General features: G+C 43.3%; 59 protein-coding genes and 1 pseudogene. 15 read left to right on the forward strand and 45 right to left on the reverse strand.

Features of this window, described 5'->3' with window-relative positions:
• Positions 1-87 precede the first annotated feature (87 nt).
• The 22 genes from Xbud_RS15330 to Xbud_RS15430 all read right to left on the reverse strand — a co-directional run bounded on the left by Xbud_RS15330 (position 88) and on the right by Xbud_RS15430 (position 19558).
• Positions 88-1152 carry a type II secretion system F family protein gene (locus Xbud_RS15330; protein ID WP_099136916.1) on the reverse strand — a complete coding sequence of 355 codons (1065 nt, stop codon included), beginning with the start codon at positions 1150-1152 and terminating at the stop codon, positions 88-90.
• Positions 1145-2689 carry a GspE/PulE family protein gene (locus Xbud_RS15335; RefSeq protein ID WP_099136864.1) on the reverse strand — a complete coding sequence of 515 codons (1545 nt, stop codon included), beginning with the start codon at positions 2687-2689 and terminating at the stop codon, positions 1145-1147. Before Xbud_RS15335 ends, Xbud_RS15330 begins: the two co-directional genes overlap by 8 nt.
• A gap of 10 nt (positions 2690-2699) precedes the next feature.
• Positions 2700-3128, reverse strand: coding sequence for a type IV pilus biogenesis protein PilP (gene pilP, locus Xbud_RS15340; RefSeq protein ID WP_099136865.1), 429 nt, complete (start codon positions 3126-3128; stop codon positions 2700-2702).
• Positions 3115-4488, reverse strand: coding sequence for a type 4b pilus protein PilO2 (gene pilO2 / locus Xbud_RS15345; RefSeq protein WP_099136866.1), 1374 nt, complete (start codon positions 4486-4488; stop codon positions 3115-3117). The genes pilP and pilO2 overlap by 14 nt, the downstream gene beginning before the upstream one ends.
• On the reverse strand, positions 4478-6166 hold the full coding sequence (pilN, locus tag Xbud_RS15350) for a PilN family type IVB pilus formation outer membrane protein (RefSeq protein WP_211283532.1): 1689 nt from the start codon (positions 6164-6166) through the stop codon (positions 4478-4480). The genes pilO2 and pilN overlap by 11 nt, the downstream gene beginning before the upstream one ends.
• A 4-nt stretch (positions 6167-6170) precedes the next feature.
• Positions 6171-7082: a TcpQ domain-containing protein gene (locus Xbud_RS15355; RefSeq protein ID WP_099136867.1), complete on the reverse strand. Its 912-nt coding sequence runs from the start codon at positions 7080-7082 to the stop codon at positions 6171-6173.
• 1 nt (position 7083) lies between these two features.
• On the reverse strand, positions 7084-8598 hold the full coding sequence (locus tag Xbud_RS15360; protein WP_099136868.1) for a type IV secretory system conjugative DNA transfer family protein: 1515 nt from the start codon (positions 8596-8598) through the stop codon (positions 7084-7086).
• Positions 8599-8624: 26 nt separating this feature from the next.
• Positions 8625-8978, reverse strand: coding sequence for a hypothetical protein (locus tag Xbud_RS15365; RefSeq protein WP_099136869.1), 354 nt, complete (start codon positions 8976-8978; stop codon positions 8625-8627).
• Between the two features lie 2 nt (positions 8979-8980).
• Complete coding sequence (gene virB11 / locus Xbud_RS15370; protein WP_099136870.1) at positions 8981-9994, reverse strand: P-type DNA transfer ATPase VirB11; 1014 nt, start codon at positions 9992-9994, stop codon at positions 8981-8983.
• Complete coding sequence (locus tag Xbud_RS19880; RefSeq protein WP_169923086.1) at positions 9991-10167, reverse strand: hypothetical protein; 177 nt, start codon at positions 10165-10167, stop codon at positions 9991-9993. Before Xbud_RS19880 ends, virB11 begins: the two co-directional genes overlap by 4 nt.
• Positions 10168-10172: 5 nt before the next feature.
• Positions 10173-11390, reverse strand: coding sequence for a TrbI/VirB10 family protein (locus tag Xbud_RS15375; protein ID WP_099136871.1), 1218 nt, complete (start codon positions 11388-11390; stop codon positions 10173-10175).
• Positions 11374-12174 (reverse strand): TrbG/VirB9 family P-type conjugative transfer protein, encoded by an 801-nt coding sequence (locus tag Xbud_RS15380; protein WP_099136872.1) that lies wholly within the window; start codon positions 12172-12174, stop codon positions 11374-11376. Before Xbud_RS15380 ends, Xbud_RS15375 begins: the two co-directional genes overlap by 17 nt.
• A 2-nt stretch (positions 12175-12176) precedes the next feature.
• Positions 12177-13013 carry a VirB8 family type IV secretion system protein gene (locus Xbud_RS15385; protein ID WP_244589988.1) on the reverse strand — a complete coding sequence of 279 codons (837 nt, stop codon included), beginning with the start codon at positions 13011-13013 and terminating at the stop codon, positions 12177-12179.
• A gap of 133 nt (positions 13014-13146) precedes the next feature.
• Positions 13147-14061: a TrbL/VirB6 family protein gene (locus Xbud_RS15390; protein WP_099136874.1), complete on the reverse strand. Its 915-nt coding sequence runs from the start codon at positions 14059-14061 to the stop codon at positions 13147-13149.
• A 2-nt stretch (positions 14062-14063) separates the two neighbouring features.
• Complete coding sequence (locus tag Xbud_RS15395) at positions 14064-14408, reverse strand: hypothetical protein (protein WP_099136875.1); 345 nt, start codon at positions 14406-14408, stop codon at positions 14064-14066.
• A 67-nt stretch (positions 14409-14475) separates the two neighbouring features.
• Complete coding sequence (virB5, locus tag Xbud_RS15400; RefSeq protein WP_244589989.1) at positions 14476-15153, reverse strand: P-type DNA transfer protein VirB5; 678 nt, start codon at positions 15151-15153, stop codon at positions 14476-14478.
• 8 nt (positions 15154-15161) lie between these two features.
• Complete coding sequence (locus Xbud_RS15405) at positions 15162-17561, reverse strand: VirB4 family type IV secretion system protein (protein ID WP_099136877.1); 2400 nt, start codon at positions 17559-17561, stop codon at positions 15162-15164.
• The gene (locus Xbud_RS15410; protein WP_099136878.1) at positions 17518-17883 is read right to left on the reverse strand and encodes a hypothetical protein; all 366 of its coding nucleotides are present in this window, start codon (positions 17881-17883) and stop codon (positions 17518-17520) included. Before Xbud_RS15410 ends, Xbud_RS15405 begins: the two co-directional genes overlap by 44 nt.
• Positions 17884-17901: 18 nt before the next feature.
• A complete protein-coding gene (locus Xbud_RS15415) occupies positions 17902-18249 on the reverse strand; it encodes a type IV secretion system protein VirB2 (protein WP_099136879.1) in 348 nt (115 codons plus the stop codon).
• On the reverse strand, positions 18236-18886 hold the full coding sequence (locus tag Xbud_RS15420; protein ID WP_099136880.1) for a lytic transglycosylase domain-containing protein: 651 nt from the start codon (positions 18884-18886) through the stop codon (positions 18236-18238). Before Xbud_RS15420 ends, Xbud_RS15415 begins: the two co-directional genes overlap by 14 nt.
• 5 nt (positions 18887-18891) lie before the next feature.
• Entirely contained in the window at positions 18892-19098 is a 207-nt protein-coding gene (locus tag Xbud_RS15425) for a hypothetical protein (protein WP_099136881.1), read from the reverse strand.
• Complete coding sequence (locus Xbud_RS15430) at positions 19061-19558, reverse strand: transcription termination/antitermination NusG family protein (protein WP_099136882.1); 498 nt, start codon at positions 19556-19558, stop codon at positions 19061-19063. Before Xbud_RS15430 ends, Xbud_RS15425 begins: the two co-directional genes overlap by 38 nt.
• 313 nt (positions 19559-19871) lie before the next feature.
• On the opposite strand from Xbud_RS15430, the gene Xbud_RS21380 reads away from it, so the two are divergent.
• A complete protein-coding gene (locus tag Xbud_RS21380; protein ID WP_099136883.1) occupies positions 19872-20264 on the forward strand; it encodes a helix-turn-helix domain-containing protein in 393 nt (130 codons plus the stop codon).
• 175 nt (positions 20265-20439) lie between these two features.
• On the opposite strand, the gene Xbud_RS15440 is transcribed toward Xbud_RS21380, so the two are convergent.
• A complete protein-coding gene (locus tag Xbud_RS15440; protein ID WP_099136884.1) occupies positions 20440-20913 on the reverse strand; it encodes an H-NS histone family protein in 474 nt (157 codons plus the stop codon).
• Positions 20914-20939: 26 nt separating this feature from the next.
• A pseudogene (locus tag Xbud_RS21135) lies at positions 20940-21070 on the reverse strand (HHA domain-containing protein).
• A gap of 187 nt (positions 21071-21257) precedes the next feature.
• On the opposite strand from Xbud_RS21135, the gene Xbud_RS15445 reads away from it, so the two are divergent.
• Positions 21258-24062, forward strand: coding sequence for an autotransporter family protein (locus Xbud_RS15445; protein ID WP_099136885.1), 2805 nt, complete (start codon positions 21258-21260; stop codon positions 24060-24062).
• A 101-nt stretch (positions 24063-24163) separates the two neighbouring features.
• Here the strand turns inward: Xbud_RS15445 and Xbud_RS15450 are convergent, their stop codons facing one another.
• The 3 genes from Xbud_RS15450 to Xbud_RS15460 form a co-directional block, all read right to left on the reverse strand.
• Positions 24164-24598, reverse strand: coding sequence for a hypothetical protein (locus Xbud_RS15450; RefSeq protein ID WP_099136886.1), 435 nt, complete (start codon positions 24596-24598; stop codon positions 24164-24166).
• 13 nt (positions 24599-24611) lie between these two features.
• Positions 24612-25277: a hypothetical protein gene (locus tag Xbud_RS15455; RefSeq protein WP_099136887.1), complete on the reverse strand. Its 666-nt coding sequence runs from the start codon at positions 25275-25277 to the stop codon at positions 24612-24614.
• Between the two features lie 78 nt (positions 25278-25355).
• Positions 25356-26858: a hypothetical protein gene (locus Xbud_RS15460; protein ID WP_099136888.1), complete on the reverse strand. Its 1503-nt coding sequence runs from the start codon at positions 26856-26858 to the stop codon at positions 25356-25358.
• 450 nt (positions 26859-27308) lie between these two features.
• Between Xbud_RS15460 and Xbud_RS15465 the strand changes: the two genes are divergently transcribed.
• On the forward strand, positions 27309-27674 hold the full coding sequence (locus Xbud_RS15465) for a helix-turn-helix transcriptional regulator (protein WP_145956645.1): 366 nt from the start codon (positions 27309-27311) through the stop codon (positions 27672-27674).
• A 210-nt stretch (positions 27675-27884) separates the two neighbouring features.
• Here Xbud_RS15465 and Xbud_RS15470 read toward each other — a convergent pair whose 3' ends face one another.
• On the reverse strand, positions 27885-28226 hold the full coding sequence (locus Xbud_RS15470) for a hypothetical protein (RefSeq protein WP_099136889.1): 342 nt from the start codon (positions 28224-28226) through the stop codon (positions 27885-27887).
• Between the two features lie 229 nt (positions 28227-28455).
• Between Xbud_RS15470 and Xbud_RS15475 the strand changes: the two genes are divergently transcribed.
• The 4 genes from Xbud_RS15475 (at position 28456) to Xbud_RS15490 (ending at position 30480) form a co-directional block, all read left to right on the forward strand.
• Entirely contained in the window at positions 28456-28827 is a 372-nt protein-coding gene (locus Xbud_RS15475) for a helix-turn-helix domain-containing protein (protein WP_099136918.1), read from the forward strand.
• Between the two features lie 380 nt (positions 28828-29207).
• A complete protein-coding gene (locus Xbud_RS15480) occupies positions 29208-29867 on the forward strand; it encodes a ParA family protein (protein ID WP_099136890.1) in 660 nt (219 codons plus the stop codon).
• 35 nt (positions 29868-29902) lie between these two features.
• Positions 29903-30208 carry a hypothetical protein gene (locus Xbud_RS15485; RefSeq protein ID WP_099136891.1) on the forward strand — a complete coding sequence of 102 codons (306 nt, stop codon included), beginning with the start codon at positions 29903-29905 and terminating at the stop codon, positions 30206-30208.
• A 41-nt stretch (positions 30209-30249) separates the two neighbouring features.
• The gene (locus Xbud_RS15490) at positions 30250-30480 is read left to right on the forward strand and encodes an antirestriction protein ArdR (protein WP_244589990.1); all 231 of its coding nucleotides are present in this window, start codon (positions 30250-30252) and stop codon (positions 30478-30480) included.
• A 203-nt stretch (positions 30481-30683) separates the two neighbouring features.
• On the opposite strand, the gene Xbud_RS15495 is transcribed toward Xbud_RS15490, so the two are convergent.
• Positions 30684-30953, reverse strand: a complete 270-nt coding sequence (locus Xbud_RS15495) for a hypothetical protein (RefSeq protein ID WP_145956646.1) — start codon at positions 30951-30953, stop codon at positions 30684-30686.
• Between the two features lie 118 nt (positions 30954-31071).
• Entirely contained in the window at positions 31072-31641 is a 570-nt protein-coding gene (locus Xbud_RS15500) for a recombinase family protein (RefSeq protein ID WP_099136894.1), read from the reverse strand.
• Between the two features lie 170 nt (positions 31642-31811).
• Between Xbud_RS15500 and Xbud_RS15505 the strand changes: the two genes are divergently transcribed.
• The 5 genes from Xbud_RS15505 to ltrA all read left to right on the forward strand — a co-directional run bounded on the left by Xbud_RS15505 (position 31812) and on the right by ltrA (position 34907).
• Entirely contained in the window at positions 31812-32072 is a 261-nt protein-coding gene (locus Xbud_RS15505) for a type II toxin-antitoxin system Phd/YefM family antitoxin (protein ID WP_036838443.1), read from the forward strand.
• Between the two features lie 25 nt (positions 32073-32097).
• Positions 32098-32376 (forward strand): hypothetical protein, encoded by a 279-nt coding sequence (locus Xbud_RS15510; protein ID WP_021326453.1) that lies wholly within the window; start codon positions 32098-32100, stop codon positions 32374-32376.
• A 5-nt stretch (positions 32377-32381) separates the two neighbouring features.
• Positions 32382-32696, forward strand: coding sequence for a type II toxin-antitoxin system RelE/ParE family toxin (locus Xbud_RS15515; RefSeq protein WP_099136895.1), 315 nt, complete (start codon positions 32382-32384; stop codon positions 32694-32696).
• A 616-nt stretch (positions 32697-33312) separates the two neighbouring features.
• Positions 33313-33648, forward strand: coding sequence for a hypothetical protein (locus Xbud_RS20210; protein ID WP_244589991.1), 336 nt, complete (start codon positions 33313-33315; stop codon positions 33646-33648).
• The gene (gene ltrA / locus Xbud_RS15525) at positions 33645-34907 is read left to right on the forward strand and encodes a group II intron reverse transcriptase/maturase (RefSeq protein ID WP_099136896.1); all 1263 of its coding nucleotides are present in this window, start codon (positions 33645-33647) and stop codon (positions 34905-34907) included. The genes Xbud_RS20210 and ltrA overlap by 4 nt, the downstream gene beginning before the upstream one ends.
• Positions 34908-34979: 72 nt before the next feature.
• Here the strand turns inward: ltrA and Xbud_RS15530 are convergent, their stop codons facing one another.
• The 4 genes from Xbud_RS15530 to Xbud_RS15560 form a co-directional block, all read right to left on the reverse strand.
• On the reverse strand, positions 34980-35906 hold the full coding sequence (locus tag Xbud_RS15530) for an Rpn family recombination-promoting nuclease/putative transposase (protein ID WP_099136897.1): 927 nt from the start codon (positions 35904-35906) through the stop codon (positions 34980-34982).
• A gap of 825 nt (positions 35907-36731) precedes the next feature.
• Positions 36732-37682, reverse strand: coding sequence for a hypothetical protein (locus Xbud_RS15535; protein ID WP_099136898.1), 951 nt, complete (start codon positions 37680-37682; stop codon positions 36732-36734).
• A 732-nt stretch (positions 37683-38414) separates the two neighbouring features.
• Positions 38415-41168: an LPD7 domain-containing protein gene (locus Xbud_RS19590; protein WP_145956647.1), complete on the reverse strand. Its 2754-nt coding sequence runs from the start codon at positions 41166-41168 to the stop codon at positions 38415-38417.
• Positions 41158-41664, reverse strand: a complete 507-nt coding sequence (locus Xbud_RS15560) for a plasmid mobilization protein (protein WP_169923087.1) — start codon at positions 41662-41664, stop codon at positions 41158-41160. The genes Xbud_RS19590 and Xbud_RS15560 overlap by 11 nt, the downstream gene beginning before the upstream one ends.
• A gap of 141 nt (positions 41665-41805) precedes the next feature.
• Between Xbud_RS15560 and Xbud_RS15565 the strand changes: the two genes are divergently transcribed.
• From Xbud_RS15565 to Xbud_RS15575, 3 genes are read left to right on the forward strand one after another with little or no spacing between them, the layout of a single operon-like run.
• On the forward strand, positions 41806-42279 hold the full coding sequence (locus tag Xbud_RS15565; RefSeq protein WP_099136903.1) for a hypothetical protein: 474 nt from the start codon (positions 41806-41808) through the stop codon (positions 42277-42279).
• A 15-nt stretch (positions 42280-42294) separates the two neighbouring features.
• Complete coding sequence (stbB, locus tag Xbud_RS15570) at positions 42295-42990, forward strand: StbB family protein (protein ID WP_244589992.1); 696 nt, start codon at positions 42295-42297, stop codon at positions 42988-42990.
• A gap of 39 nt (positions 42991-43029) precedes the next feature.
• The gene (locus Xbud_RS15575) at positions 43030-43512 is read left to right on the forward strand and encodes a hypothetical protein (RefSeq protein WP_099136905.1); all 483 of its coding nucleotides are present in this window, start codon (positions 43030-43032) and stop codon (positions 43510-43512) included.
• Positions 43513-43710: 198 nt separating this feature from the next.
• On the opposite strand, the gene Xbud_RS19885 is transcribed toward Xbud_RS15575, so the two are convergent.
• The 11 genes from Xbud_RS19885 to Xbud_RS15625 all read right to left on the reverse strand — a co-directional run bounded on the left by Xbud_RS19885 (position 43711) and on the right by Xbud_RS15625 (position 52189).
• On the reverse strand, positions 43711-43872 hold the full coding sequence (locus tag Xbud_RS19885) for a hypothetical protein (protein WP_169923088.1): 162 nt from the start codon (positions 43870-43872) through the stop codon (positions 43711-43713).
• 353 nt (positions 43873-44225) lie between these two features.
• Positions 44226-44690 carry a single-stranded DNA-binding protein gene (locus tag Xbud_RS15580; RefSeq protein WP_099136906.1) on the reverse strand — a complete coding sequence of 155 codons (465 nt, stop codon included), beginning with the start codon at positions 44688-44690 and terminating at the stop codon, positions 44226-44228.
• Positions 44691-44692: 2 nt separating this feature from the next.
• A complete protein-coding gene (locus tag Xbud_RS15585; protein WP_099136907.1) occupies positions 44693-46942 on the reverse strand; it encodes a type IA DNA topoisomerase in 2250 nt (749 codons plus the stop codon).
• Between the two features lie 70 nt (positions 46943-47012).
• Positions 47013-47321: a TrbM/KikA/MpfK family conjugal transfer protein gene (locus Xbud_RS15590; RefSeq protein WP_099136908.1), complete on the reverse strand. Its 309-nt coding sequence runs from the start codon at positions 47319-47321 to the stop codon at positions 47013-47015.
• Between the two features lie 160 nt (positions 47322-47481).
• Positions 47482-47796 (reverse strand): hypothetical protein, encoded by a 315-nt coding sequence (locus Xbud_RS15595; protein WP_099136909.1) that lies wholly within the window; start codon positions 47794-47796, stop codon positions 47482-47484.
• Positions 47797-47924: 128 nt separating this feature from the next.
• Positions 47925-48410 (reverse strand): lytic transglycosylase domain-containing protein, encoded by a 486-nt coding sequence (locus Xbud_RS15600; protein ID WP_099136910.1) that lies wholly within the window; start codon positions 48408-48410, stop codon positions 47925-47927.
• The gene (locus Xbud_RS15605; protein WP_099136911.1) at positions 48371-49000 is read right to left on the reverse strand and encodes a prepilin peptidase; all 630 of its coding nucleotides are present in this window, start codon (positions 48998-49000) and stop codon (positions 48371-48373) included. The genes Xbud_RS15600 and Xbud_RS15605 overlap by 40 nt, the downstream gene beginning before the upstream one ends.
• 2 nt (positions 49001-49002) lie before the next feature.
• Positions 49003-49422, reverse strand: a complete 420-nt coding sequence (gene pilM / locus Xbud_RS15610) for a type IV pilus biogenesis protein PilM (RefSeq protein ID WP_099136912.1) — start codon at positions 49420-49422, stop codon at positions 49003-49005.
• A gap of 59 nt (positions 49423-49481) precedes the next feature.
• On the reverse strand, positions 49482-50690 hold the full coding sequence (gene pilV, locus Xbud_RS15615; RefSeq protein ID WP_099136913.1) for a shufflon system plasmid conjugative transfer pilus tip adhesin PilV: 1209 nt from the start codon (positions 50688-50690) through the stop codon (positions 49482-49484).
• 12 nt (positions 50691-50702) lie between these two features.
• Positions 50703-51641 carry an ATPase, T2SS/T4P/T4SS family gene (locus Xbud_RS15620; protein ID WP_099136914.1) on the reverse strand — a complete coding sequence of 313 codons (939 nt, stop codon included), beginning with the start codon at positions 51639-51641 and terminating at the stop codon, positions 50703-50705.
• A gap of 53 nt (positions 51642-51694) precedes the next feature.
• Positions 51695-52189: a type 4 pilus major pilin gene (locus tag Xbud_RS15625; protein ID WP_099136915.1), complete on the reverse strand. Its 495-nt coding sequence runs from the start codon at positions 52187-52189 to the stop codon at positions 51695-51697.
• Positions 52190-52464 lie beyond the last annotated feature (275 nt).

A 52464-nucleotide genomic window follows, 5' to 3' on the forward strand; every position in this document is an offset into this window, starting at 1 on the left:
TTAAATCAGATATTATTAAGATGAGATTTCGTCATATTCATAATTTTAATCTCTGGGTTCTTTATCTCCGTTATCCATTGAATACTGTTAGTGGAAAAATGCCTGTTGAATTAAATCAGACATAATTAAGATGAGTAATGTTATTGAACCGGCACAACCAAAATAGCCTAATATTCTGAGTAAGTCCCCTGCCCGCTCGACTGAACTCACCGTCTTATCCAGCCATTTACCAGCAAAGCGTTTAAGAGAACCTTCTTCATTAGCCGTTTCAAAAAGACTCTGCATTTTGATAATGGCCTCTTCACCGGGAAATTCGTAACCGGTCGCATCCAGCGCTGTACCCAGATTTTTCTCACCCGCTTCAATCGCTTTCAGCGTGGATCCCAGTCGTTCCAGCAACCAGGGCGATTCACACGTTTCCACCATGTTGTTGATTGCCGTTTCCATCGGTATGCCCGCGGAAAGCATGGCATTAACATTAAGAATGAATGTGGCTCCGTGAAGACGCCGGTAAATTGAATAAGGAGGAAACCGGTCAAAGAAGAAGCGCAGGTTCCCCGTCCATAAAGACAGTGATTTATAGATCAAGAAAATAAGCAACAGAATGAAGCCCAGTATCACAGACCAATACTCCGTCACGACCACATAAAAATACCAGACCCCCAACTGAAGAACGTTCCACTTTTCGAGCGGAACATTTTGTTTAAGCACCGGGACAAGCAACACACAGAACATGATGACAATACTAAAAGACAATGCAAACATATATGTCATTATCATTAATGATGATTTAATTGAGCGCCGTATTTTGTCCGAGCCTTCCGCAATGAACATGGCATTTAAAAATCCGTCTGCCACTCTGCCTGCCACATCACACGATGCTATGATGCTTAATTCCTGTTCCGGTATCCACTCTCTCAATGACTCGGAAAGCGAGAAGCCGGCCTTTAGATTTTGACTACATTCTGTGAGAATTTTTCCGATTGGACTGCCGGGATTTTTCCCCCGCCTTGTGTAGTTATCGATAAGTTTATTAAACGTGTCTTGCGCACTCACCCCATCCAGCAGATACTGCCTAAAGTTATCATATAGCTCTATTCGGTCGGTGGCGCTGAACGTTTTAAGATAAATATAACGCTCAAAATTATTCATTAAATTTGACATCCCGATCGAGGTTACAAATTTTCTTATGCGCCATCACGGGATCTACCACACCCTGATTAATCAGGTGGGTGATATTTTCACATAATGTCTCACCCCCGTTTTCACGCCAGTATTTCCATGCTGAAAACTTCCCCTCCTTTTCATACAGAGACATAAATCTGTAATCGGTTTCTATGACCTCAAATACCCCCGTGCGCCCTTTAATCCCCGTGTGCTCACATTCGTCACAGCCATTATCATTCCGAAGACAGAGAGCTTCCTTATTCGTATGTTCCTCTATCAACTCTTGCAGCTCCGGCTCAATCCTGGCTTTATGTTCTGAATAGGGCCTTTTACAGGCCGGGCATAACAACGGAGTCAGACGCAAACCGATCAGGCAGGTTATTAATGTTGCATCCGTGAGAAGATCCTGCTCTACGCCAAAGCGGCGCAGGCGCTGAATAATATCGATTGGATGACTGGTGTGTATCGTGGTAATCACGTTATGGCCTGTTTGTGCCGCTTCAATCACCCCGGTTGCGGAAGTGCTGTCGCGCACTTCACCGATATAAATAAAATCTGGGTCAAGACGCATCAGGTTTGAAATAGCCCGTCCCCAGGCTTTCCCCATTAACTGCCGGTCACTGCGATCAGCAATGATGAGGGGGGTCTGTACCGCGCCACGAATAGGTGACTCAATGGGGTCTTCGACAGTGACCAGGTTTATGCCTGAATCATCGCGGGTCACGCTCTCGGCCATACACTGCGAAAGCGTAGATTTTCCGTGTCCCGTCGGTCCACTCGAAAAAATCACCCCGGAAGGTTTCGACAATACCCGGCGGATAGCGGAGGACTGCTTGGCGGTCAGACCTAAAGACTCCAGCTCTAATTGCTGTTTACGCTTCGTAATCAGCCGTACAACCGCCAGGAGCGTTCCGGCACTCCCCGGACGGCTGGCAAAACGGCCGGTACTCAAACCGAACTCGGACACGAATTCTTCTTTGATCCGGGCATCACAGGGTTCGTTATAGCTCAACGTCCCCCTGCTCTGTTCTGTACTCATCGTATTGAACAGCGTCTGCACCGTCTTTTTTCCATTTTCCGCTGACTCTTCAAATTGCGGAATATTTCGTTTTATTCCGTCAATTCTGAACGCCACCTGAAAGTAAGAAGAGTCGATACGAAAATGGATATCCGACGCGCGTAGTTCAACCGCTTTCCTGATAATACTGATAACCGTATTTTGTGCTTCACTCTCATTCTTCTGTGAAGGTGTACGGGTTGTATCAAATGCATCAGATAATTTTGCTATTTCTTCACGCGTCACCCAATGAATCGTTGGCCTGAAATTTTTTCTCCGCAAGTTTTTTGTTAAGTCGAAAAACAAAGGATTTCCCGTCAGTTTCTCCAGCACAAATAACTGACAGGAATCTTCTTCATTATTCTTTAAAAGCCTGACACTATTTTTAACCTCTTCTGACAGGTTTATTCCCTCTAAAACGTGATGAATATTCACTAAGCTATGGGTTCGTTCAGAGTATTGCATTTGCCACTCCTTAATTGAGTACCTGCGTGCGCTGGGTGGAAATATTTTTTATCTTTACACCACTTAAACCTATGCTTAATACTTGCCAGGTTCCGCCTGGCAGCATGTGACCGGGACTGACCGTTGTTGTGTTACCCTCAGACAGGCTGATAACCGCCTTCTTCCCGTTAATTTTTACCAACTGTGGCAACAGAGCAGTGGCTGGCGTCTGTATGCCCGCGACATGGGACGTTGAGTACGGGCTGCCGGGAGCCATTGCCATTCCTGAACCATAATCACGCCCTTCGGCATCCGCTTTAGCTTTATTGAGTGCGGCTTTTGCTTCGTACAAAACCCGCTGTTTTTGAAGATTATCTAAATCCCAGACCGTGCCAGTTTCTGCACAGGCACCAAATGTCATGAGCAACAAAGTCGCAATAGTCTTATTAACGTATGCCATACACTGACCCCGATATTTTATAAGTGACTGAACCCTGATCCTGTCCGATTTCATAGATGATGCGGTTAATCCTGATCCCGGTGTACTCCCCGCCTTTAAAAACAAGCTGAGGCGGCACACGGGTTTCAACATGAAAGGTGTATTCTTTCCAGTCCTGTAGGGGTAAATCCTCGCCTTCTCCATTTTTCGTTATGTCCTTAATCGGAACCTCAGTCAGCGAAGCCGGTATATTCACAGACTGAAATAATGAGATGACCTTTAGCAATTGCTGCCCCATGTTTTGCATGGGGTCATCACCGTTCGGATGTAATTTGTGCGCAATACTCAACGCCGACATTGAGGTTTGCGTAATATTAAAATCGGGTTCTGTCCCATAGATTTTTCTTATGGCCTTAACGAATTCTTCTGACGTCACAGCAGAATTATCCGGCCTGTTGAAGTTAACGCTCATGCCTGCCTGGTTGCATTTCACCATCGCAGGTGTCCAGCCTGCGATAGAGAGAGGAAGTTTTTTTAATCCCGCTTCGCAACCCTGCAAAAATATCGGGATTGAAGACGATGTTATCCAAGGATGTTTCATCTTATCCAGCGCCGCCTGATATCTTGCTTTTTTATTTATTTCCTCCTGTTTCATTAGCCTCGCCTGAACAGCGGCGCTTTTTATCCTGTCCCGCTCATCAAGATAATGAAGAATAAAAAGTACAGCCACACCCGACATCACCAGCACCGCGGTAAAACCGATTAACTGGCCTTTAGTCATTCCCCAGTGCAGAGGCTTCAGCCGAAAATCCTTGCTCATATGAGCAGGCGTTAACAGCGCCTTAAAATCCAGCGCCTCAGTAATCCAGGTAAACCGCGCCGGATCACCATAAACAGGGATACTGATATCTTGCTGATTCCCGCGCAGCTCCTGCTTCAAATCCAGTACCACTTGCTTGATATCCTTTCCGGTATGGATCGTATCTGAAACAGGGTGAATGGAGCCTTTCTCAGTACGACCTACCAGGGTGTATTCTTCCTCATGGTGCTTATTTTGACCTAACGGGATGACGGCAATACAGCAACCTTTTAGCAAGGAGGCTAGGGCAACAATCAGTGAGTAATGACCGCGCAATTTTTGTTGCGTTTTGGGGGCAAAACCGGCCTGGGGCGATGCCTCAACGTCACGAATAGCAACAACATCGAGATTACGCGCTTTCCCTATTTTCCTCACTTCTTTCATGAAATTTCGTTGAGCCTTGATAGTTTCCCATTCAAGACCCACAACAAAACGATAATGATTAATCGTTAAAATGCGAATGGCGGTTTCCTTTATCGCACTGCCGGGGTTTTTTCTTTTTATTTTCTGTCTAGCGTACATAGGGCGTCACCGTAATCACAAAACTTTGTTTAGATTTCGCGCCGGACAATGCCCCACCCAATAAAATATTGTCGGGTGAACCTGCACCTTGCCGGTTTGAGTTATTGATATTTTGCTCGAAGCCAGACATGATTAATGTTTGCCCGGGTTTAAGCCATACACGCTGTTGTAGTGAACGGGTATCAATATCTGGGGCTTCAATCTTTTGTGTATCTGACGTTATTGTGCGAATTTGTTTAAGGCTGGAAATATCCATAAACATATTCAGCATCAGGCGATCAGAGTCTTTCAGTATCTTCGGTAAGATCGTGATATTTGTGCCGGTGGTGACACTGCCCGGCATCAGTGATTGAGAAGGAACCGTCGCATCCCCTTTCGCGTAAGCCGTGGTAGTCACATCTTTAAGGTAGGTCGTTTGTTGTCCCACTAATACCGGTGCGGCCGCCATGTTAGTCGTCATGATCGTACTGGTCTTGACGTCAGAGACTTGTGCCTGTTTAGAGAGCGCATCGAGCAGGAACGATGAACCCGCAAACCGGGCAGCGTAACCGGTTGCCGTATCGAGCACGTTAAACCCCCCGGAAATAGCGTCACCGGACATCCCGCTATTCGTGTTCGCCAGTGAGATACCGTATTTCCCATTTAAAGACTTCCAGACCAGACTCCAGTCGATGCCGATCCTGTCACTGACATCCTTATTCACGGTGTAGATCACCACTTTAAGGGTTACCTGGCGGCTGAGTGTGCGGTTTTCATCTTCAAGGTATTCCCCGACACGGCTGACCACATCCGGTACATCCGTCACCATCAAAGTGCCGGTGGTTGCATTAAGACTAAGACGGCCAACCCCCGGCGTTAACATGCTCTGTACGGTTTCTTTCAGGTCTTTATAAAGCGCGTTCTCCATTTCCACCGTCGATGACAGGGTAGAACCGCCTGAGCCTGATACTCCGGCGCTGGAACTGCCACCACTGCCGCTGCTATCCGTGCCAGTGGCATTGGACAGACCGCTTGTCACCGCACCTTTAAGGGCATACCTGGCATCGGCGGGCTGTATATCAAACCGTTTTGTTTCAAGGTAATAGAACACCACATTTCCGTTGTCGTATTTCCATGAAATGCCCAGCCGACCCGAAACGAGATCAAGAAGGCCACCCAGCTTCCCCGAATAACTAACGTCAGTAATAGTACGTGCAATGGCAGCCGTTGAAACAGTGTCATTCCCGCTAGTTTCAGCGCCAAACATAGCCAGCGGCTTCATTTCGTTGCTGTTAACGACAGGCGACGGCACAGAGGTCAGACGCTGAGTTTTTGAACCCCTTTCAGCGCCAGCATTGAGGTATGAAGCGGCATCAGGAGTGACGCGGATACGAAGACGACATTGTTCACTGATATCCTGGCTGAACTGAAAAATATCCTGTGGCCTAACTGTTTTATAAATAACCTGACAATTAACCACCGGCCGGGGAGCATCATATTTAGGCTTTGGCAGCGGGGTTGGGGTGATATACTGACTGTTCTGGAACTGAACTACCGGATAATTGTCTTCCATTTGTTGTATCAACGAAGAAGCTTTGTTTCCTGTTTCTTCAGCCTCTTGCTTAACTTCATTCATTCGCTGCATCGCGCAGCCAGAAAGCATTAAAGCTGCAATAATAATTGACAGTGTTGTTTTCATATTTTCACTTTCTATCACTGATTACGATGAGGCATTGATGGCGATACCCGCTGACATAAAGCGGAGCCTGTGCTTTACGATAGAGATTAAAGAGTTGGCTGGTCGCATCTTCAAAAGACGCACTACTAAATAAAAGTGGATAATCAATGGCGTAATCAGTATCCGTATCCCATCTAACGTTCCACTTTCCCTTTCCTGTCGGACATTTTTCTTTTGATACCCACGATTCAAATCCTTTTTTCAGAGAAGTTCCCTTATCAATTTTCCAGACCTTAATTTCAGGTGCCGATTTGATAATGGGTTTAGGTATTTCCGGCGTGAGCTGCTTGGTCGATTGAGTCACAGCAGGTGTTATAGGTGGAAGTCTTGTCTTCCCCTCTTTACCGGTTGTTGCGGGTATCACCGGCTTATCAGATAAAAGTTTCCCTGTTGCCGTTGTGACTGGCGCTGCCGTTTGTGTACCGTACTTAACAACAACGGCTTTTTTGGTTTCGCTGATATCAGCTACAAGACCATAACGGGTAAGCATTTTTCGGAGCACATGAGGCCATTGATCATTGCCAATCCATGAAACATTGCCCCGGAACTTCTGGGAAACATCAGGCGAGAGTTTTACACCCCATGATGCAGGTACAATCTTTCGCACGGCGGTGTATAAAGGAACGTGTTTCCCATCAATGGTAACGAAAGACGTTTTACTGTAGTTCCCTTGTCTTGTTGTTAATATTGTTGCTGGCACTGGCTGCGGCACAATGTCTACCGCACTACTTTGATGAATTTGCCTGGAAGGTATTTGGGATACGACAGGTTCAAAACTTACCCAGTCCCCCCTTGGTTCAGAGAGTTTAGGCGGTGAACTACACGCCGATAATGCATTAGTAATTAAGCCAACTAAGATTATTTTTTTTGTTCGCATATCAAAGCCTTTTTTTCATTTCATCGTCAATGACGGCTGAAAAACCCTCGTTAAACTCAGCATTGAGATGTTGTTCCTTTTTGCGCATAGGGATAACGATCCCGTCCAATTGCTCCCGACTCGCCAAAGGTATATTAGGCCGAGGCATATTTGCCCTTGATTTAAAAACATCTTCTTTATACCAAAAGATTTTCCTGGCTTTTATATTTAAAGGCTTGGTGTCGTTATTACCTTGGATAAAGACAATTTCCTCATCATATGGCATATCGAGTATTTCTTGTGGCAACATTAATGGTCTGGGTTGTACGGTTCGATTACGACCTCGACTTTTTTGTTTTCCACCGACATTATCAGAGTACGTTGTTACCGGAACGGTGGTTGTTCCGAGCGCTTTACTGTATTCTTCTGCGGCGGAAAAATCTTGTTTTGCAGGCGCGTAAACAATTTCAACATGAAAGGCATTCATCATTGCATCTGCGGTTTCCCTACCATACATATTCTTGGCCCGTAATTGTGCTTTATTCTGGAATATAAAGTTAAATCTAAATCCATAACCGCGCAAAAGTGCAGGCGCGTTTTCAAATGCTTTAATTCGCCCCATGACTTTTGTTTCATCCATAAACATACCTATCTGGTATTTAAGACGCGGTTTGCCATTTTCATCAAAGCCGCCATCCTCTGGTAAAACCTTTGAATTAGCCCCCATTAATTGAGTGAAAAACAAATTCATGAGCGTACCGAATTTATCTACTGCATCATTAGTGACGGAAAAATAAACGCTCATTTTTCTTTCACGCATTTTAGAAAAATCAATATCGTTCCCTGAAACAGCCCATGCTACTTTCTTCTCACCAAACATCCCCAAAACTTCGGAAATGCTAGCCATATAGATAGACCACGATTTCGGGTTTGAAGAGATGGATATGATATTCATCATTTCCCGAATGCATTCAGAAGACAGCGCCCGATCTTCGTTATCCCTTGTCTCAATGGTATCTTCTACCCACTGCGGCAGCTCTTCACCCAAACTGGTGATTTCGTACACCTGTGGAAGCGTGAGTGGCAATTCAGGCGTTTCCATCAGGTACAACACCAGAGCTGAGAAGATCTTACCGGCGTTATTGTAGAAAGCCTGGTTCTCAGGGTTTGATGAGACAAAAAGCGCAGTGGCTATGGTTTTGATATCGGCAAAACGTTCCAGCTCATCACGAGAGAGATAAAACAGCGGGTTCCAGCGATGAGTTTCCAGTAGTTCAGGCGAAAAGCGATAACACTCATGGCCACAGGCAGCACGAAAACCCGATGTAATGTTCCAGTTTTCGAATTTAGGGTCATTCACCGCGACTGAATCAGGAAATGACAACAGATTAGGAATGACAAAACTCACCCCTTTACCACTCCCCGGTGGGGCAGCCAGAAGAATAAAGGTCTGACCGTATGATGTAAGAAAAATGTTTTTAGTGGGATGTTTACCTATGATGATACCTGGATATTTTTTCTTTTTACCTTTACTCATAGCGGGATCCTTTAATCCGGTAAAATTTAGTGGTAGTCGCCTTTATAGTGAAGAGGTTCAAGCTCTCGGTTATTGGCAAATCGGGCATTACCATAAAGTGATTTTGTTTTTGGCATGAAGTACAACCAAAGAAAAATAATCGCCACAAACACAGGCAAGAACGCTATCCATGCAGCCAGCACACCGCCCCATACAGCACTCGCGAAATCTGGATGTTGAAAAGGTAAATGTACGCTATGATATAATGACCACCATGTCACTTGACTGACTGACACATCGGACAAATAAAGATGTAGCGCGCCACCGGAATAGTTACCCATCACAACACAAGCGACAACGGCCAATATCCATATAGTTATACCCAAGAAGAATGTTTTCATGATTACCGCCCAGAGACACCATTTAAAAGTCGGTTCTTAATTTCAGGCTCATAATGAACTTCTAATATCCTTGTATGTTCCATATAAAGGACGATATCAAATGATGTTCTGACTCGCCGCTCTATATAGTCATAATCAAGCCCCATTCCAACCGGAGACTGCTTGACCATTCCGCAAACACGACCATAACCCGAAAGCGTGTCATTGGCGTGAGCCGTTGTTATAGTGCCGGGATGCCCTGTATTCAACAGTTCCATAAAATCCCAGGCTTCATCACCTGTCAGCTCGGCCAGAAAGATATGATCCGGCTTCATGCGCAGTGAACACGACACAAGCTCTTTTGGGGAAATAATATCGCCGTAGATTAAATGAACATGATTGGGATGAAGGGGTAGTTTTAATTCATTTATCGCTTCAATGGTCAGCATTCGACGATGAACAGGGAATAAATCAACTAATGCTTTAGCAAACGTGGTTTTACCGGAACCTGTTCCGCCAAAAATAATAATATTCAGTTTCCTTTCAATCGCCAGAGTAAAGAAATTTATCCAATCTTTCTTCTGATGATAACACTTCAATCTTATTTGCCATTCTTCCAGTTCCTGCCCTTTATTCTCGATCGCACGCGCATGTTCAAATCGCCCACTCTCTATATATCCCTGCAAAGTAAACCTATCGAGTGAAGGTTTACGGAATGTCATAGACAGTGTTCCTTTCTCACAGGCAGGAGGCATGACAATCAAGCCACGTTCGGTATCCGGTAATTCAACAGTTTTGATTGGCGATTTAGTTGTCAGGCTTTGGTTATTATAAGCGGCCAGAGAATTTGCCAGCCTCATACAAAGGGAATAATCAAGATGAGGTTTATCTTCCCTTACCCAGCCAGTTTCATTTTCAAGCCATATTTCCCCTGGTCTATTAATTGCCACATCACTAATGCCTGGCCGATTCAAACACTCATGCACACCGCTCTGATTAAGGAAATCTCGTGACAATGCGGCATTATCAAAACTCATGAATTACCCTCCCTGCTATCGATCATATCGTGAACACGAGCATAAGAAGAGGAGGCGCTATTAGCATTACCTGATATTATCGTGTCGGAATGCCCTGCAATCAGGCACTTCATAAAAACCCAAGTTTCGATAACATCTTCAAACGTAATTTCTCTTGCGTTGTATTGTGTCATTTAAATCACCTTACCGGTCTTGTCTTGAATACCGATGAGAAATTCACATCCTGCGCAACGATCACATTAATAACAGTTCCGGGAAGCACATAACCCGTCGGCGGAATGTTAATGCTATTTTCCAGCGCCTTGGTTGCCATGTTTTCAGCATTGCGCTCGCTATTATCAAAAGAGTAGGTAGAGTCGTTGCGTTTAGTGGCATTGGCGGCACTCGCGAAAGCATCCTGGATAAAGGACAACATCACCGCACCACCGAAACGTTCCCCATAATGATTATCGACATAGGCTTCTGTGCCACTTTCACCCATCGCGCCGGAGCCAAGCGCATTAAGGCTGGCGCGAACCCCTGCGGTAGTTTCGAGGTCTGTCCAGGTTGTAAATACACGGGTTTGTCCTGGCCTTATCTCAACCTTCTGTTCACCATCCAGTTCAGCCCCGGCTTCAGCAATGATCACACTACCGTCTGACGAGTAAAGCGGTTGTGTGAGCATGCATTTAACAAACCCTGGGTGATCCGTTTTTACTGCGGTATACAGCGCACAGCGCAGGTTTGATTTACGTTTCAGAAGAAACTTACGCGCTGGCGAGAGATACGCGCCAGTCGGGGCATAACGGGAACCATTAAGGTCAGAGATATCGCCTCTGGTATTCTCTTTTGGAACGCCCAGGCTTGCAGATCCCTCCACATCAGGCGTCACCGGGGCGGCCTGAGCATAAGAACGCATACGTTGCTCGTCAGCATCACTACGGGTTGATTGTGACTGGCTGCTGCTACCACCGCCCGTTTCCTGAATAGCAATACCCCCACTGAGTTTTCGCAAATAGGCCGGGCTGGGTTGTTCTGGCTCTGCTGTTGCATTTGCTTTACCGGTTTGCGGGGGATTGGGGACTGGGGCTTCCTGCTTTTTCTGTGCCTCTTGCTGTCGCCTTTTGAGGATCTGCGCTCTTTTCTTTTGAATATCATCATCGGTGACTGGCTTTGCCGCCAATGCAGCATCAGCTTTAACTTTTGACTCATCAACTTTATTAGGATTATTTGCCTCAATCGCTTGCAAAGCGAAATAAAAAATAACGCCAAGAGCCATAAAAAGGAAAAATACCCCGCCACCAATAACGAGCAAAACTTTAGCTTTAGGTTTTCGGTCTTTTTTTACGCCCAGAAGATTAAAATCGCCCCGCGGTGTATTTTTTGTGGATTCGTCAGTATTACTGTTTTCTGGCATTTATCGTCTCCCTAACTTCACCGGTCGTCGTGCCGTTGTAATTATAAAAACCGGTATTGTTCACCTTAGTCCTGACAGCAAGCACCAGTTTATTCAGTCGCAATTTATACATTGCACTCACGCTGTGAATAACCAAAATGTCATTGACGTGATGGAAATTAACCAGCGTTTCAGTTCCATCAGGAAGAACTTCATAAACAACGGGACGAGGGGCATTTGTCGGGAACCTCATGCATGTGAAAGTCCCATTATCCCAGACCTCAGAGGGGGAAATAACGAGATCGCCTTTCTTCTCATAACGCCGGTTCTCTCTGCCAGAACAGGGATTCTGGTTTAAGTGACGACCAATAAACAGGCTTTCATCCGCTTTCAGCGGTTTCGGATAATTGAAACGTAATAAGTAAGTTGTTTGTGCTACATCCTTCACCAACTTTAATTCCAGAATATAAGTACGTCTGTCAGTATTAATAATGAAGTTTGTATTAGGGTCCTGGTCAGTCCTGGGCTTTATCGTCACCCTGTCCCCCGATTTATTCGGACCGACCTCCCATGCGCTAGGATCGCCCATCGCCATCATCCCTGTGTCACGCCTGATGGTTTCTCCGGGTTCAAGTTGCACTATCGTGGCCCGGCCAACCGAAGCATTCACCCGAAAGACGTTATCGGGCGAATAGGTCGCCGTCTGAATGCGTTTATCCAACTGCGCTCCCTTCCCGACAGTTTCAGCATGAGTCACAGAGGCACAGGCCGTGAAGATACAGAACGCCAAAAAGTGTATTTTCATCGTTAATATCCTACCTCCTGGCTTAACTCATACGAGCGCGCAGCAAAGCCCCTGGGGTTAAGCCACTCGTCTTTTTGCACTTTAGGCGGTTTGCCGTAATCAAATGATAACGTAGCAAGCCATTTTGTTGCCGGTATTTCCTGAACAGGAACGCCAGCCTCATCAAGAATGGTTTTCGTGAATCGTATTTGAACGGTTCCGTTATGCTTGTCTTTATCTCTTTGAGAAAAAACGATGTTGTTTATATCGATTCTGATTTGTCGTTTATCACCCAGCTGTTCCAAATATCCCTTTTTGGATAACTGGAAGTTTTTATACTCGGTAAACGTTCCCGGATAAGACATTAAATCGACAATATGATAACGCGCGTCCTGCGTAGAAAAATTATAACTCTCTCGCTGCCGGACATAAGTTGTCGTCCAAAATGAATCATCACGCTCATTAGCGTCATTATTCCCCCCGTATTTAACAATATCGGTATAACCTGAGTTGTTATCGACACGAAGGAGGTAGGGTTCTACTGTTTTTAATGGCGTCAAACCAAGAACGGCCCCCATTGACATGAAAGTAATAACACCAAAAAAGATATTTAATCGTTTAGCATTTTTGGTTTTTTTCTTTTCCTCTTCTGCCACATGCTTCTCAAACCAGAGTGCGGCTTTTGCGTAGGCACGACTGGCCTCTCCTATATTTCGGCCTTGTTCGGGTGAGAGATTGTCTTTTCCTTTTTCAATATCATAGGCCTCTTTTATTACTTCCTTTTTCCTCTTTCCAAACATATCAATCTCCAGAATGGTTATTAGCCGTGAACTTATTAATTTCAATCCATTCGTCAGCATATCTATTTTCATTTATCTGTGAACTACAACCAGATAAAAAAAGCAGACAAGTCAACGACAATAAACGGAGTCTATTGGTCATAATAAAATTCACTATTAAGATTAAGATTAAGATACAGAATAACAGTTGATATTAGGCGGGACGGATGCGATTTCTAAACGCTCCGGATATTCGGGTTGCAGCTCCTAATCCAGTACCTTTCATTAGCAGTTTCTTGAGGCCATGAACACCACTCGGAGATCCACCCATTACAGTTGCTGCATAGTTTGGTATTTCCGATGCTATAGCACTAAAAGTACCAAAGTAGAATAAGAGTGCAAATGCACCACCAAGAGAACTATCTACTTCTCCATTCGTTAGAACAAAACTATTCAGGAAGTTGATTTCAAGTGTAATAGCCACGCCAAATATCAATTGCGTCAACATAAAACCACCAAGTAAAGATACCCACCCCCAAAAATACTGTCTTGTTTGATCAAAAAGGCCAAATGCTATAAATAACGGACCAACAACAAGGAAAAGAGATGTAGATACTTTCAATGTCATTAAAGTTGCAACGCAAAGTGCTAAAAAGGGGATGCCGCCAATTAGCATAACTAATATAGTTATTACTGCAACAGCCGTAGTCTTAAAATTGGTTATAGAAAAATCAGTGACATTTACATAATTAAGAATTCCATTTAAGAAACTATTGATTAAAGTATCCACTTGATTATTGCCTACTGCTCCGTTTGATAATTGTTGTATAGCCCAAGTTGGCATTCCATTAACAAACGGGACTACTACATTCATGTACCAATCAACATTAAAGGCACTAAATATAATAAAGGCTGATTTTATAGAGTTAAATATTTCGTCTTGAAGAACACTATTAAACCCTTTGAAATACCAAGACAGCACATTAAGAGTTCGATCTATCGACCAGAACGCCCCAAAAAGGGAACCGACACCAATCATTAATAATGCGGTGCCGGTTGATATAGTTCCTGATAGAGCATTATCGACTGCCTGGTATAGAGTTTCTGCAATGTGCAACTCTATCGCCATACCTACTCCACTTGTTTTTCATAGATCCTATTAGATTTATGAATTTTGTCTTTTTCTAAGTACATGGTCTCAATGCCGTTTGCCGTAGAAATAGTCGAAGCATTGTCAATTTTCCAATCGGATTCCTGAGTAAACCAAGTACCGTTGTTCAAAAACTTACTGACAACATGGCAGGTACTATCTTTACAAGTGATGGTCATTCGTTCGTCCATCCACTTCAACAATGGCTTTCCTTCTGAGGTACTCACCGCTTTCCAGTTGCCAATAAATTGTTCACCGCTATCGTTACAACCGGAAAGCGCCAGTGTCCCTAACAACAGTCCAGATAAAAGAAATGCTTTTTTCATCTTTTTTTCCTGAGTTATGTTGAGTTATGTATATAAAGTATAGGGGATCACAAATCGGCTCATGGTGTCAATTGCAAGTAGGTAATTTTTTGGTATTCCCTACGGCGTAATCCCATAAATCTTGTGCTCTCTTCTTATCAGCGAGTTTTTCTTGCTGATCCATCAGCATCTTAACGTTTTGAAGCTGAATTTGTTGGTTCTGCAACTCCAACTGTTCCTGTTGTAACCGCAACGCCAGTTCTTCACGTTGTTGTGGCGTCTGTACGGTGTTGAGTTTCTGACGGAGCTGTTCCGCGTTTTTTATACGCTGTGAGGCTGCGTTATACGTATCTTCAAGCGCGCCGGCCTGGGACAGCAGGTGATCAAACGATTTCTGGACGTTGGGGTCACGGGACGTCAGGCCATAACGGTTACGCAAATCAGCCAGGTTCTTTGTCCTGGTGTAGATATTGCTCCAGTCATTAATCGGCAACACATTGTTAAGCAGCGGATCATTCAGGAAGTTACCCAGCTGGTCGTTACCCGTTACCAGGCCTTTGTAATGATCATACTGACTCTTCGCCTGCTGAATCGCCTCCTTTGTTTTATTCAACTGTAACAGGGCTTCATCTGCCTGTTGTTTAGCATTTGCCGCCAATTGAGCGATATTCGCCACATCGATAGTGGGTATCCCCGATGCCGCAGTGATAACCGGTGTTAAGCCTATTCCCAATGCGATCACCATTGCTGTTAGACTTTTTTTCATTTTCATCCTTATTTATTATTCATACGTTGCATTTCGTCCAGAAACTCACCAACCCATATTTTAGGGTCATTCGTGCCCAGCTTTTCCCTGATACTGGCGGCAATATGGACGTTACCTTCCTTTCCTATTGTTGTTGACAAAAGAGGAAGCCAGTATTTCAAATCGTCGGTCATATCAAATGACAGTACCGTGGATTGTTGACCTTGTTTGATAAGAAATTCACGCGCTAACGGGTTCAGTCGGAACACGATGTCAAATTCCTTCCCCTTTATATTAAACTTCTCATATTCTTTCGCGTCGGCCTGGTCATTTGCCAGCCATATTTGAGTGACTACCTGCTGAATTACAGAGGCACCATGAGTTGATTTACTGAGATCATCAGGTTGCTGAGTATCCATAGTCAGTATTTCTCCTCGGGTTCGCCCCGCTTTTAATATTTCTCTGATTGCATCCGCTGTACTGTCAAACGAGAGAGGGATCCAGCACTCAGCAATAATATTCAGGAGCATATTTGCCGATTGATATTGATGCATAAGTCGTTTCAGAAAAAACATTGTGTTCAGGAATATCTCCATCATGTCGGGATTTTTCGTGAAAAATGTTTTCTGCATGATACGGGTACAATCAAAAGCCAGTCTGCGGAATTTTTTAGGGTCAAAAAGGTTCACGGGGGCATCACAAACCCATGCATAGCGTCCTTCCGAACCATCAGGGCAGACACGGCACCATTTCCGCAAGCGGACATGAAGACAGTTCTCATCTTCTGTCGGGGCGATGTTTTGCAGCAGCAGCGACATCCCCCGGTTCTTCACCACGGAGTGCGAAAGTACGGCCTCAATAGACTGTTTAATCTGGTTCTCTTCGGCATCGCTACAGTCACCCGCCATTGTCTGCACCATATCGAACAACTGGCTACGCAGTTCTGGGGTGTCTTCCAACTGAAACAGGTTAATGCCTGTCGATACCCCCGGCCTTATCACATAATACTCTGTCGATAATGCCCGCAGCAGGTTTTCAAACGAATGGTTGTAATCCAGACAGAACAAGAGAGGATCCCAGCGGCTGGCGAAGACAATTAATTCAGCTTCAAGCGTTGTTTTACCCGCCCCCGTCTTACCCACAACAGAGATATGGCCAGGCAGACGCTCACCGGTATTATTCTTCCCTACCGGACTGTTATGAGCGTTAAAGAAGTACAACGCATCATTCGCTGAACGAAACGGCATCCACGCTTTACCGTCGCCGGGCGGGTTCCCTTCTGCTTTCCCTACCGAAGAAGCATGTAAGGAAAAACCGCAGGCCAGGTTCTCTGTTGATTTGGGAACGGGGTACATTGCGATAGTGCAACCCGGAAATAGAGAGTAATAAGAATCGTCGTTCGTTACCGTGGAACGGATAAAACGGGTATCTCTCGCGGAAAAAATGGAATCCAGGGTAGCTCCGTTATCAATGGCTTTTTGCGGGGTATCGCCATAAACGATAAGAGCCGCATGATAGCGTCCGAACATCTTCTCGCCCTGGGTAATGTGCTGGACGGCATCTTCCAGCGCTTTAGTTTGCTCTGTTTCACCTTCTGCCGAGGTCAGATCCACCGTCTGTTTGGCAAAATTGACCTTAGATTTGTTTCTATCTTCAAAAATGAAAGTCTGGACTAACGAAAAATCAAACTGCTCTTCAATAGCCTCATCCCACATTCCCGGAACCGTCTTTGAGGGGTAATCTCGCAGATCATACGTAGTGGCATACCTCACCCCACCACTATTGGGACGATTTTCAACATAATCGTAGGGAGCAAAGTTGGTCACACTGTCAATGATAGCATCCCCAAGTCGGGTATCAGAGAGCATGACATCCCTCTCTTCACCGTTAATTAACAGAGAGAAATACCGACCAACTTGTGAGTAAACCGATCCCGCTGCATTTTCCTCTACCCCCAGAACCGAAGGTTCAAATGCACTCAGCATCTTCTCAACCATAATGAGAATTTCATTCATACGGCTGATACCCTCATCTAGTTCTTTATATTTCAGAATGAAGGCCATTGTATAACCGACTTGTCGGTATTTCCCTTTTCGGAAAGGTGCTGTGTAGGTATCAACAAAATCCTGCAATACAGGCAATTCGATTTGGTATTCCGCATCAAGTGATATTGAAGATTTTGTTGTCCATGTTTGAATCATCAAGTTTTTTCCTTCTTTCTTTCCAAGAGAAAGAAGAAACCGATTTTCATTGGTGAACATTCTATTCAATTCTGGTATTTCTTTTGTTTCGTAAGAAACACCTTTAAACCTGACGACACTGATTAAACGTTGCCCCGAAAGCGTAACCATATTTTCATGCACATGGTAATTCATCCACGGCACTCTAATCTCTGGCGATAAACCTTTTTTGCGCAATTCGCCTGCCATAAAATTGATTCCATCGTGGGTTGCAGGGAGTTATCAATAAAGCACGCCCGTACACCCTATTTCGTATGTAACGCCCCAACATAAAACGGAGGCGTGTCAGAAAACGACTGTCAGACTCACAAATAATCCTGACTACAACAAATAAGGTAACGGGGATAATTAAAGCAATCAGACCATACCAGCTAAAAATAGAACAACTGATACCCGTGATAATAATCCCAAGAAAGATAATTCCCAGAAGCACGAACTGCGGAACTCCTTGATAGGAAGCCGTTCGACCCATTGCATTATAACTTTCAAAGGATAAATCTTCACCATCCATATTATCCCCCTGTCATTATCAGGAAGTAGTACCAAACACCTGCCACATCGCAGTGAAGAAGACGATAGCCCCACCGATCCAGATAGCCATACTGAGATCGCCGATATAATCCCAGAATGTCTTATCATGGTTTCCTGACATACGAGAAATCGCTAAACGGATACCGGAAATAATGACACAGCAAAGTACAATCACGCCTGCTAATGTATATAATCCAATCTGAATATTCTTAGCATACTGAATAAGTGTATCCAGCCAACCTGTACTGCCACCGGCAGCAAGTGAATAGGGTGAAAATGCGAGCATTGAAATAGCCAGTAAAACATATTTCTTCATGGCCTTTTCTCTCGCGTTAGCTTTTAACATCTGTTTTTTCCTCATTAATTTTTTCAGCCGCAGGCTCACTGCTGCTTTTCTCAGGCTGACTATATTTAGGATATTGCTGTAAAACGTCCCAAGCGTCATAAACAGGTGTGTCTCGCTGTGAAGATGGTTCTTTCACTGTCTCATCACCCAATGCAGGAACTTTTATATTCGTCGTATTTGCTGCAACCACTCTTTCCACATAACTTGTACTGTTATTTTCTTTCTTAAACCCCCTTGTATAGTTTCCACTGTAATAACATGAAAATGATTTCCTCAATGCCTGTTGTTCTGAATCACCGCTCTTTAATGCTCGTGAATAACAGTCTTTTAAAATATCAGACCCCATTTTCAAGTTAGTACAGGGTGAAAAGATAGATTCAGCCTCTTTTACATCAAAATACTGTCGATTAATCTGCGCCAGACCAATGCTGAAATTGGCATTTCTTTTATCAAGCTGTTTAATCGCATTTAACGCTTCTTCTTTCGTTCGTGGCTGACGACTTAGCGGTTTCCCTACAACCCCGATAGCCCAAGGATTAAAACCGGATTCAGTTTTAACAATGCGGCTTAATGTATCGGGTGCCACATCGGGAGCGCACTGCATCGCCAGCGCCAGAAAAGCCGCTGTTGATATCATAATTCCTATCCATTATTGAGAATTTTCTTTTTAGCCTCATCACCGTAATTCTCGATCAGATAACGCACAAATGCAGAAGCAGCCATAACCTTGCCTCTTTTGTATCCAATTTCTGTGATTAGCTCTTCCAGTTTTTTACGCGGTTCGGCCGAAACATAAATGTTATTAGAATACTCATTTTTCTTTTCTTGACTGGTAGATTTGGTTGGCATTTTTACTCCATAAATACGAGAACAGTAAGTCGATGCGAACAGCGGGTTCTTCTGAGATAAAAATCTTTTCAACCCGTTTTAAAAGCTCATCAGATAAATGCTTTGACTCCATACGTACTGTTCCCAGTGACGGATGGTGCTGTACAATCTTTAACACCTCAATTTCGTCCTGGTGAAGGGTTGCAACACGGTTTCCGAAACGGACAAAGTCCATTGCGCCAGGCATCTGTTTTATTGCGGTTGTATGAATCTGAGCAGGATTAAACTTTACAAAGATATAGCCAGGAAATGCCGGGGAGTTAATTAGCCGGTATGCATTTTTTTTATCTCTGCGTCGTCGTCGTTCTAAAAGAAGAGGGCAACAGGTTTTCAGTCCGGCTTCAGTAAGATTTTGCAGCGTAGTCTTCCAGGTATTTTCACGGCAACGCAGAAGATACCAGGCAGGGCGCCATTCCTGCATAAAGGCCTCCTTATGGGATAAAGCATTGAATTACTATAGCTAGCGCACTACATCAGCCCCCTGAGTAGTCCGTTTTTAGTATGTTTAAGATTGTTAATTTTCTAATTTTGAGGGTTAACAGGCTCTTAGTCTAATCGTTTTGATAGATCAATCCATGCAAGATTGATCGGTTTAAACGATCAAACCTATCATGCATTTTTGCCGGAAATAACCCTCATCTTTATTAGTTAATCGGCAAACTATTAGTTTATCTATATAAACTAATAAAATTAATATGACTAAACTTCATAAAGACTAATTTCGGAGAAATGGCATGATTGGCAAGCGACTGAAAGCCGCCAGAAAAGCAGCGAAAATGACCCAAACTGAACTGGCACTGCGCGCCGGGATTGATGAGCTGACCATCAGCAGGATCTCTCACTATGAGACGGACACACATAGTCCAAATTTTCAGCAAGCCTGTCGCTTTGCTGATGTCCTGGGAATACCGGAGTGTTATCTGTACTGCCGTGATGATATTCTGGCTCAACATCTTCTATCGATATACAAACGCCATAAGAAATTCAGGCTCAATCCCGCTGAAATTACCGAGTTAGAAAGAGCAGAAGTTCAGTTACAAGCTCTTACTGAAACCATTCATTCTTTACTTAATCGACGAATAGGGATTACACTCGATGAAGATTTACCCTCGTCGTTAAAGCCGTAAAAATCTTTCGGTAATTTGAATGTAGCCCCGTGCTTTCTAAACATTTATCATCAACGGGCGAATGTTTTTTTATAACTTATTGCCAGTGGAGACGTTAATGAATCACCCATAAAAAGGGGTTTACGCTGCCCCACCAGAAGCAGTGTAAAGAGAAAAGAAACTAATAAATAAATAATTAATTTTGCTCATTGGCGTTTTTATTAATTAAAAATTCATCGATTGAATGACCTTCGTCAAGTAATTGCTGTAGGCCTTTTTTGATGCGCCCAACACCCACCCATGTTTCCTCTTTCTGCGTCTCTGGATTAATAAAAGCGTATTTTGGCGGCAAATCACTTTTCTTATTTTTTTTAGTTTTCCTTTTACCTGTATTGCCTTGTTCAAAAACAGAAATTGTAATGGTATTCGGATCTAAACCTAAATCCTTCAAGTAGTCTAACGCCTTTAAGCGTTTTTCTTCAATTTCCTGTAATTCTCGTTTGCGAAGTTCTTCTTCTTCTCTTCGTTCGTCAATAAGGGCGGCCAGTTTGTTGTTTAGTTCCTCTAACCACTCAAAATCTTTTGAGTTTGTGAAGCGGCGTAAGTTAGTCATCCCTGTTAGGTGGGTAGACACAATTTTGTATTCTTCTTCTCTGGTCAACTCTGACATATTCATATACCTCAACGTTATTTTACCTATTTCCAGACGGAAACAGGCACTTTATCATACAGTGCATTCATGGTAATACACGATCAGAAACTTTGTTTAACGTTTCTTGATTTCTACACCGACTAAGTTGTCGTAACCATTCAGTTTTCGTTTTCATTATTTTTTCAAATTCAAATTTTGATCTATATATGTTCACCGTCAATAATCTTAAATTCACTTGAAATAAAAAGAGTGAACCCCGACCTATATATCGACGCGGTGGTAAATTTATTCTACAGTAATACTACCCTAGTAAGCTCCACTTAATTATTTAATGAAAATCAGGTTATTTAGGGGTTCCTCTTATGAAGATATACAGACACACTGTATTCCCAATAGCCCTTAGAGTGGTTTTATTTTTCTTCCCTGGAATAAGCGTTGATGCAACAGCGGACTCATCATCATGCGGTTCTTCACATCCGAAGACCACCACCATTTCTCGAAATGAGGCAGTATCCTGTAATCTCTCATCAGGCGAAAATCTTACTATCGATAAAGGTGTATCGATAGATGTTCCTGAAGGAAATGACTTCGCTGATATCTACGGTCTGAAATACAGTGCGGTCAATGTAGGCGATAACAATAATCTGGCACAAGTCATTTCTGTTGATCACATTGAGAATAAGGGCATTTTGCAGGGAACCAGTGGAGTCACAGTAACTTACAGTGGTTCTGTTAAACAGTTGCTCAATCACGGAACCATAAATGGAGTATCCGGAGCAATTTGGGTTTCTGGTCAAATAAACACGTTAGATAATTATGGCTCAATCACAGCCAGTAATGATCCTGACTCCTTTAATTCAATAGTGATCCAGCAGGCGATTAACGCAAATAATGGTCAATATGGGCGTGTAGATACCCTCCTAAATCGGAAAGAAGGATCGATTAACGGGATAACTGTTACAACTTCAACACTTAACACGCTTGATAATTGTGGAATACTGACATCTCTGAAGAATAATATCAGCTCTAATCTCGCAACACTTGTTATCAACTCTGGCGCTAATGTCAGCACTTTCCATAATTCTGGAACAGTGACAGGACCCAATCACAGCGTTCTGATTCAAGATGGAGGCTACCTAGAAAATCTCTATAATCAGTCCGGGAGTAAAGGGATCACGGCTGAGCAGGACGCAATTCAGGTCATTGGGCAAGGCGAGGCTCTACTGGATGATTCCAGCATGAGGCCGTCTAGAATAAAACAGATTACCAATGCTTCCTTACTATATGGAAAGCGAAATGGAATTTCTATCGACGATAAAAGCGTTGTTGATACCATCACTAATTCGGTTGGAGGCATAATACGGGGAGACAAATTTGCTATTAGTAATAAGGGAACGATGACTAAGGGTATTCATAATTCGGGCGAAATTGATGGCAATGTGGAACTTGGCAGTGCCAGTCTTTATATGTCTGGCCCAAATGCAACCCTGAAGGGCAATGTGTCCGGGTCGAAAGATTCAGTTGTCACCATCGGGGGAAAAGGTGCTACGGCGGAAAATCTGGATTTTACCTATACCCACGACATGAATGTCGGCACTGTCAAGATATTATCCGGCAGCGCGTTACGTCTGGGCGATGGACATAAAACGGGAAGCATCACCAGTAACATTGATAATGCGGGGAGTCTTTATTTCAACCATAACGCGACCATTTCTGCCTTGAATAACAGTGGCACAGTGTTCGTTGGAGAAAATAACAAAACCGCAAGGCGTACACTGACGATCACTGGTGATTACAGGGGTAATAACGGCACAGTGACTTTATCTACCGTATTGGGCGGGGATCACTCAAAGACTGACAAACTTGTAGTGAAAGGCAGCACATCGGGTTCAACTCAACTTGTGATCAAAAACGTCGGGGGAGCGGGGGCACAAACGACTGAAGGTATCAAGGTTATTGATGTTCAAGGAGCATCAAACGGCATTTTCAATCTGGTTGGTGACTATAATTATAGAGGAGATCCTGCCGTTGTAGCTGGTGCCTATGCCTACCGCCTTTATAAGAATGGTACTAACAATGCGGATGGAAACTGGTATCTGCGCTCATTGTTGATCAGTTCAAAACCCAACTCTAAACCGACACAGCTTTATCAGGCTGGTGTGAGTGTTTACGAGGCTTATGGCCGGGTTTTACAGGCTCTAAATGCACCAGCGTCATTGCGTGACCGGAGCGGCAGACGTAAGGGCAAGCAGTTTGAAATGGAGGGGTTCAGAAACTCTGCTGGTGAGCACAACACAGACGATAGTACAAGCCAGATACCCAATGGAGTATGGGGACGGATGACCGCCTCTTACGGTAAATTATCGCCGCGTATTTCTACATCGGGTACTGGAGCTATCACCTATAACATGACCCGTGCTCAAATCGGCATAGATAGACGCTTTTATGAAAATGACCAAGGCTCAGCGGCAGGCGGTATTTTCCTGCAATATTCGAATATTGATGCTGATGCAGGCTCTGTGCATGGTGAAGGTAACATTCGTGCGCAAGGTTACACGATAGGCACAACAAGCACGTGGTACGGCAATAATCAGTTTTATTTGGACGGGTTAGCTCAGATTACCTACTTTGGCAATGACCTGAATTCAAAAACTGCCAGCCGGCAACTGGGGAATAATAAGTCCGCTCTGGGATATGCGTTGAGCCTGGAAGCAGGACAACGATTTGACTTGAGTCCAGAATGGTCACTGACCCCGCAGGCGCAGCTCGTATTCTCCTCCATCGACATGAATAACTTCCATGACACATTTGGAGCCAAAGTCCGCTTTGATCAAAACAGGAACATGAAATTACGCGTGGGCACGACGATAGACTACAGCCAAAAGTGGCACGATGATCAGAGCAAGGATGAAAAAACCGCAAATCTTTACGGCCTTTTCAACATTCGTCAGGAACTTCTGGGGCGTAATGACGCGGTTAATGTAGCTAATGTTGTCTTCCTCAGTGGGAATGACCACACTTGGGGTGAGACAGGTATCGGGGGTTCCTACAGTTGGAATGATAGCCATTCTTTCGTCTATGGTCAGACTTCAGTTAACACCAGCCTTAATAATTTTGCAGACAGCTATGAGCTGAGTGCCAAAATCGGCTTAAGGATGACATGGTGATTAAAATAGCCATAGGAATTAACAGAAAACCGTGGGAATGATACCCTTCATATCCCACGGGGAGAACTCTCGGAGGTTTTTTCTGATTGCCAAACGGATATTTATTCGTTGGGGTCGTCGTGGTAGTGAGACCACCCGACCAGACAGATAAATAAGTTATTGTATTCGATTCTGTAGTCTGTGCGATTATGCTTAATGCCGTTATCCTCAAAGGCGGCACAATAGGTTCTTCCCAGAGTTGGGTTCCCCGAACTTGGCGTTATTATACTTTCAGCCCAGGTATTATCAAGATGGCTGCTTTCTGGGCAATCAACATTACATATAAGCTTTCCGTCTGGTCCTGTGTACCAAAATGAATGGGTATTGCTATAGGGAGAATCATCTCCATCGTTCTGGTTTTCCCAAGCGGCGTAAATATTTCCAGTGACGTTATCTTGTATCGTCACTGTATAATCATATCCAGCTAACGTCTGTAAGAAATATGAAACATACCAACCACTTTTTATACCCGGAAAAGAAAGTGTTTTCGTTGCCATTGCTAATATCTCCTTACTGTTGTCCCATAGTATATTTTATGCTTCCGACACGATTATTGGCAGTAACCCTTATAATACAATTTCCTCCCACTTCGCCTTTCAGATTTATTTTGAACTGCCCGTATTCATCTGTAGTCATTGATTGTATCGTATCGGGGTTTGAACCAATTTCTGACACGTCACTTATGTTTATGGCCTGATCTATCTCATAAGAGACGGCTGTGTTTTTAATTTGTTCAGATGTCTGTTTATCGTGAACCTGAATGGTCAGTATTTCATATTCGTCACCGATTGACTGATATCCGGTTATTATTAGCGTTGCTTCAAGAAATGGTTGCGGATAATCTGATTTTTTAATTGTGACGTGGTTAGTTGCAGATGACACAGGATTTCCTGTCCAGTCGGTAACAGTATAGAAAACATCATAACTACCGAAAGGAATAACAGAAAATGGTATTATTATTTCATAGTTAGGAAGATGAATATTTTCCTCTATGATATAAAATGGTTTTGACGATATATAGTCATTCAGATGAACAATGATATAATCACCAATATGGGCGTATTCATATCGGTTTACTATTACCACCAATACGGGTTGACTTAGTTCTGATTCATCAATAATACCATTGCTACTTTGTGGTAAAAAAGGCGCCGTCAGGCTGTTGTTTATAGGCATACAATCACCTCTAGCTAGAAATTCTTTTGATAAAAAGTGGCTGCTAATAGCTATTAGCAGGCCACATATTCCGGTTAATTAAGGTGCGACTGTACCAAAGCTCCTGATATAAAGTTTCGATTTCTGGTTCTGAGCAACACGTCTGTAGTCTATCGCGATAGTGCTATCGTCATCACCACCTGATGAGCCATAACCCATCAGCAATTCAGGTTTGATGATAACCTTATAATAACCATCTATTATTTTATTCGGTTTCACAGGATGATTTTCAATAACTACTATCGGTAAAGGACGAGCTGGTGAGGTAGTATCGACGCTGTGTGAGATATAAGCTTTAATCGTGATCATGTCACCTGCGGCTATTGTTGTATCCGGTTTCGTCGAATCGGATAACAGTCGCACCTCAAGCCCTTTTTGACCAATACTGTTGATATTGACTGCCTGATATATACCAATAAATACTCCGAACTGATCATATACTTCTGGAGCAACCAGAGTTCGGTTTGTATCATTGGGATCTGGGGTGTTATTGCCGCCACTATCGTAGCTTATGTAATTAAGCTTAGATCCTACAGTGTTGCCTTTTTCGTCAAGCCCAACATAGCTGATAAAATTATCACCAGCGTATAGATTGTCGTAATCGGCTGACAATTTATAATATCCGCTCTGTTCACGCTCTAACTGTCCAAAACATAGCTGTTTCTTATAAATGTCTTTGTCATCGTCGGTCACAAACCCGATGATGAAATCACCGGATTTCGCGCCTGGGTAATCTGGAATCATGAAATGGAAATTATCCGTTTGATCCGGCCTTGTTAAATTAGAAGATGAGTATGTTTCCTCAATAACAGGCGGTTCAAAGCTATCGGATGTATTAAGCTTAATAGTGTTAATAAATATGGTTTCTTTTTGACTGTATTCTATCTGACTGAAGATCGTCTCAATCCCGACGAACCGACTGATACTTTGAGTCGCGTATATTTTTAGGTTAACAGCATCGATTGATGGTTTATTAACCAGATAGTAATAATATTGTTTTTCTAGATCAACCTCATAAGCAGGAATTTCCTTCATGTCCTCCGCAGTGAATATTCGCAGGGGCGCTGTTGCACGAAGAGGAATATCATAGCTTGAAATTGCCCCTCCCTTTTTCATCATCGGATTGATTGACGCTGAAATGAATGGGTTGGTTGTTGGAGCTGGACCAGTAAAAGCAACGGGACTTGGATCGTACAAATAAGCCGAGGCTCCTCTCAGTACACAAGTGTCTCGTATCATCTCTGGATTGTCGATAGAGTGATAGGTCACCTCCCCTTTTAGTTTGCTCGGAGAGTTTGTGGTAAAGTTGATTTTATGATCATTGCTGCTTTCGTCGGCCTGGAATATCAGTTGCTGGGAAAATACTCCCTTAATAACTTTGCCGTGGAATGTCTTTATTAGTGTCACTCCTGGTGGAGAATCAGCGCTGACCTCCACCGTATCCTGAATACCTGGTTCACCGTGTATAGAAACAACCACACTGAATGGTTGCCCTTTGATAATCTTTGTACCATCTGTAGGAAATGTCGTGATGTTAGCCATTATATTATCCTTTCAAAAGTTTATTCTTAACTGAAAACCACTCCTATGGGTGTGGTCAACAACAGGTTTTAACTCTTTTTAGAAAGCAACAAAAATGCAAGCCAGATTACATCAAACAAATAAATGTCAATATACATTATATAAAAATATTATTATATTTAACCCCCTTCAATATTATCTATGAAAAAATATCTTTCTTAGAGATAATTACAGCTCATTTTAAATAACAAATCTATTCAATTTAAAATTACCATCATATGAATCAATGATTCCCTAGTAAAAAACAACCTTTCAATAGCTACTATTAAATTAATTTGATTTTGGAATAATTTATTTTGTTATTAGTACACTCACCAAATGAAAGCAATACTTTCATGTAAGCAAGTCTTACTTACAGTACATTCTGAAACAATGGTAAAAAAGAGTCAATAGTAAAAATGTATAAAAATTATGTTGCCTAAAAGATTGATATTTGCGAGAAAAAGCAAGGGGTTATCCCAAGTCGAATTAGCAAAGTTGCTCGCACTAGAGACAGAAGATATAGGAACAGTTCGTATCAAGATCTCTAGCTATGAGAGAGGGGTTCATGTTCCAACTTATGAAACGGCTTGTAGGATAGCTAAATTTTTAGATATCCCAGAATGCTATTTATACACTTATGATGATATTTTTGCTGAAAAAATCTTAAACCTACATAAAAAAGATAATACCTCTAATATAGAAAATTTTTTAGCAAAAGAATTAAGTGATGCAAAAAATAAACTTTCAAAATATGAACGGGCTATGGCCGCATTTAAAAAGATAATTTCAGAATAAGTTAATTAACTATTAATACGTAGGGGCTATACACCAGAATCCCAGATTTTTCCGTTAACAGATCCGCAGCGCTCGCCGCAGTCTTTGGCTGAGGCGTACCACAGGAGCGTAGCGACGAGGAACGAACAGCCAAAGTGAGAAAGTGCAACATCATCAATAGTTAAATTAAGCACGTTCACACTGTAGGTAGCGAATTATAAAAAAAGAAACTTAATTTAGTTTTGATTCGATAAAGTTGAATTTATTAAACATCATCACTTCAACACGATTTTTTGCATCCATCATGAGATAAGATGCAATCATTTCAAATTTATATGCCACATCATCATTTAGCATCTCCCATGTTTCTTTTTCTTTGTCCAATACTCCACTCCTCATAGATGAATATAATATATGTATACATATTATGCAGATATCATTGCTACACTCGTTAAACGAATGAATCATATCTATGATTCTTTTATATAGTGTAGGTATTTGGTCTTCTTCCCATGATAGAGACATTATTCTTTCTTTAATTACATCATCAATATGAAAATTTATTTCACTCATGATAATCCTCAAAAAAAAACCCCTATAAAAGGGGTGTAGGTAGCGGTAGCGTTCTTTTATTATTATTCAGTGTGGTATTATTCCCTGATGTTACAAACATCAATACAGGTTCTATCCAAAAACTCTACACAAAAAGAAACATTTATGGTTTACGTAAACATATTGTGTTTCTGGTGTTCATTCTGTAACAGTGATAGACAATAGTCAAGTTAAACATAAGATTTATGCAATGAATAAAAAACGACTATCGGAGTCCAGAAAAGCACAGGGACTTTCTCAACGAGAATTAGGTGAAAAACTAGGCTTCAAAGATGAGGATGTAGCTAAAGCAACTATATCTAGATATGAGCGGGGGCTTACTGCCCCTGCCTACAGTACTGCTTGTCAAATGGCCGCCATTCTAAACGTTCCTTCTTGCTACTTTTATATAGATGATGATATTTTCGCTGAAGAAGTTCTAAAATTGCACAGAAAAGACAATACACCATTAGAAGAAGAATTGATGATAGCTAAAGAAAGAATGTTGCAATATGAAAGTGCTTTAGAAACAGTATTAAAAACAACGAAAAACGTAATGTTGCAGCTAAAAAAAGGAGCGTAAGCTCCTTTTTGTTACTTATGTTTTTTGATATTTGCTGGCAGACCAGTAGTAATGATTAAAGAGTTTATACCTATAGATATGTTGAACATATCAGATTTTAAGCGTTGTGTATCAGAGCCAGTTTCCAGTAATCAGTTGAAAGCATTATATCCATAATACTTCCTATTGACATCATGTAACGACGAATTTTTGTTGTCATCATCTATAAAACTCATTGCGTTAAATGGAACATTATCATAAACATCGCACTTGCCCCAAATGCTCCCGCCCATCACAATAGTAAGTAATAATACACACCATTAATATTGATTCTCCCAAGCAACCTGCTATAATTCATTAATAGTATGTAATGATACACATCATTAATGAACGGAGGAATTATGGGAAAAATCATTGTATTTGGGAGTCATAAAGGAGGAGTTGGAAAATCAACTATCCTGGTATCCATTCTGGCTTACCTGCTCAAAACAGGAAAAAAATGTGCGGTTTTAGAATGCGACGACCAACAGAGCATTAAAGACTGGGTGTCTGAAAGACAGGAAGTGGGTATCACTCCAGAAGTGAGCTATTTCGAGTGCTACACCGACATAGCTGAACGAGCCCAAAAGCTGGCGACAAAATTTGATTATGTCCTGTTGGATACTCCAGGGAAAAAATCTGCGGAGTTTCGTAAGGCGCTGATCTGTGCTGACGTACTGCTATCCTTCATCGAGCCAGGAGCACAGATAGAGATTAATACCCTCTCACGGATGGTTGAGGATGTGAAAACAGCACAAGCGTCGCTTAATCCCACAATGAAACCCTGGATTGTACTTAACCGCTGCGTCACAGATCCACGCGACAAGGAAGCAGGCGAATTGCGAAAAATGCTTAATGATGATCCGGACTGGCTACCCGTTCCTCGCCAGCGTATCTATTCACGAAAGGCTTACAAAGCCGCCTATAACGCAGGGCAAGGTGTGCATGAGTTTAACGACAAAGGTGGAAATAAAGCTCGCGGAGAGATAGAGATATTGTTAAATGAATTAGAAATAATATAATGTGTAATATTACACAACAATAAAGTGAATCTATAATGGCTAAGCTACCAAAAAAAATTATTATGCCAGAGAATAAGAAAACCACGTTGCGGCAGTTCATTAGTACTGCCGTCCATAAACCAAGTTCAGCCTCTGCGGTAACTCGTGTGAATCTGACATTAACCGAAGCAGACCTGGAAAAATCACTCCGTTTTCAGAATGAAGGAAGTATTTCGCGAGCAGAAGTTATCCGGGCAGCACTGGAAGCGCTGGAACATTTACCTGAAAGTAAGCGCCTTGAGTTGTTTGAAGAAATACGTAAAAACAGCCCAAAGGCTGGCAGACCTCCAATAAATAAATAATGCGTATTATTACACATTAAAAAACCAGAAAGGAGAACTTGATGAATCCTATTGAAACTGCGAGGTTCTGGCGTCAACAAAACGCAGAACACAGCAACTCTGGCGTAGTGCTGATTTGGGAGGGAAAGGTTTATAGTTGGAAAAATTGCCTTCGCGATGCACAGCACGAGCGCCCAGGAGCAATTGCGGTTGATGTATCTGACAGCGTATTCATTGCTCAAGGTGGGAATGATTATGACGGAGCGAAGGGTTGGATCGTACTGAAAAAATAATCTTATTGGGGTCTCACCTGAAACAGCATTTTTGGCGGGATGACTGATCAGGATTTTCCCTCAAAGTTTACAGCTCTGGGGGTTATTCCACCGACCCCCAATAGTTCATTTTGGGCTTTCTTGTGTATCATGAAGCAACCAATAACAATAATGACGACCATTATTAATGCGCCTGTTAACCCTAATTTTTTCATCACATCCCTTTATATTCGCTTTATACAAAAAATCCGGCTCAAATGCCGATACGCGTTAACGCCAAGCACACAGCCAAAACAAATAGTCGAGAGCATAACACCTAAGATCTGTACTAATCGGAGCGTATTATCAATGTAACTATCATCATAGTTTCTGACTAATGCAGCGGCAACGGATACTATCATCAAGAACAATCCCATATATAAGATTTGAAGCACAGAACGCCGTTCAGCAGCCTCTTCTTCTATTCGATACTCTTCAATTTGTTGTTGAGTCATGTGTTTTTCAAATTTATTCATAATTGTAATTAATATCCTATTTTTATTTGCTGAGGGTACATCTGTCACATTTGCGGGTCCTGTGGAAGAACCCCCAGATCGGTAAACTTTGTGAATGCTACGAATTGTCAGGGCGCTTAAATGTGTTCAAAACACGGTAGATTGTCGCTTCGCCCAGCCTGAACTCCTTTGCTAACTGACCAATCGTCGCTCCAGACTGACGGCGGAGATAAATATCCTGTCGTAGGGTCTCCGTTAATTTGGCGGGACGACCAAATCTGACACCATTCTCTTTCGCTTTGGCTATCCCTTCCGCCTGACGCTCACTGCGTAAATCATTTTCAAACTCTGCGATTGAAGCCAGCATATTGAACATCAGGCGTCCTGTTGATGTTCGTGTATCAATATTTTGATCCAAAACGACCAAATCGATATTTTCTTGCTGGAAGCGACTGGCGATTTGGGATAAATGATTTACCGAACGGGCGAGCCGGTCTAACTTTGTGACGATCAGCGTATCACCTTCCCGCAGGTAATCCATACAAGCCTGATATTGTGGGCGGTGCGCTGTTCGGCCACTGCGTTTTTCCTGATACAGACGTTCACAGTCCGCTTGTCTTAATTTTTCCAGCTGAATGTCCAAACTTTGACCTGTTGAACTGACCCGCGCATAACCAATTTTTGCCATAATCTATCATTATCCCTTAGACTATTTGATTGAGTACTTATGATAGGACTTTTGAGCGTGTTTTTCGATAGCTGTCAAAATGTATACTTTTTGATAGATTTAAATTTGATCAAGTCGTTCGATTCGTTTATATTGTTTGAATCATACCATTATTCAATGAGGGGATTATTATGGATGCTCTTTCTGCCAATGAAGCCAAAACTCAGTTTGGCGACATGCTACTCAAAGCACAACGTGCCCCAATCCAAATAAATAAAAACGGAAAACCCGTCGCGGTGGTTATCTCAATGGATGAGTACGAAAGTATTGAAACACTCCGGTTAAAATTATTACAGTCAAGAGCGGCACAGGCCAGCGTTGATATTGAATCCGGTAACACCGCCGATGGTGAAGCTTTTTTTAATGAACTGAGATCAGGTCTGTACGATTAGAACTTCACATATTAAGGAGAAAAAAATGTCTGTAGCCGGGCTGAGTGCAGAACAATTACAGCGGGTGAAGCGTATACACGACTATGCTACCCGTTTTCCTCTTACCGAGACCGGCGATACGCAATTACTGAAAACGTGTTACGACTATATGGGTATATTCAAACAGGTGATAGACAGTACATCAACTGCCCAACTGGATGATATCTGCCAGCAATACACCGGATTTTTCCGATTCGCCAAACTGATGGAAATGCTGGCTCAGGGTATTGCTGAGGGCATCATCGACGTTCCCAGGGATCATTAACCATAATGGACAGACCAACCTACCGCTTAACGCCTGATGCACAGGCCGATCTTATTGAAATCCGCCGTTTTACTGTACAGCAATGGGGTAAGATGCAATCGGAAAAATACCTGTCAGAACTTCAGCAAACCTTTCGTTTGCTGGCTGTTACCCCTGCTCTGGGGAGAGGCAGGCCGGACGTGGGAGCGGAAGTATTGAGTTTTCCTCATGTCAGTCATGTTATTTATTACATAATCCATGAACGGCAACCCGTTATATTTGGTGTACTGCACAAACGAATGGTCCCCGCAAATCATCTGGACGGACGCGGGATGATTTGACTGTTTGGCCTCACTGAATCCGGGACTCACAATGGAAAATATCAAGCGTATTCACTTATTATCCAGTACAGAAATCGAAGAACTTTATGCCCGTCCCGAATTCAATGTTCACGAACAAAACCTGTATTTTTCCTTACAAGAGTATTTGCCCAATTACGTAAAATGGCACTCAATATCGTTAAACGAGATACCAACAGTAAACTGAGTTTGAGTGCTCGAAGGAAATCAGCAGGGTGGGATAATGGCTATATGGAAGCGTTACTATTTAATCAATTTTAGTCTACCAAAATTTCATGCGTAACCCCTGCCCCAAATTGTGATCTGCAAGTGCTCGGATATAGCCGGAAGCAAAAGATTGTGAAGAATAGGAAAGTTGACTTTCCTATTCCTTTGCTGGGGTTCCGGCTTAGGTGTGCCACGAATGCACCCTGTGGCAAATAAAGGGTGCAATGCTGTGCGAGAGATGAGGGTCGGCCCCTCGGAGGCGGTGTCCAGACGCAGCCTTCAAACTACCCTGAGCTGCTGCCGTTAAGAGCGGTGGTGGTGAGCGTCAGGGAAAAGGCGCAGTCAGATGCGCCATGTATGTGTTGTGAAGATGAACGAGAGTGAACTGTAGATGCAGTGTCGAAAGGAACAAGATGATGTCAAAAACGCGCTTTCTAAGCGGCGTGTGATAAGTCCAGCGGTTATCTGGTTACTGGCTGGGCGGCATCCGGCATATAGACAGCATGAGCACAACACAGGCTCTGGCATGGAACGTGGGAACCTGTCGTCCCGATGTGAAGGGAGCGGCGTCAAGCAGAAAACCTGCAAGCGCCTGAGTACCGATGCGGGGCACAGGGGCAGATGGCTCCGTAGTAGTGATGAAGCGTCTGTAATGGACGTGGAGCGAAGGGGGCCAGTCGTTGGGGTTGTATTACGGGTCAACTGCACAAGTGGGAGGAACCTGTGAGCCAGTCCAAACCGTTTGCGTTATCCAGACAGGCTGTCTGGAGAGCGTACAAGAAGGTAAAAGCCAACAAAGGCAGCGCTGGAATCGATGGTCAATCGATTGAGGAATTTGAGAAGAACCTCGCGGGGAACTTGTACAAACTCTGGAACAGAATGGCCTCGGGCAGTTATATGCCGCCAGCGGTTCGGCGTGTTGAGATACCAAAGGCGACGGGGGGAACGAGACCACTGGGGATACCCACGGTAGCGGATCGCATCGCGCAGATGGTGGTCAAAGACATGCTGGAGCCGATTCTGGAGCCACAATTCCACGTTGACTCCTATGGCTACCGCCCGCACAAATCTGCGCACGATGCCCTGAGAGTAGCCCGGCAACGATGCTGGCGCACTGACTGGGTGCTGGACGTGGACATCAAGGGGTTCTTCGATAACATCGATCATGAACTCCTGATGAGAGCGGTGCGCAGGCATACGGATTGCAGATGGGTGTTGCTCTACATTGAGCGATGGCTAACCGCGTCGGTGCACATGCCGGATGGAACGGTGCAGATAAGGGACAAGGGGACTCCTCAGGGAGGGGTCATTAGTCCGTTGCTGGCCAATCTGTTCCTGCATTACGCCTTCGATATGTGGATGAAACGGGAATTTCCCGTCGTCCGGTTCGAGCGGTACGCCGATGATGTAGTCATCCACTGCAAGAGTCATGCGCAGGCAATGATGTTGCGTGGCAAGCTCAGAAAGCGTCTGGCTGAGTGTAAGCTGGAGATGAGTCCGGGTAAGACGAAAGTCGTCTACTGCAAGGACAGGGAAAGAACGGAGGCATATCCTGAAATCAGCTTCGACTTTTTGGGCTACACGTTCAGGCCAAGAAAGTCGGTCTCGAAAGAAGGAAAGTTATCGGTGAATTTCCTGCCAGCAATGAGTGCCAGAGCTGCTAAGGCAATCCGGCAGACAGTACGGGGCTGGGATTTAAGTCACAAAACCCCGTTGTCGCTGGAAGTAATGGCACGTTGGCTCAATCCCATGTTACGAGGCTGGGTTAAGTACTATGGGCACTTTTATCGGTCAGCAATGGACTGTATAGCCAGTCATGTAGATCTGCACCTTGCTAAATGGGTTACCCGCAAATATAAGCGGGTACACGGTAGTCTGGCTCAGGCGTATGAATGGTTAGGCAGGATACGGAGCGTTAAACCCGGTCTGTTTGCACACTGGGAAACTTGTACGCGGCGCGAACGGTCAACGACAAGAGCCGGATGACGGGAGACTGTCACGTCCGGTTCCGTGGGAGCGCAGGGGGGAAGTTCCCTTGCGCGACCCGATAACCCCAGTTTAATGCTTTAACGCTTCAATTTTATCCCGGCTCAGTCCGGTACTGGTGACAATGATGTCCAGACTGACCCCATGCCGTAATAAGGCGAGGGCCGTTTCCAGTTTACCTTCCTCCCGTCCTTGTTTGGCACCTTCTTCCCGTCCTTGTTTGATACCTTCCTCGCGCCCTTTTTGTTCCAGCTCTTCTGCAATGGTCATCAACATTGTTTCATGCTCCGGAGATTGTTCAATCAGTTGATGGACAAATTGTGAGAGATTCAGAGTATGTCCATTCAGTAAAATATAGCTTAACACAACATTGCGCTGCTCGTCGCTATTATACCCGGCATTCAGGAGTTCCACCAAGGGGGGGATCCACTCCAGCATATCCCGGCAGCGGATGTGTTTCTGCACCAGCTCCAGTAAGGCGAGGCTTTTATGCGTCAGGATGTCTTCATCGCTGAGCACACTGACATCCACCATTGGAAACGGCTGATGGTATAATCGGGCCGCCTGTTCAGGGCGGGTGAAACAGTCCAGCCACCGGTTTGAGTAAGGATAAGGCCGGATCTCACCGTGATAAAACAGAAAAGGGACGACCAACGGCAGTTCAGTATGGCCTTTTTTCAGGTGGGCCGCCATAGCTGACATCGCATAAAACATTAAACGCCAGCCCATCAACGGATCCGGCGTGGACTGATGTTCAATCAGACAATAAATGTAGGCGTCTCCCTGTGTCGTTCCCACTGAATACAAGACATCACTGTGCAGCTGGCGTAACTGCCGGTCGACAAAGCTGCCGGGTTCCAGTTTCAGGGTGGTTAAATCACACAATGATCGGATCTCATCGGGCAGATAAAGGGATAAAAACTCCCGGGCTGTTTCAGGCTGGGTTAAGAAATGCTTGAATAACGCGTCATGGTGAGGTTTTTTTGCTGGCTTTGCCACAATCCATCTCTCTGTTTTGTCGGGGGGTTTATCTTCATGGATAACTTATTATACGCGTATCCGGCCAGTTAATCAGGGCTGTTTCCCTCGGTGGACACGTTTTGGTCCTTTGTCCATTGCTCCCCAAACCCCGGTTCCGCGAACGATTTTCAGCGGTTTGGGGTCTTGGCTTAAAAAAAGAATGGCCTGAAAAAGAACAGGGGAGGCTGGCCGGAGTTTGTTTATGCCCGTCAGGGCATGGGAGGCTGCTCGTCGGGATAACGGAGATCATCAGGGATCAATCAGCCGATAAAAAGGGGGGATAGAACAGGAGAACCCTGACGCCCCTCTGCCCTGCTAAGCTTAGCGATATGTCCGGTTGTATTTGATTTCATAAGCCGGTACGCAGTGGTCACGCCGAAGGCGGGGCGTATCTGCGCGTTAGCGGGCGCTTGCGACCGCTTACGGAGGCGTTAACTTAATAGTTACAGTATTTTTTGTTTTTTTTCTTTTTTCTGAGCGACAGCGGCTTTGCCGCTTGTAAGTGAAGTCATTTTTTTGTTTTTGTTAATAGTGAGAAGCAGGACGGGTGTATCCCGCCTGCTACTCCCTATTTATAGGGTCGTTTAGTTCAGAAATAAGCTGCGAATTTAACTTTCTATAGACAAGCATATACGAATTTAATTGATTTTATTTTACTCGGTTACATGTCATCTATGCGAAAACCCTATTTTTAATTTCACTAATCAAGGAATCAAGATGAGAGGGAGGTTAAAAAACAAACAATAACTTTCTAAAAATAACACGAAAACCGCCAAAAGAGGCGGTAATTATTTAATACATTTATTATTTATCAGGAAGATGTTTTACATAAACCCGTAATAGCTCATTACCAGAAAACGCTGGATACAAATTTTGAATCTCTTTTTCGAATGCTAACCGCCATGCAATAGGCTGCTTCTGTGACCAATTTTCATAAATACGACGGTTAACTTGATTTTCATCGGGTTCAGGTTCTGTGGCTTTAATGAGATTTTTACGATGTTCTAAGGCGTTAATTGCATGCTCCTTCTCTTTTTTTAAGGTTTCATCATCCCCTAAAACTAACCGCTTAACTTTAAGCAGCAATTTCTTTAAAGCGTGCTTGTTATCAAGAGATGCAACATTAGAACGAGCCAAACGTAAGGTATGCTCAGCATAAACCCGCTGATAATCTTTTCTTAATCCTTTTTTTTCCATCCAACGTCTAAAACGGGTAACAATTTCTCTAATTTCAGCGAGAGAAAATCCCAGCCCGTCGAAAAATGCAGGCCGTAGCCAGATGCGCATAGCTTTACATTGCCTGGTTTCAGGATCGCGGTCACGGTCTATGTAAATCATGTCGGCGGCTTCCCAATCTTTCAGGGCAAGCCGTATAGGGTCATAACACTTGCGACCGTTATCATAATGATAAAGTTGACCACAAAGACTAGCCAACTTTTCAGTTGAGCACATGATCTCAAAGAGATATTCACTATCTGGGTTATAATCAGCATAAGCAATCATTGCTAAAGCTAATTCAGAGAAGGTTTCTCGGCGTTCAGAACGTATAGAAACACGCTGATTACGCTTACAACGTAGCTTATATAGAGGGGTATTACGATTCCAATCGTGTATTTTCAATGCACCAGCTAAACGACGAACGGGCACTATAGCAGGTAAACCACCTGCATATTTCGGGACGTAGTGACGGTGGATCTTCGTTTTGTTATTTACCTGGCGGTAGCCATTAAAATCGGGGTTTTTACCGCTATTCACACCCGCCAGCACTTATGACGGTATAAGGGGGTTGTTTAAAGCTATGCATTTGCTATAATCCTCAGCAGGCCAGTGCCTGCTTTATGACCCTCTGAATATCTGTTATCTACCGCCAAGTTGATTTCCAGATTTCAGGGGGTTTTGCCTTCTGGGGTTCAGCCTTTCGCTCTCTGCCCCACTCCTGGACGCTATTACCGGGAACGTCCCACCCGCATGAATGTGTAAACCCACGTAATCTATCACGCGCGGTTAAACGGATCAAGCAGGCGTTCCTTTCCGGCAGTGCTAACCCGTTGTTTTAACGCACTAATTCTCACTTTTCATAAGAATGGCTATTCATCAATCTAATGAAAAGATCCGTTAAAGATCCTTTTCTTCAACCAATTACATCTTCGTTGAGTTTGCTCTTCATATCCTCGACCAGTTGCAACAGTTCTCCATATTCCTTCGCTGGAATGCAGTAAAAAACCGGTTCGTTGCGATTCATGATAGCCAAGGACTCACCATTACCAGAACTCACGCACTCTATCGGGTTCTTTCTGAACTCCGATACACTTACCACTCTGCGGCTAAGGATTATTTGGGGCATCCGGAACTCCTCCGCGACATATCTAATGCCATTAGCATAGAGCAAATTAACGTACTAGATCAAGTACAAATATAGTAATAAGATCGAATTCACAAAAAAGGCCAGGTAGATACCCGGCCTTGGGGAAGTTGAAATGGTTGCTTTTACGCCAGTTCCGGTTCGTTTGTGTTGTTGTCCAAACCCGGTTTCTTGTTCGTCTTGCTCTTGCTATTTTGAGTGGCAGACAGTTTGGTAGCTTCCCACACGTTACGGACGGCATCACGCGTAGAGACATGACCGTTTTCGTCCCTTGTTCGAATTTGCACCGGCTTAGACTCTTTCAGATCCAGCGCCACTGCCTGGCCTCGCCGGAAACCTTTCAACGCTTCTTTCAGTCCAACCCCCCACTGTGTGGTTTCTTTGCCGTCTTTTCCTTTCAGAACAACATAGTAACTGTCGCTGTTTCCTTCCTTGTGAAGATACGGGGCTGCCCCATGCTTAACAATCTTACCTTCAAGTTGAGAGACTGAACGGTATAAAGGTTCGTCATCCATTGTTGACCTATTTTCTGTCCCATCACTAGACGGTTTATCGTTGACCGGCATATCGGCATCATGAGAAGACTTATTGACGGCAGTTTCAGCCCCCTCAATGGTAAATGCCGTCTCACTATCCGTACTGCTGGACTGGCGTTCCCTGGCCTTCAACAACGCTTCACGCCGTAGTTCGAGGGCGTCATTCATCTTCTTATCAGTAAAGTGAATGTCCAGCCCTTTCTCCGCGACGACATTAACCACCATTTCTTTAAATGCTTTTGACCCCTTAATATTAAGGGTGCTGCCAAACCGTCCCTGGGCAAGCTCCAGCGCAATAGCAACACTATCGGTGCTCAAGCCGTTTTTACGCATCGTTATCAGCTTGCCAGTATCGACGAACAGGGTTTTATCACTCGTCTTATCAAGATAGTGAACATGACCCTTACGGGTTCTTTTGGTGTAAAGGTTGCTGACATCGAGCTGCTTTTCTACTGACTTCCTTGACTCATCAGCAGCCCTGGAATATTCAACAGGATTCCGAATCTTCTCCATTACACGCGCAAAACGACTTTTAGCCCCCTGATTTTCTTCTGGCTCAGGAGCGCTGATAGTAAACCCTGACATTTTTTTATTATTACTGCTCATCAATTCCCGGATTTCTTTACTGCCCATCATATAACCCTCATTTTTATTCAAAACCGCCTCCTTCCTTTTCAGTCGCTCAAAATGAATGACTGAAATAAGTTGGTTCTTTTCTTCATGGCTAAATCTTTTATCGGATAGTACCTCCCGTCGGATATCATAAAAATCCCGGTCAATGGTTCTCAGCAAGTTATTAATGCTTTGACGCGGAGCGTTGTCTTTAATTCTCCGAATTAACCAGGCGGACAATGAAGATGAATTAACGTCTGCATTAATGGGTTTAGCAAAAACCCCCTTTGATTTATTAGCCGTAATTGTCCCCGCCGAAAAAAGAAAACCCGCTCTCTTATTGACATCAGCCAGTGTGGGTATCTTGTTTTTGAATCGTGGAATGACAGGGTAAGGGGTTAGCTGTAATTTTCCTGATCGTTTGCGATCCCCGGCCACATATCGTTGCTGATACCCTGTTCCTCCTGGCCCGGCATAGCTTGAGCTAGAAATTCTTCCTCTTCCGTCTGATAAAGCGCGTCGCAGTCCAGAATTTCTGACGGCCTGCTTGTTTCCCATGAGAAAGCGTGCATCACCCGGCAATAACACTTGATCTCCTTGCCAGCTGCGTGAACCTGCCACATTGCCATCGGACAGGTTTTGCAGGCTATCGGAAGATGGGGAAGCAATTCCTCTTTGAGTTTCAGCAACACTTCGCTGGTTATTTGTCTGTCGTTGACTTCGTATGTCATTAGAGCCTCGATATGCGTTATAAAATGCATTGATGCTTGAGTGCAGCAACCTGGATTTCATATCATCACCGGATTCATAATATTTATCCCTGAATCGGGGCGATGCAATTTTATCTATATACTTAATTTCTGCTGAACGTCGTTCCCACTCAGAGAATCGGCTTTTAATTACATTCTGTTCAAGCGGCGGTTTTGTTATCCTTCGATGAACAATAAAATCATCACTGAAAATACTTTCTTTTAGATTAGTGAATTTTTTATCACCTTTTAATTTTACCGCGATATATTCAGCAGGCTTACCGGCATTTCTAATTTTAATTTCCCCATACTGAGAAACAAGATCATAAAACAATTGCCTGGACTTGATATCTTCATGATAAACCCGTTGTAATATTTGGTTTTTAAAGTCTTTATTTTTCGATCTGAAATCATCTCCTTTATAGCGGGAAAGCATATCAGCATAACTGGTGGGTGTAGCCCGCATATTATCCCTGGGGGATTCCAGCCCATATTTTTGATTAATGTATTCCTGAAAAGCCTCAAAGTATTTTTCATTCTGCTTGTAGTTTCCTACCGGATTTATTTCATTACCGGACAACAAGTTTTTTCTGGGGATAACGATATGAATATGAGGTTTACGATCTACCATTTCCCCCGTCTTACGGTCTTTCATCGTTTTTATCTTTGGAAGATGCGCTTCTGCGTAGAAATTAAATTCATCAGGCGAGTACGCCTTCATCAAAAATGATTTAAATTCTTGTGTAATAGCAGAGAGCACTTCCTCATCAACCTGGTCTTCTTTGAATGAGAGGGTAAAGGTAAGATAACGATCCTGGCCTTTATCTGGAATGCTTTTATAAACCCTTTCAGTTAAATCAAGATTGCCATCTAATATAACACGTTCATCCAGTTCATCACGAGAGAATTCACGTCCGGCCTTTTGACCTTCTTCTAAATATTCTTTTACACCGGAATTATAGCCCCGGCACCTAATCAGCATCCTCGACCGCCTTTTTCATCAGTGATTCGATATTAAGAAGAGCATTAAGAAACAACGTATATTTCTTATCTGATATTGTCCCATTTTTATGAGCCACGTTAACTTTCAAAGCCAGCTGATTGATATTATTACTGGACTTATTAAAAAGGTATAATAGTTGTCGGGTATCTTTTATTTCGATATTGATAAAATCTTTTTTATCCAACACCAGTTTTCTAAAAAATGCTGAACGACTGAGTTGGGATTCATTTATCTGTTTTTCAAACAGGGAAAACTCATCGGGAGTCATACGCAGTGAAACTACGATCGCTTTATTCTGTTTAGCCGCCATAAAGTACCTTCCAGTACAGGTGATGATGTTCCCGCTATGCGGGGTTTCAAAGGGGGCCCCCTTTGGCACGCGACGTATGCAAAGGCCGCAGGCATTTGTATACAGTCGGTAACGTGCCTCTGTTGAGATTTGAGCGAAAAATTTCGCACACAGTGCGGCACACATACTTGCACACAAATAATTCACTTCATGCTTGACACAACACAATATCGCACACATAATGGAACACATAAAAATCAAAATCGCATACATATTTGCACACATAATATAATTGTGACAAAGTAAGGAGGTGATAAGGAGATAGCAATGATTACAATCGACACTTTTCTGCATCGACTCTGTGAAGTCATCAGAGACAAGACAACAAAGTCTAAGCAAGCAGCCTTTGATCTGTTTTTCTCTGATATAACCGAAGCCAAAAAATTCTATTCATGGGAACAAATTACAGATTATATAAACACGTCAACGAACGATAACTTAGCACCATCTGCATACAGAAATATGCTGACAAGGACAAAAAACAAACACAAGGTTCCAGGGAAAAATATCTCTAATACCACCAAGCACAAAGAGCAGCACGTTAGCCAGGATGAAAAAAAATCAGTATTCGTAAACGATACCAGCGATTTGAACAGTTATCTTGCCGTTTGTTTCAATAATGAAAGACTTGCATCAAGAGCTATAGCAGGTGGAGTCAGCATTGAGCAAATAAGAGCATGGCAGTGTCCAAACGCAATAAGACTTGGAACTACGCTATCTAACTACTTACAAAACAAATAAGGAAGAACTATGTACATGAAAATGGCAGTATTGAACAACAGTGGCAACGTAGGGAAATCAACCATCTGTCAAACTCTGTTAAAACCTCGGTTAAAAGATGCCGAAATAATCAGGGTTGAAACAATTAACTCGGATGGAACTAACGACAACAAACTTTCCGCGAAAGAGTTCGATGAAATCTTAAAATGTATTGATGATACCGATTGCACAATCATTGATATTGGTTCATCGAACATTGAACAATTCATGGTTCAAATGCTGGAATTTCAGGGAAGCCATGAATTAATTGATTACTTTGTCGTTCCGGTTACTACGCAAGATAAACAGCAACGTGACTCTATAAACACTATCAATAATCTTTTAGATAGTGGTATTGAAAAAGAACGTATAAAAGTCATTTTCAACCAGGCAGAAAAGGATATTGAAATTAGAAAACAGTATTCAGTTTTCCTGGCCGATAAAACATGCAATAAAATTACAGGCGATAGCCCGGCGGTAGTTTACTACAACAACATATTTAATATCCTTACGAAATCAGGGTTACGCTATGATGATATCTACAATGATGAGCGTGACTTTCGAACCTTAATTCGTTCAGCAGAGTCAAAAGAAGCAAGACAGGAATTATCAAACCTGCGAACTGTGAAAATGCTAATGAATGGCTTCAATTCTGATCTTGACATCGCATTTCAAAAGTTAAATCTGGCATGATATTTGGCGGATAAACTCGCCAAATAAGGAGAAAGATTAATGAGCATTTCAGAAGAATTCAAAGATCAAAAAGTAAAAGAGTTGCTTGAAGACTACATTGCGCTTGACAAAGAAATAAAATCCATACCCGAAAAAATACGCAATGAGCTGATTGAACTTCGTGAAACTATTAGTTCTCTACCAGAGAATATTGAAGTTAGCATAACTAAACTCGCACTCTCGCTCGAAGAAGCAGAATCCAGTTTTGATAAATTAACGGTTAAGCATAGGGCTATCCTGATGAATCAGCTTGATGAATCAAAACTTGAACTCCGCTCTGCCATAAAAAATGAAATCGTTAATAGAATTTCAGAAAGCATACAAGAAACACAATTACAACTTAATCAATTTGAGCGTAAAGTTAAAACTATTTCAGAATCAAATAATTTTATTAACTATAAAATTTGGATAGCAGTCATCATACTTTCATTCGCATTAATTTTATCAGTCGGTTTTAACGGTCTTTTCTATCTTTATAAATAATAGAAGCGGGTTTTATACCCGCTTCTCATTATCTTTTAATCCACGAGCCTGCTACCTACCAACAGTAACAAAAATTACGTCTGGCTTTTGGATATGTCATTTTTTTGTCTCCGACCGTCAAACTCCTGAGCCGCTGTAATATCCGTGCCGATGGGTTCGCTTCGCTCACGGCTTAGCAGGGTGTAGGGTAACGCCCGCCTAAACACCCTGGCGGGCTGTTGTCACTGCTCCCTGGGAAATCCCCCCTTTGTTTCGGCGGTTCAGCTCCAGTGTCCCCGGTTGTTTCTGTGAGCCGCCTTCCATGCGCTGCGCGCATAAAAACCAGTAAAATGATACCCGTATTATTTTTGATGTTTTCATAACACATTCAGAACGCTAAAGCGGCACCAAACAGGCGGCAAGTTATCCACGGCATAAGAAAAGGCGAGCAGGCATACCGCACCCTCAAAAGTGCGGTATGCCGTAGCGTACGGGTAGGCGATAGCGGAGCGAAGCCTTACCTGCGCCTTTTCGCTTGCGGTGGGTAACTGGGAGTTGCCGCCACGTAGGAAAAAGGCTCAATGCCTTTTTTCTACGTCTGCGTATTTTCAAATAGTTGCTTCAACATCAAAATGTTGTGTCAAATCTTTAAAAGGTAATTTGTCAAAATCAATATTTCTTATTTTGGCTTAGAAACACTGAATATTTTTTACACTTATTGTCTCAGGTGAACTCTAAAACGGTATATCATCTGAGAAATCCACCGGGGGTTCATTGTCAGACGGAGCCGGCGCACTCTGTTGTGACTGCGCCTCATTCCCGCCCGCCGAAGTGTTTGAACCTCCCCCCAGACGGCCACCGAGCATTTGCATCGTCCCACCGACATTTACCACTATTTCCGTTGTATAGCGCTCCTGACCACTTTGATCCTGCCATTTACGGGTCTGTAAAGACCCCTCAATATAGACCTGAGAGCCTTTGTGCAGGTATTCCCCGGCGATTTCAGCCAACTTACCGAAGAGTACAACCCGGTGCCATTCTGTTTTCTCTTTTGTTTCACCGGATTGCTTATCACGCCAGGACACCGAAGTAGCCAGCGTGATGTTAGCAACCGCGCCCCCATTAGGTATATATCTCACTTCGGGATCGGCACCTAAGTGACCAATAAGAGTGACTTTATTTACACCGCGAGACGCCATGTTTATTTCCTCTTATTATTGAATACCGGCGTGATTGAGCCATCTTTTTCAAGCTGTAAAACAGCGTCAAATTTCTTACCCGCCTTAGTCTTAAACCCTTTTATGTCTCTCGTTTTTCCTTTATTCAAAAGGTCAGATATTTGCGTGATCGTAAGTGCTTTATTAAATTGCGTTCCCCATACAACGTATTTGCAGTTTTCATTTGAGCAATTACAGGCTTTAGAATTTAATTTCATTTTTGAACCACACTTAGGACACTTGGCATCAAAGTTCTGAGCCGTAAAATCAGGTTGCCCGTTACGATCAGGAACAGCATTGCGACATTCAGGATAGTTATTGCACCCCCAAAACGCCCCTTTCTCACCTTTTCGCCGTGTATAGCGGCCTCCGCACTCACAAGGGTACACCGTTATTTTCAGGCCAGAAATGTCTACATTTTCAACCTGAAAGGCGACGAACTTTTCCAGTTCATCCAGAAAGCTGTCCACGTCGAGTTCGCCTGTCTCTATCATTTTTTGCTGTTCGTGCCACAGAGCCGTCATGTCCGGCGGCAAAGCCTGGATAAATGACAAGCCTAATGGACTCGGTATCACCTTCTTTTTATCAATGAAGAAAAAGCCCCGTTCCTGTAAGAGAGTTAAGATAGCCCCCCGTGTAGCCGGTGTTCCTATGCCACCTTGTTCCTGGTCGTCCTTTCCTTCATCCCTGTCTAACAGGAGCTGCTTAATGCGCGGGTCTTCAACATATCGAGCTACGCGCCGTAGATCTTCGAGCAGCGAAGCGACAGTATAAAGAGGTGGCGGGGTTGTTTTCTCTCGCTGACTATCGACACCGGCGCATTCAAGAACATCCCCCTCGTTGAGTTTGGCCAGCTCATCAAAAACACCGCCGTTGTCCTGTTCTTCGCTCTCATCTTTATCGGTGAGAAGTGCTGACCAGCCAGGCACAGTGTTACGGATAGCTCTCTTCCTGAACTGATACCCTGCAATGTCAAATTCAGCCAGCGCCGATTTAAAACCCTTTTCAGGCAGGAACTGAGCGAGATACTGCTCGACAATCGCCCTGTAGACCTTTTGCTCGTCACCCGTTAAAGAATTAACCTCGATCTGTTTGGCTGTCGGGATAATGGCCGTATGTGCTGTTATTTTGCTGTCATTAAAGGCACGGCCTTTCTTCATACAGTCAGTCTGTTCAAAGAATTTTGATAACGCCGGGAAAGTACCGGAAATGGCATTAAGCGTCTGGGGCGCTTCTGCGAATTGCTCTGTAGACAGATAGCGGCAATCAGAGCGGTTGTATGTGATTGCTTTGTACTTTTCGCGTAAATCCTGAGTGATTTTCAGCGTTTTTTCAGGGCTAAAGTCATACAGACGGCTCATTTTTGCCTGGAGATCAAGCAGTGCAAATGGCAGCGGCGCTGCCTTGGTCTTATCTTCCACTTTCGCGCCGGTAACAGTGGAATTTTTGCCCCGGCACAATTCAACGATTTCCTGCGCGTAGCCTTCCTGAATAATACGCCCTTTATCATCCACGGGGGCATCCTCCGGAACGACCAAAGGTGCAGGAATAATCATGTTTGTCCCGGTGATTGTCGCCTGAACTTGCCAGTACCAGGATTCTTTGTGATTCTGATTGGCTGCATATCGCCGGACAATCATCCCCAGAATGGGGGTCTGTACCCGGCCAACAGAAATAATCTCGTTATGCCCCTTCTCCCTTCCTGCAATCGTATAAGCGCGTGTCACCGGGATACCGTACAAATAATCAGCGACATTCCGGGCGTAAGCCCTTTTATAAAGGCCGGTAAACTCGGCGTTATCGCGCATGTTACGCAGTGCTTTACGTGCCGTTTCCGGATTCAAGTCATTGATGAGCAGCCGCTTAACTGGTGAAGTATTGCAGCAATACTGCAATACTTCATCGACAATAAGCTGCCCCTCTTCATCCGGATCGCCAGCATGGACAATCTCATCAGCCTGGGAAATTAACCGGGCAAGTACCGCAAACTGATCAGCCGTTCTGTCATTAACAACTTGTTTCACCGGGCGCAGCTTCATTGGCAATGTTTCCCGCCGCCACGCTTTATAGGCTGGGTTATATTCTTCCGGTGGCGCGATTTTAAGTAAATGTCCGACACAATAAGAGACAACATCATCACCACACTTAATATAGCCTTCTTTGTATTCATGATTACCCAGAGCCTGAGCAATTACCTGTGCCAGATTTGGTTTTTCTGCGATAAACAAGCGCATTTTATATTTCCCTTTTAGTTTACGTGTGAAAGGTTGAACAAGCCATAAGGCGCGTCAGAGACTCTTATAATCACAACTTCACTCGGCCATATTTCTTCAAAACCTTTTCAACGTACTGACTTACATTGTAGGCACCGGGGCATTCCTTATTTAAAAAATCTTTCCTGGCATCAAAAGTACGGTTAGGAAGAAATGAGCCACGTTTTTTCTTCACGATATTAAAAAAGTCTCTTTCCAGCTTACTGCACTCATTACTCAATGAACCCTTCATCTTTCCCCACAGGCATAGAGTCACTTTACATGGGTCGTCGGCTAAAGCTGTCGTTGTATATAAAGAACAGAATAATAGGCATACTGCGTAAGTTATTTTTCTTTTCATCACTTTTATCCTTTTGGAATCGCTGATAGGTTTGTTTTGGATTCAAGCGTTTTGCTCGAATAAAGAAACTTTTTAACCATGAACTTTTCAAATTCTATTTTGAGTACATCTGAATGAGTCATTATTTAATTCTTTTAGATATAGAGTCCTGTGAGGTTTTTTAATGATGGCTAATCATCAGGATTGCCCTATTTTTACTTGTCTGTTTGACAGAAATGCGACTTAAATTATTGATGAGTTCCCCTTTCAGGGTATTGAGTTTTACGACGCTTGTTATTTTCTTATATTCAGTAAAACAATGTACTTCAACTTTCCCATCGACTTTTGATTCCATTTCACAAGGTGGGGATACAATTTCACCTGAAAATCTAATGAGGCCAGAATGAGTGCCCGAATTAGCCAATGCAGTACTTAATAACAAAGATGGTGTGAGTGTAGCCATAAAAACGGCTAGTTTTAATAGCTTAGTTTTCATAAATTAATTCCCCTTATTGTCCGGTTTTTATTTTAAAATTTATTATCTTGATCATTTAATGGTTTTATTAAATCCCTGCGCCAGGAATATAATTTATGCTCTGTTATTATATAACACCCTTTGACCCCCTAATTACGACCAGTCAAAATCAAATACCGTGCATAAACTTTCCTGGCATATTTCATTCGAAACGGCGCATTGGCATTTTTGAATCCGGCATTATAAGCACCAACAGATTCCCAATTAACCCCGTTTGCCGAAATATTACTGGCAAGTATCCACGCACCGACATGTATATTTTGACACGGATTTTCCAGTAACTCACGACGGGTAATCCCCATACTCTCCAGCTTAGGAAGCCATGAGGAATTAATTTGCATTAACCCGACATCCTCACTGATTATTTTACCGTTTCTTTTATTGTATCCAATAGCCCCCGGATTCATCGAACTCTCCACCTCAGCGATAGCAATAAGCAGGCGGTGGTCAATGAGAAATTTTTCAGCCGCCCGATTAAAACAATTTTTATAACTGCTGAATGAGGGTTTTGGCGTTGCAAAACTAAAAAAGGGCATTAAAAGAAAGAAAACGACAACCATCCGGATAAATGGCATATTTGATATCCTGAAAAGGTGAAGTACACAACCGTGACAAGAGGGACTTTTTGAAACCAACGAGTTAAAAGCAAGGTAAACCATAGCGCTAACAGCATCATTCCCGCTGCATACTCGGGTAATACCATCATACCCACTGATGGAAATAAATAATAATCGCCAGAGGCGATCCATTGTTCTCGCTTAATAATATAGCCATAAGCGCTTAGCAATAATGCAGGGGCAACAAAGAACACGGCGGCGTATAGCGAGGAAGACACCTCTTCCGTGGGTAATGAATAAACAGAAAGCCCCAATAACAGATAGATAAAGATATCCGGTATCCATCTGCTGCTGAGATCTGAGTACCCAACAACGGCAAGCAGAAAGCAATATACCGAAAGCAGTCTGTCATTTGACAGAGAATAAATGACGACGGGCAATAGAAACATCAACACCGAAATCAGTGGAAAAATACCAACATTGTCATCTTCTTCTTTCAATTCTTTATATTGTTGCAGGGTGTTTTTCTTTACCCTCAGGTAGATACCAGGAAAAATGCGGGAAAGTATATACGAAAACACACACATCAGTGCCATGTATAAAATCATATCTATCTCACATAAACGATATAGTTTGCAGGAATAAATGAGGGCTTATTGAGTTTTCCGGATAATGTTATGATTGAGGTATCGTCTGAAAATCCCACCCATGCACTGTAATCAGTTCTTTTCATTATTTCGGATAATACCCCGCTTGCTGATGGCATAAAGATATAACCGGCTCCTGAACTGATGTACATTCTTATTGAACTATCAACAGGCAGCCATGAAGGTAACAAGACAAAGTTTGTCACATCGCCATTAGCCCCCCCATTGGATAAATAATAGGCGTCAAACGCAGCGGTATAATTCAGGAACAACGAAGCCTTATTAAGCTTTAAGGTTTCATTGTAGTCCTCTCTTCCGTCAAAGAAATTCTGGCAGAAAACAATAACCAGCATACAAAGCATCACCATTAGCCATGATTTCATTTAAGAATCCTTAGTCTTTTATCACATGATTATCACAAGCCAATACATGGGTACTGATATCAACGGCAGCAAGTGATGACATAAGCAGATTCACGGCCCTGATGACCGACAAACTGAAGACCCGCCGCATACCAACCAACAGGGCAACGATATTCATTAAAGCTACGCCCGCCCCAGTTCCCCATTTTCGTACATCGGTTTTGTTTCAGGGTTGCTTCTGCTTTTGTCCATCGCCCAGACTGGCAGGAAAGCGTTGCCCCGGCTGCATCACGCCCCAGCAATCCGTTTGGTGAGCAAGCCGCCCCGGCTGTAGCCACACCATTTATTTGCAAAAATTCATTGGCCGTCATACGGCCATTGGATTGAATTGTCCCGGCCTGAACCTGACCGCCTGTGTATATTGATTTATCCTGATAGGCACGTATCCAGGTGTTGTCACTCATATACAACCCGCCCCCCCATTTCTCACTATACCAGCCCGTATCACCCGTTGTTCTGAACCATCCTCCGGTAACGGTTTCACCCGTAGTACGGGTAGTCTCAGAGTTAACCGTCGTTGCGGTGACAGTCGTTGCGTTCGTATTAGTGGAATTAAGCGTGGTCGTAGTTGTTGTTGCGGTGTTTGTGATGTTATTGCCGCCCATATTGAGCGATGTACTCATCGTATTCAGTTCCGGATGGCCAGGGACTGCTTTACGGTAAAGATAATCGCTAATGTTGACGCCATTCTCGTAAAATCCAGCGATAACGACGCTCCCGTCCCCGGGGTTATACCCGCCAAAAGAGGATAAGTTCATCGTCCAGCTTCCTAACGCCCCTTGTGCCACGTTGCCATCAATGATCCCGCCATCAGCACCGATGCCAATGGCGATTTTTCTGGCTAAACTTTTTGATAGCTTTACGCCCCCATTAAGAAAGGTCATGGAGTTTAATTTATGCGTTACCGGTTCAAACACGCGCGTCTGGTATGTTGCAGAAAACCCGTTCTGTGCAGAAAATCCCGATGGTAAGTAGCCAGCAGAGATCAGCTCCGGTACACCAAAAATATAAGGTGTCGTTGCTGTCGCGGTGGCAGCAATCTTATCATGGTGGTCTTTAATATAAATATTTACGGCTTGCTGTACTCGCTTAGCATGGGTTGCTGCCACAGTGGCTCTGGTCTGATCAATCATCCAGCTACTCAGTGGAATAATAATCACGGCCAGTACAATAAGAAAAAGTCCAACAGCAATCACCGCATCGCTGATTTGGGCGACACCTTTTTTCATGGTTATATTTCCTTAAAGGGTATAAGCAATAGCATTAAATTCATCGGCAAGCGCTTGATAACTTCCTTGCGTTATTTTTGATTTTATCGCCTGATTCTGAGTGCAATTAACCAGGTTATAGGCGTTGATATCAATATTACGCCCAATGACAACCCCTTCTCTTAATATCGGCGTCATTTTCTGATGTGCAATAATATAGAGCGTATTGGCAATATGTTGTCTCGCCTTTGGGTTGACCTCTTCACAGAACATCACGTAGCGTTCTATGGCCTCAAACACCGACGAGGCGTGCAGGGTCGATACAACAAACATCGTAAGAGAAGCCTTTAAAACTTCGTGTGCCGTTTGACCATCACGTATCTCACCCAACAGTAAACATGACGCGCCCGTTCGCCACGCTTTCTTGGTTGCTGATGAGTAGGTTTCATCCTGCCCGACTTCAAGTTGCATACAGCGCCCCTCTCCATGCCTCCCGTTCAGTAACGTTTCTATCGGGTCTTCTATAGAAACGCCAAAACTCGCGGTAGTTTCAATTCTGTGGCGAAGCACTGAGGCAGCCGTCGTCGTTTTCCCACAGCCCATTTCACCGGCAATCAGGCAAAGGCCGGTTGCACTAGAACGCACTACAGAACGTCTTAGATGCGTGGTAAAGGGAATATCACTGAATTGGACGTGACTGGCGGGCGTTTGACGAATAACAAAACTGACGCCGTCAAATAGATTACAAATAACGGTAATTCGATAAAGCCGGGTGTCATATTGTAGGGAAAATTCGGTCTTATGGGTGCTGAGATAAATTTCGTAGCATTTATTTTTAAGTGAACCGGCATCTTCCCGGTAGACGTCCGGCAAATCGGTCAAAAATGCGGCAACGCCTTGCAGCCCTTTAACCTCGGCAAACCCCTCACCAATATATAAATCAATAAAGCTAAGCTCTCTTAATGTGTTCATTTTTCAACCTTAATTCATGCCCCGGATAACGGGCATGAATTATTATGTTTACCTTATGATTTGGTTGTAAATGTGACGCTATTATTATCAGTCGTGCAGGCGGAAGTCGCCATGACTGCGGTGACTTCACCAGTGAAAGACTGAGCGTTAATTTTTGTTGATGCCATTTCAGAAGTCCCTAACTTCTGTGCCAGATTGATACAGTCCTTATTGGATAACATGGTATCAGTAATAGAAAAGCCGATACCGGCACCTTTTACGATAATCTCTCCCCCTGAACGGTTGTTGATAGTGCTTCCTGAAAATGAAACGTTGCTGGGTAATGCACCGGCACTAATTAAAGCCTGGTTATAATCGGAGGTTCCATAACCACTGCTTGCCCGCATATTTTTAGTTTCGTTGATCAGGTTGCTGATTAATGTCACTTCATTGGCAGCATAAAATTTAGTGTATCCCACATAAGACAACGCCATTACCACCGCAATAATAACCAGCGTAATGCCAATTGAGACCACAGAGTCAGTAATGTTAGCGATACCCCGTTTCATATTCTTCAAAATATATCCTTAAAAAATGAGTTTAAATTTTTACAAACAGCATAGCGTACAAGAATAATCCAAACGGCTAGGGGCTGTTTCGGCATTTCGTCATATTCATAATTTTAATCTCGGTATTCTTTATCTCCGTGATTCATTGAATACTGTTAGTGGAAAAAGTCTTATTGAATTAAATCAGATATTATTAAGATGAGATTTCGTCATATTCATAATTTTAATCTCTGGGTTCTTTATCTCCGTTATCCATTGAATACTGTTAGTGGAAA

The organism is Xenorhabdus budapestensis, from assembly GCF_002632465.1.
Taxonomy (GTDB): Bacteria; Pseudomonadota; Gammaproteobacteria; order Enterobacterales; family Enterobacteriaceae; genus Xenorhabdus; species Xenorhabdus budapestensis.

What these genes read in the sequence shown, in the direction of transcription:
- Xbud_RS15335 (WP_099136864.1), bottom strand. Translation starts at nt 2,689, where the DNA reads ATGCAATACTCTGAACGAACCCATAGCTTAGTGAATATTCATCACGTT.
- Xbud_RS15420 (WP_099136880.1), bottom strand. Translation starts at nt 18,886, where the DNA reads ATGATATCAACAGCGGCTTTTCTGGCGCTGGCGATGCAGTGCGCTCCC.
- Xbud_RS15460 (WP_099136888.1), bottom strand. Translation starts at nt 26,858, where the DNA reads ATGGCTAACATCACGACATTTCCTACAGATGGTACAAAGATTATCAAA.
- Xbud_RS15560 (WP_169923087.1), bottom strand. Translation starts at nt 41,664, where the DNA reads ATGTGTGCCGCACTGTGTGCGAAATTTTTCGCTCAAATCTCAACAGAG.
- Xbud_RS15455 (WP_099136887.1), bottom strand. Translation starts at nt 25,277, where the DNA reads ATGCCTATAAACAACAGCCTGACGGCGCCTTTTTTACCACAAAGTAGC.
- Xbud_RS15375 (WP_099136871.1), bottom strand. Translation starts at nt 11,390, where the DNA reads ATGCCAGAAAACAGTAATACTGACGAATCCACAAAAAATACACCGCGG.
- Xbud_RS15330 (WP_099136916.1), bottom strand. Translation starts at nt 1,152, where the DNA reads ATGAATAATTTTGAGCGTTATATTTATCTTAAAACGTTCAGCGCCACC.
- pilN (WP_211283532.1), bottom strand. Translation starts at nt 6,166, where the DNA reads ATGAAAACAACACTGTCAATTATTATTGCAGCTTTAATGCTTTCTGGC.
- Xbud_RS15440 (WP_099136884.1), bottom strand. Translation starts at nt 20,913, where the DNA reads ATGTCAGAGTTGACCAGAGAAGAAGAATACAAAATTGTGTCTACCCAC.
- Xbud_RS15360 (WP_099136868.1), bottom strand. Translation starts at nt 8,598, where the DNA reads ATGAGTAAAGGTAAAAAGAAAAAATATCCAGGTATCATCATAGGTAAA.
- Xbud_RS15575 (WP_099136905.1), top strand. Translation starts at nt 43,030, where the DNA reads ATGAGCATTTCAGAAGAATTCAAAGATCAAAAAGTAAAAGAGTTGCTT.
- Xbud_RS15625 (WP_099136915.1), bottom strand. Translation starts at nt 52,189, where the DNA reads ATGAAACGGGGTATCGCTAACATTACTGACTCTGTGGTCTCAATTGGC.
- Xbud_RS15515 (WP_099136895.1), top strand. Translation starts at nt 32,382, where the DNA reads ATGGACAGACCAACCTACCGCTTAACGCCTGATGCACAGGCCGATCTT.
- Xbud_RS15385 (WP_244589988.1), bottom strand. Translation starts at nt 13,013, where the DNA reads ATGCTGACGAATGGATTGAAATTAATAAGTTCACGGCTAATAACCATT.
- virB11 (WP_099136870.1), bottom strand. Translation starts at nt 9,994, where the DNA reads ATGAGTTTTGATAATGCCGCATTGTCACGAGATTTCCTTAATCAGAGC.
- stbB (WP_244589992.1), top strand. Translation starts at nt 42,295, where the DNA reads ATGAAAATGGCAGTATTGAACAACAGTGGCAACGTAGGGAAATCAACC.
- pilV (WP_099136913.1), bottom strand. Translation starts at nt 50,690, where the DNA reads ATGAAAAAAGGTGTCGCCCAAATCAGCGATGCGGTGATTGCTGTTGGA.
- Xbud_RS15470 (WP_099136889.1), bottom strand. Translation starts at nt 28,226, where the DNA reads ATGAGTGAAATAAATTTTCATATTGATGATGTAATTAAAGAAAGAATA.
- Xbud_RS15395 (WP_099136875.1), bottom strand. Translation starts at nt 14,408, where the DNA reads ATGAAAAAAGCATTTCTTTTATCTGGACTGTTGTTAGGGACACTGGCG.
- pilP (WP_099136865.1), bottom strand. Translation starts at nt 3,128, where the DNA reads ATGGCATACGTTAATAAGACTATTGCGACTTTGTTGCTCATGACATTT.
- Xbud_RS15450 (WP_099136886.1), bottom strand. Translation starts at nt 24,598, where the DNA reads ATGGCAACGAAAACACTTTCTTTTCCGGGTATAAAAAGTGGTTGGTAT.
- Xbud_RS15495 (WP_145956646.1), bottom strand. Translation starts at nt 30,953, where the DNA reads ATGACTCAACAACAAATTGAAGAGTATCGAATAGAAGAAGAGGCTGCT.
- Xbud_RS15580 (WP_099136906.1), bottom strand. Translation starts at nt 44,690, where the DNA reads ATGGCGTCTCGCGGTGTAAATAAAGTCACTCTTATTGGTCACTTAGGT.
- Xbud_RS15600 (WP_099136910.1), bottom strand. Translation starts at nt 48,410, where the DNA reads ATGCCATTTATCCGGATGGTTGTCGTTTTCTTTCTTTTAATGCCCTTT.
- virB5 (WP_244589989.1), bottom strand. Translation starts at nt 15,153, where the DNA reads ATGAAAAAAAGTCTAACAGCAATGGTGATCGCATTGGGAATAGGCTTA.
- Xbud_RS15620 (WP_099136914.1), bottom strand. Translation starts at nt 51,641, where the DNA reads ATGAACACATTAAGAGAGCTTAGCTTTATTGATTTATATATTGGTGAG.
- Xbud_RS19885 (WP_169923088.1), bottom strand. Translation starts at nt 43,872, where the DNA reads ATGAAAACATCAAAAATAATACGGGTATCATTTTACTGGTTTTTATGC.
- Xbud_RS15490 (WP_244589990.1), top strand. Translation starts at nt 30,250, where the DNA reads ATGAATCCTATTGAAACTGCGAGGTTCTGGCGTCAACAAAACGCAGAA.
- Xbud_RS15430 (WP_099136882.1), bottom strand. Translation starts at nt 19,558, where the DNA reads ATGCAGGAATGGCGCCCTGCCTGGTATCTTCTGCGTTGCCGTGAAAAT.
- Xbud_RS20210 (WP_244589991.1), top strand. Translation starts at nt 33,313, where the DNA reads ATGCAGTGTCGAAAGGAACAAGATGATGTCAAAAACGCGCTTTCTAAG.
- pilM (WP_099136912.1), bottom strand. Translation starts at nt 49,422, where the DNA reads ATGAAATCATGGCTAATGGTGATGCTTTGTATGCTGGTTATTGTTTTC.
- Xbud_RS15445 (WP_099136885.1), top strand. Translation starts at nt 21,258, where the DNA reads ATGAAGATATACAGACACACTGTATTCCCAATAGCCCTTAGAGTGGTT.
- Xbud_RS15410 (WP_099136878.1), bottom strand. Translation starts at nt 17,883, where the DNA reads ATGGATGGTGAAGATTTATCCTTTGAAAGTTATAATGCAATGGGTCGA.
- Xbud_RS15475 (WP_099136918.1), top strand. Translation starts at nt 28,456, where the DNA reads ATGAATAAAAAACGACTATCGGAGTCCAGAAAAGCACAGGGACTTTCT.
- Xbud_RS15390 (WP_099136874.1), bottom strand. Translation starts at nt 14,061, where the DNA reads ATGGCGATAGAGTTGCACATTGCAGAAACTCTATACCAGGCAGTCGAT.
- Xbud_RS15590 (WP_099136908.1), bottom strand. Translation starts at nt 47,321, where the DNA reads ATGAAAAGAAAAATAACTTACGCAGTATGCCTATTATTCTGTTCTTTA.
- pilO2 (WP_099136866.1), bottom strand. Translation starts at nt 4,488, where the DNA reads ATGTACGCTAGACAGAAAATAAAAAGAAAAAACCCCGGCAGTGCGATA.
- Xbud_RS15585 (WP_099136907.1), bottom strand. Translation starts at nt 46,942, where the DNA reads ATGCGCTTGTTTATCGCAGAAAAACCAAATCTGGCACAGGTAATTGCT.
- Xbud_RS15605 (WP_099136911.1), bottom strand. Translation starts at nt 49,000, where the DNA reads ATGATTTTATACATGGCACTGATGTGTGTGTTTTCGTATATACTTTCC.
- Xbud_RS15510 (WP_021326453.1), top strand. Translation starts at nt 32,098, where the DNA reads ATGTCTGTAGCCGGGCTGAGTGCAGAACAATTACAGCGGGTGAAGCGT.
- Xbud_RS15595 (WP_099136909.1), bottom strand. Translation starts at nt 47,796, where the DNA reads ATGAAAACTAAGCTATTAAAACTAGCCGTTTTTATGGCTACACTCACA.
- Xbud_RS15485 (WP_099136891.1), top strand. Translation starts at nt 29,903, where the DNA reads ATGGCTAAGCTACCAAAAAAAATTATTATGCCAGAGAATAAGAAAACC.
- Xbud_RS15365 (WP_099136869.1), bottom strand. Translation starts at nt 8,978, where the DNA reads ATGAAAACATTCTTCTTGGGTATAACTATATGGATATTGGCCGTTGTC.
- Xbud_RS15465 (WP_145956645.1), top strand. Translation starts at nt 27,309, where the DNA reads ATGTTGCCTAAAAGATTGATATTTGCGAGAAAAAGCAAGGGGTTATCC.
- Xbud_RS15415 (WP_099136879.1), bottom strand. Translation starts at nt 18,249, where the DNA reads ATGTTAAAAGCTAACGCGAGAGAAAAGGCCATGAAGAAATATGTTTTA.
- Xbud_RS15355 (WP_099136867.1), bottom strand. Translation starts at nt 7,082, where the DNA reads ATGCGAACAAAAAAAATAATCTTAGTTGGCTTAATTACTAATGCATTA.
- Xbud_RS21380 (WP_099136883.1), top strand. Translation starts at nt 19,872, where the DNA reads ATGATTGGCAAGCGACTGAAAGCCGCCAGAAAAGCAGCGAAAATGACC.
- Xbud_RS15565 (WP_099136903.1), top strand. Translation starts at nt 41,806, where the DNA reads ATGATTACAATCGACACTTTTCTGCATCGACTCTGTGAAGTCATCAGA.
- Xbud_RS15380 (WP_099136872.1), bottom strand. Translation starts at nt 12,174, where the DNA reads ATGAAAATACACTTTTTGGCGTTCTGTATCTTCACGGCCTGTGCCTCT.
- Xbud_RS19880 (WP_169923086.1), bottom strand. Translation starts at nt 10,167, where the DNA reads ATGACACAATACAACGCAAGAGAAATTACGTTTGAAGATGTTATCGAA.
- Xbud_RS15405 (WP_099136877.1), bottom strand. Translation starts at nt 17,561, where the DNA reads ATGGCAGGCGAATTGCGCAAAAAAGGTTTATCGCCAGAGATTAGAGTG.
- Xbud_RS15425 (WP_099136881.1), bottom strand. Translation starts at nt 19,098, where the DNA reads ATGCCAACCAAATCTACCAGTCAAGAAAAGAAAAATGAGTATTCTAAT.
- Xbud_RS15500 (WP_099136894.1), bottom strand. Translation starts at nt 31,641, where the DNA reads ATGGCAAAAATTGGTTATGCGCGGGTCAGTTCAACAGGTCAAAGTTTG.
- Xbud_RS15505 (WP_036838443.1), top strand. Translation starts at nt 31,812, where the DNA reads ATGGATGCTCTTTCTGCCAATGAAGCCAAAACTCAGTTTGGCGACATG.
- Xbud_RS19590 (WP_145956647.1), bottom strand. Translation starts at nt 41,168, where the DNA reads ATGCTGATTAGGTGCCGGGGCTATAATTCCGGTGTAAAAGAATATTTA.
- Xbud_RS15480 (WP_099136890.1), top strand. Translation starts at nt 29,208, where the DNA reads ATGGGAAAAATCATTGTATTTGGGAGTCATAAAGGAGGAGTTGGAAAA.